General features: G+C 41.1%; 52 protein-coding genes, 1 tRNA gene, 3 pseudogenes and 1 riboswitch (2 of these 57 cut by a window edge). Of the genes and pseudogenes, 52 read left to right on the forward strand and 4 right to left on the reverse strand.

The window, feature by feature from the left end:
• A protein-coding gene (locus tag CIB29_RS02200) for an HAD family hydrolase (protein ID WP_094546359.1) crosses the window boundary here: on the reverse strand, nucleotides 1–317 show its 5' portion. It extends 397 nt beyond the left edge of the window; 317 of the gene's 714 nt are visible here — the first part of the coding sequence; its start codon is at nucleotides 315–317; its stop codon lies off the left edge, out of view.
• A gap of 327 nt (nucleotides 318–644) precedes the next feature.
• Here CIB29_RS02200 and CIB29_RS02205 point away from each other — a divergent pair, with 327 nt between their 5' ends.
• From CIB29_RS02205 to CIB29_RS02310, 22 genes and pseudogenes are all read left to right on the forward strand, one after another.
• Nucleotides 645–1,535 (forward strand): RluA family pseudouridine synthase, encoded by an 891-nt coding sequence (locus CIB29_RS02205; RefSeq protein WP_198543714.1) that lies wholly within the window; start codon nucleotides 645–647, stop codon nucleotides 1,533–1,535.
• Between the two features lie 279 nt (nucleotides 1,536–1,814).
• Entirely contained in the window at nucleotides 1,815–2,735 is a 921-nt protein-coding gene (locus tag CIB29_RS02210) for a sugar-binding protein (protein WP_198543715.1), read from the forward strand.
• Nucleotides 2,736–2,884: 149 nt separating this feature from the next.
• Nucleotides 2,885–4,693 (forward strand): helix-turn-helix domain-containing protein, encoded by a 1,809-nt coding sequence (locus tag CIB29_RS02215; protein WP_198543716.1) that lies wholly within the window; start codon nucleotides 2,885–2,887, stop codon nucleotides 4,691–4,693.
• A 17-nt stretch (nucleotides 4,694–4,710) separates the two neighbouring features.
• The gene (locus CIB29_RS02220) at nucleotides 4,711–5,796 is read left to right on the forward strand and encodes a D-xylose ABC transporter substrate-binding protein (RefSeq protein ID WP_094546365.1); all 1,086 of its coding nucleotides are present in this window, start codon (nucleotides 4,711–4,713) and stop codon (nucleotides 5,794–5,796) included.
• Nucleotides 5,797–5,969: 173 nt separating this feature from the next.
• Nucleotides 5,970–7,064 carry a sugar ABC transporter substrate-binding protein gene (locus tag CIB29_RS02225; RefSeq protein ID WP_094546367.1) on the forward strand — a complete coding sequence of 365 codons (1,095 nt, stop codon included), beginning with the start codon at nucleotides 5,970–5,972 and terminating at the stop codon, nucleotides 7,062–7,064.
• 87 nt (nucleotides 7,065–7,151) lie between these two features.
• On the forward strand, nucleotides 7,152–8,669 hold the full coding sequence (locus CIB29_RS02230; protein WP_094546369.1) for a xylose ABC transporter ATP-binding protein: 1,518 nt from the start codon (nucleotides 7,152–7,154) through the stop codon (nucleotides 8,667–8,669).
• A gap of 1 nt (nucleotide 8,670) precedes the next feature.
• Entirely contained in the window at nucleotides 8,671–9,903 is a 1,233-nt protein-coding gene (locus CIB29_RS02235; protein WP_198543717.1) for a sugar ABC transporter permease, read from the forward strand.
• 337 nt (nucleotides 9,904–10,240) lie between these two features.
• A complete protein-coding gene (locus tag CIB29_RS02240; RefSeq protein WP_094546371.1) occupies nucleotides 10,241–10,801 on the forward strand; it encodes a hemerythrin domain-containing protein in 561 nt (186 codons plus the stop codon).
• A 228-nt stretch (nucleotides 10,802–11,029) separates the two neighbouring features.
• Nucleotides 11,030–11,545 (forward strand): ferritin family protein, encoded by a 516-nt coding sequence (locus CIB29_RS02245; RefSeq protein ID WP_094546373.1) that lies wholly within the window; start codon nucleotides 11,030–11,032, stop codon nucleotides 11,543–11,545.
• 257 nt (nucleotides 11,546–11,802) lie between these two features.
• On the forward strand, nucleotides 11,803–12,123 hold the full coding sequence (locus CIB29_RS19555; RefSeq protein WP_341444363.1) for an ATP-dependent endonuclease: 321 nt from the start codon (nucleotides 11,803–11,805) through the stop codon (nucleotides 12,121–12,123).
• Between the two features lie 6 nt (nucleotides 12,124–12,129).
• Entirely contained in the window at nucleotides 12,130–13,080 is a 951-nt protein-coding gene (locus CIB29_RS02250; RefSeq protein WP_094546375.1) for a DUF3991 and TOPRIM domain-containing protein, read from the forward strand.
• A 341-nt stretch (nucleotides 13,081–13,421) separates the two neighbouring features.
• Nucleotides 13,422–14,723: an AAA family ATPase gene (locus CIB29_RS02255; protein ID WP_094546377.1), complete on the forward strand. Its 1,302-nt coding sequence runs from the start codon at nucleotides 13,422–13,424 to the stop codon at nucleotides 14,721–14,723.
• Complete coding sequence (locus tag CIB29_RS02260; RefSeq protein WP_242965029.1) at nucleotides 14,720–15,334, forward strand: RloB domain-containing protein; 615 nt, start codon at nucleotides 14,720–14,722, stop codon at nucleotides 15,332–15,334. The genes CIB29_RS02255 and CIB29_RS02260 overlap by 4 nt, the downstream gene beginning before the upstream one ends.
• Before the next feature lie 222 nt (nucleotides 15,335–15,556).
• Complete coding sequence (locus CIB29_RS02265; RefSeq protein ID WP_094546683.1) at nucleotides 15,557–15,778, forward strand: hypothetical protein; 222 nt, start codon at nucleotides 15,557–15,559, stop codon at nucleotides 15,776–15,778.
• A 95-nt stretch (nucleotides 15,779–15,873) separates the two neighbouring features.
• Nucleotides 15,874–16,092, forward strand: a complete 219-nt coding sequence (locus tag CIB29_RS02270) for a DpnD/PcfM family protein (RefSeq protein ID WP_094546381.1) — start codon at nucleotides 15,874–15,876, stop codon at nucleotides 16,090–16,092.
• Nucleotides 16,093–16,254: 162 nt separating this feature from the next.
• Complete coding sequence (locus CIB29_RS02280; protein ID WP_094546385.1) at nucleotides 16,255–16,626, forward strand: plasmid mobilization protein; 372 nt, start codon at nucleotides 16,255–16,257, stop codon at nucleotides 16,624–16,626.
• A complete protein-coding gene (locus CIB29_RS02285; protein ID WP_094546387.1) occupies nucleotides 16,586–17,983 on the forward strand; it encodes a relaxase/mobilization nuclease domain-containing protein in 1,398 nt (465 codons plus the stop codon). The genes CIB29_RS02280 and CIB29_RS02285 overlap by 41 nt, the downstream gene beginning before the upstream one ends.
• Nucleotides 17,934–18,764: a PcfB family protein gene (locus CIB29_RS02290; protein ID WP_094546389.1), complete on the forward strand. Its 831-nt coding sequence runs from the start codon at nucleotides 17,934–17,936 to the stop codon at nucleotides 18,762–18,764. The genes CIB29_RS02285 and CIB29_RS02290 overlap by 50 nt, the downstream gene beginning before the upstream one ends.
• Nucleotides 18,765–18,769: 5 nt before the next feature.
• Nucleotides 18,770–19,660: an ArdC-like ssDNA-binding domain-containing protein gene (locus CIB29_RS02295; RefSeq protein WP_094546391.1), complete on the forward strand. Its 891-nt coding sequence runs from the start codon at nucleotides 18,770–18,772 to the stop codon at nucleotides 19,658–19,660.
• Nucleotides 19,661–19,672: 12 nt separating this feature from the next.
• Complete coding sequence (locus tag CIB29_RS02300; RefSeq protein ID WP_094546393.1) at nucleotides 19,673–19,864, forward strand: hypothetical protein; 192 nt, start codon at nucleotides 19,673–19,675, stop codon at nucleotides 19,862–19,864.
• Nucleotides 19,851–20,213 (forward strand): annotated as a pseudogene (locus CIB29_RS02305) (VirD4-like conjugal transfer protein, CD1115 family); the annotation flags it as partial. The gene CIB29_RS02300 and the pseudogene CIB29_RS02305, both read left to right, overlap by 14 nt.
• Nucleotides 20,159–20,662: pseudogene (locus CIB29_RS02310) on the forward strand (hypothetical protein); the annotation flags it as partial. The pseudogenes CIB29_RS02305 and CIB29_RS02310, both read left to right, overlap by 55 nt.
• A gap of 30 nt (nucleotides 20,663–20,692) precedes the next feature.
• On the opposite strand, the gene CIB29_RS02315 reads toward CIB29_RS02310, so the two are convergent.
• Nucleotides 20,693–21,103 carry a hypothetical protein gene (locus tag CIB29_RS02315; protein WP_094546395.1) on the reverse strand — a complete coding sequence of 137 codons (411 nt, stop codon included), beginning with the start codon at nucleotides 21,101–21,103 and terminating at the stop codon, nucleotides 20,693–20,695.
• Between the two features lie 84 nt (nucleotides 21,104–21,187).
• Nucleotides 21,188–21,430 carry a helix-turn-helix domain-containing protein gene (locus CIB29_RS02320; RefSeq protein ID WP_094546397.1) on the reverse strand — a complete coding sequence of 81 codons (243 nt, stop codon included), beginning with the start codon at nucleotides 21,428–21,430 and terminating at the stop codon, nucleotides 21,188–21,190.
• Nucleotides 21,431–21,591: 161 nt separating this feature from the next.
• Between CIB29_RS02320 and CIB29_RS02325 the strand changes: the two genes are divergently transcribed.
• The 17 genes and pseudogenes from CIB29_RS02325 to CIB29_RS02405 all read left to right on the forward strand — a co-directional run bounded on the left by CIB29_RS02325 (nucleotide 21,592) and on the right by CIB29_RS02405 (nucleotide 41,759).
• On the forward strand, nucleotides 21,592–21,789 hold the full coding sequence (locus CIB29_RS02325; RefSeq protein ID WP_094546399.1) for a hypothetical protein: 198 nt from the start codon (nucleotides 21,592–21,594) through the stop codon (nucleotides 21,787–21,789).
• Nucleotides 21,790–21,849: 60 nt separating this feature from the next.
• Nucleotides 21,850–22,215: a PrgI family protein gene (locus tag CIB29_RS02330; protein WP_094546401.1), complete on the forward strand. Its 366-nt coding sequence runs from the start codon at nucleotides 21,850–21,852 to the stop codon at nucleotides 22,213–22,215.
• Nucleotides 22,208–24,544 (forward strand): VirB4-like conjugal transfer ATPase, CD1110 family, encoded by a 2,337-nt coding sequence (locus CIB29_RS02335; RefSeq protein WP_094546402.1) that lies wholly within the window; start codon nucleotides 22,208–22,210, stop codon nucleotides 24,542–24,544. The genes CIB29_RS02330 and CIB29_RS02335 overlap by 8 nt, the downstream gene beginning before the upstream one ends.
• 122 nt (nucleotides 24,545–24,666) lie before the next feature.
• On the forward strand, nucleotides 24,667–25,023 hold the full coding sequence (locus CIB29_RS02340) for a DUF6075 family protein (RefSeq protein WP_423241277.1): 357 nt from the start codon (nucleotides 24,667–24,669) through the stop codon (nucleotides 25,021–25,023).
• Between the two features lie 189 nt (nucleotides 25,024–25,212).
• A complete protein-coding gene (locus CIB29_RS02345; protein ID WP_157910184.1) occupies nucleotides 25,213–25,836 on the forward strand; it encodes a hypothetical protein in 624 nt (207 codons plus the stop codon).
• A 17-nt stretch (nucleotides 25,837–25,853) separates the two neighbouring features.
• Nucleotides 25,854–26,762, forward strand: a complete 909-nt coding sequence (locus CIB29_RS02350; protein ID WP_094546406.1) for a hypothetical protein — start codon at nucleotides 25,854–25,856, stop codon at nucleotides 26,760–26,762.
• Nucleotides 26,763–26,868: 106 nt separating this feature from the next.
• Nucleotides 26,869–27,105, forward strand: coding sequence for a hypothetical protein (locus tag CIB29_RS02355; protein WP_094546408.1), 237 nt, complete (start codon nucleotides 26,869–26,871; stop codon nucleotides 27,103–27,105).
• Nucleotide 27,106: 1 nt separating this feature from the next.
• Entirely contained in the window at nucleotides 27,107–27,811 is a 705-nt protein-coding gene (locus CIB29_RS02360; RefSeq protein ID WP_094546409.1) for a JAB domain-containing protein, read from the forward strand.
• A gap of 277 nt (nucleotides 27,812–28,088) precedes the next feature.
• Nucleotides 28,089–28,298, forward strand: coding sequence for a helix-turn-helix domain-containing protein (locus CIB29_RS02365; RefSeq protein ID WP_094546411.1), 210 nt, complete (start codon nucleotides 28,089–28,091; stop codon nucleotides 28,296–28,298).
• A 56-nt stretch (nucleotides 28,299–28,354) separates the two neighbouring features.
• On the forward strand, nucleotides 28,355–31,588 hold the full coding sequence (locus CIB29_RS02370; protein ID WP_094546413.1) for a helicase-related protein: 3,234 nt from the start codon (nucleotides 28,355–28,357) through the stop codon (nucleotides 31,586–31,588).
• Nucleotides 31,582–32,208 carry a DUF4391 domain-containing protein gene (locus CIB29_RS02375; protein WP_094546415.1) on the forward strand — a complete coding sequence of 209 codons (627 nt, stop codon included), beginning with the start codon at nucleotides 31,582–31,584 and terminating at the stop codon, nucleotides 32,206–32,208. Before CIB29_RS02370 ends, CIB29_RS02375 begins: the two co-directional genes overlap by 7 nt.
• A 2-nt stretch (nucleotides 32,209–32,210) precedes the next feature.
• Nucleotides 32,211–34,199, forward strand: a complete 1,989-nt coding sequence (locus tag CIB29_RS02380) for a site-specific DNA-methyltransferase (RefSeq protein WP_198543718.1) — start codon at nucleotides 32,211–32,213, stop codon at nucleotides 34,197–34,199.
• 1 nt (nucleotide 34,200) lies between these two features.
• A complete protein-coding gene (locus CIB29_RS02385; RefSeq protein ID WP_094546417.1) occupies nucleotides 34,201–35,226 on the forward strand; it encodes a virulence RhuM family protein in 1,026 nt (341 codons plus the stop codon).
• The gene (locus tag CIB29_RS02390) at nucleotides 35,210–38,320 is read left to right on the forward strand and encodes a type III restriction-modification system endonuclease (RefSeq protein WP_094546419.1); all 3,111 of its coding nucleotides are present in this window, start codon (nucleotides 35,210–35,212) and stop codon (nucleotides 38,318–38,320) included. The genes CIB29_RS02385 and CIB29_RS02390 overlap by 17 nt, the downstream gene beginning before the upstream one ends.
• A 246-nt stretch (nucleotides 38,321–38,566) precedes the next feature.
• Nucleotides 38,567–38,656: riboswitch (cyclic di-GMP riboswitch) on the forward strand.
• A 563-nt stretch (nucleotides 38,657–39,219) separates the two neighbouring features.
• On the forward strand, nucleotides 39,220–39,669 hold the full coding sequence (locus CIB29_RS02395; protein WP_094546421.1) for a sigma factor-like helix-turn-helix DNA-binding protein: 450 nt from the start codon (nucleotides 39,220–39,222) through the stop codon (nucleotides 39,667–39,669).
• 292 nt (nucleotides 39,670–39,961) lie between these two features.
• Nucleotides 39,962–40,183 (forward strand): helix-turn-helix domain-containing protein, encoded by a 222-nt coding sequence (locus CIB29_RS02400; protein WP_242867295.1) that lies wholly within the window; start codon nucleotides 39,962–39,964, stop codon nucleotides 40,181–40,183.
• Nucleotides 40,184–40,278: 95 nt separating this feature from the next.
• Nucleotides 40,279–41,759, forward strand: a pseudogene (locus CIB29_RS02405) (tyrosine-type recombinase/integrase).
• Between the two features lie 112 nt (nucleotides 41,760–41,871).
• Here CIB29_RS02405 and CIB29_RS02410 read toward each other — a convergent pair.
• Nucleotides 41,872–41,959: transfer RNA gene (locus CIB29_RS02410), tRNA-Leu, on the reverse strand.
• 245 nt (nucleotides 41,960–42,204) lie between these two features.
• Here CIB29_RS02410 and aroC point away from each other — a divergent pair.
• The 13 genes from aroC to CIB29_RS02475 form a co-directional block, all read left to right on the forward strand.
• The gene (gene aroC / locus CIB29_RS02415) at nucleotides 42,205–43,356 is read left to right on the forward strand and encodes a chorismate synthase (RefSeq protein WP_094546423.1); all 1,152 of its coding nucleotides are present in this window, start codon (nucleotides 42,205–42,207) and stop codon (nucleotides 43,354–43,356) included.
• 133 nt (nucleotides 43,357–43,489) lie between these two features.
• Nucleotides 43,490–44,080 carry an RNA polymerase sigma factor gene (locus CIB29_RS02420; protein ID WP_094546425.1) on the forward strand — a complete coding sequence of 197 codons (591 nt, stop codon included), beginning with the start codon at nucleotides 43,490–43,492 and terminating at the stop codon, nucleotides 44,078–44,080.
• Nucleotides 44,081–44,101: 21 nt separating this feature from the next.
• Entirely contained in the window at nucleotides 44,102–45,286 is a 1,185-nt protein-coding gene (locus CIB29_RS02425; protein WP_094546427.1) for an anti-sigma factor family protein, read from the forward strand.
• Nucleotides 45,287–45,462: 176 nt separating this feature from the next.
• On the forward strand, nucleotides 45,463–45,645 hold the full coding sequence (locus tag CIB29_RS02430; protein WP_094546429.1) for a hypothetical protein: 183 nt from the start codon (nucleotides 45,463–45,465) through the stop codon (nucleotides 45,643–45,645).
• Nucleotides 45,646–45,654: 9 nt separating this feature from the next.
• Nucleotides 45,655–48,342 carry a DNA polymerase I gene (gene polA, locus CIB29_RS02435; protein ID WP_094546431.1) on the forward strand — a complete coding sequence of 896 codons (2,688 nt, stop codon included), beginning with the start codon at nucleotides 45,655–45,657 and terminating at the stop codon, nucleotides 48,340–48,342.
• A gap of 137 nt (nucleotides 48,343–48,479) precedes the next feature.
• The gene (coaE, locus tag CIB29_RS02440; RefSeq protein ID WP_094546433.1) at nucleotides 48,480–49,073 is read left to right on the forward strand and encodes a dephospho-CoA kinase; all 594 of its coding nucleotides are present in this window, start codon (nucleotides 48,480–48,482) and stop codon (nucleotides 49,071–49,073) included.
• Between the two features lie 30 nt (nucleotides 49,074–49,103).
• A complete protein-coding gene (locus CIB29_RS02445; protein ID WP_094546689.1) occupies nucleotides 49,104–49,667 on the forward strand; it encodes a lytic transglycosylase domain-containing protein in 564 nt (187 codons plus the stop codon).
• An 89-nt stretch (nucleotides 49,668–49,756) separates the two neighbouring features.
• Complete coding sequence (locus CIB29_RS02450) at nucleotides 49,757–52,243, forward strand: hypothetical protein (protein ID WP_094546435.1); 2,487 nt, start codon at nucleotides 49,757–49,759, stop codon at nucleotides 52,241–52,243.
• Nucleotides 52,243–53,184, forward strand: a complete 942-nt coding sequence (locus tag CIB29_RS02455) for an ABC transporter ATP-binding protein (RefSeq protein WP_094546437.1) — start codon at nucleotides 52,243–52,245, stop codon at nucleotides 53,182–53,184. The genes CIB29_RS02450 and CIB29_RS02455 overlap by 1 nt, the downstream gene beginning before the upstream one ends.
• On the forward strand, nucleotides 53,168–54,043 hold the full coding sequence (locus CIB29_RS02460; RefSeq protein WP_094546439.1) for an ABC transporter permease: 876 nt from the start codon (nucleotides 53,168–53,170) through the stop codon (nucleotides 54,041–54,043). The genes CIB29_RS02455 and CIB29_RS02460 overlap by 17 nt, the downstream gene beginning before the upstream one ends.
• A 12-nt stretch (nucleotides 54,044–54,055) precedes the next feature.
• The gene (locus tag CIB29_RS02465; protein WP_094546441.1) at nucleotides 54,056–55,447 is read left to right on the forward strand and encodes a hypothetical protein; all 1,392 of its coding nucleotides are present in this window, start codon (nucleotides 54,056–54,058) and stop codon (nucleotides 55,445–55,447) included.
• 22 nt (nucleotides 55,448–55,469) lie between these two features.
• Nucleotides 55,470–56,450, forward strand: a complete 981-nt coding sequence (locus CIB29_RS02470; RefSeq protein WP_094546443.1) for an AAA family ATPase — start codon at nucleotides 55,470–55,472, stop codon at nucleotides 56,448–56,450.
• A 113-nt stretch (nucleotides 56,451–56,563) separates the two neighbouring features.
• Nucleotides 56,564–57,671, forward strand: the 5' portion of a protein-coding gene (locus tag CIB29_RS02475; RefSeq protein WP_094546445.1) for an aminopeptidase. The gene runs 332 nt beyond the window's last position; 1,108 of the gene's 1,440 nt are visible here — the first part of the coding sequence; its start codon is at nucleotides 56,564–56,566; its stop codon lies beyond the right edge, outside the window.

A 57,671-nucleotide genomic window follows, 5' to 3' on the forward strand; every position in this document is an offset into this window, starting at 1 on the left:
ATGATAGGCACGCTGTTTACTGATTTCCTGGTTTTTAAAAATCCACTATCATAGAAGGCGTCAAAGCGTTTTTTATATACATCAATATCACCGTCTATAAGCTTAGAAAACTTATCCATAAAAACTTCTTCATTCGTTTTGTGTTCAACATTTTGCACCATAGCTTCTGTAGCAGTCCAGATATATTTGAATAGTTTTTCAGGTGCTATAATATCGGAAAAAGCAATTCCCATTTCATGAAAATAAATTTTCATAAAATGGTCTATATCCAGCGGCAAAAGAGTACCATCCAAATCAAATAAAAAAGTATCAATCATATCATAAGACCTCCAATTTTAAATGTTATATAAGCTGCAAAAAATATTCCTATTATTATCTCTGCAAAAGTTTTGTACTATTTGCTTATACGTAGTTCATTATAACATGTTCATACTTATCTTTCAAAGAAATTTAATTTTTGCTTTGTTTATATATCAACAAAATTTATTAAAAGATTTTGATATAAATTGACAATACAAGACTAATCATATAATATAAAATTCAATTTTAATAAACTATGTATAATACGCTCATTAATGAAAAAACAAATTACCAGCAGTGGTAGTTAGAATTTTATAAGCGCAATAGGAAAGTGAGAGATACAGTTGAATAGATTTTTTGAATTAACCATCACTGAAGATATGGCTGGAAAAACTATTAAGGAAATATTATATGATTATTATGATATGTCTGCAAGACTCATTAACAGGTTGAAATTAAGCAACGGTATTTTGTTAAATGGTAAAAGCCAGTTTGTAACTGCCATTGTTCATCAGGGAGATATTTTAAAGATATCCTTACCTTTGGAAACTTCTTTAAATATTGTAGCTACTGCAATGCCTTTAGAGATAGTATACGAGGATCATGATATAATGGTAATTGATAAACCGCCGAATTTGCCTGTACATCCCAGTCAGGGGAATTACAGCAATACACTGGCAAATGGTGTAATGTACTACTGGCAGCAAAAAGGATTTAACCATATATACCGGCCGGTGAACCGGTTAGACAAAGATACGTCAGGGTTGATTATTATCGCCAAGAATCAATATGCTCACCAGCAATTTGCTAACCAGATTACTAACAAACAGTTGAAAAGAAAATATATTGCAATTGTACACGGAAACGTTGCACAAGAAAAAGGTACTATTGATTTACCTATTGCAAGAAAAGAGGGAAGCACTATAGAACGTATGGTTAGTGAAGACGGTCAACAGGCTGTTACGCATTATAAAGTACTAAAAAGAGTGGATAATTTTACAGTAATTGAACTGGTGCTTCAAACAGGCCGGACGCACCAGATAAGAGTACATATGAGCTATATAGGGCATCCTCTTGTGGGAGACTGGCTCTATGGAAAAGAAGAGCAAGAACTAATCTCACGTCAAGCTCTTCATTCATACAGCCTGGAATTTATACATCCGGTAAGCAGGCAGGTTATGAATTTTAAAAGCGATATTCCTGGAGACATGAGAAAATTAATAGAAAATGTATAGCACATAATTGATATTAAAAAAATGCTGTTCTACCTATGAGGTATTTTAATTTAACTATATAATGTTATTTTATATTTAGAAAATAGCAATTTTTTATAGAGGAAATTTATGCTAAATGTTGAATATATGCATAGGGGATGGTTATAAATTTCTAGAGGTGTTTTTATGAAGAATATCTATACAGTCCTAATTATAGTTCTATTCATAATTTTTACATCTGCTTTCGCCTTTTCAATTTTTTATTTTCAAAAAAGTGATTTAACTCTTTCTGCTGACAGTATGCCAAAAGATAATACAAAAAGGCCGGAGTACCACTTTGCTATTATTGCCCAAAATACGGATGATCCCTTTTGGCAGTCTGTTAAGAAAGGAACCCTGGAAGCTGCTAGGGCATTTAATGTGGCTGTTGAGTTTAATGGGCCACGTTTTACAAATATTGTTGAAGAACTTCAGTACTTGGATATTGCTATTGCGTCCAGGGTAGACGGGATAGCAACCCATGTCCTTGATGATAAACAATTTACTCCCCTTATAGACAAAGCAGTAAATATGAACATTCCCGTTGTCACCATTGAAACTGACGCAAAAACCAGTAAGCGGTCATCCTTTATTGGCACCAATAGCTTTAAATTGGGCGATGAAGGCGGCAAGCTAATAGCGGAAGCTGCCGGAGGAAAAGCCAAGGTTGCGGTGATACTTAACAGCTATAGTGATGATGGAGAAAATATAGCACAGAATCTAAGGGTTGCCGGGTTTCGGGATGCCATTAAAAATTATCCCGAGATTGAGATCAAGACGGTGCAGTCATCCAGGATGGGGATTTTTAGTGCCGAAGAGGTTACCCAGGAAATTCTGAATAAATTTCCCGATGTTAATGCTATCTTTTGCACAAGTTCCAAGGATACTATCGGTGCTGCGCAGGTTATAGTAGATTTTAACAGGGTTGGAGATGTTACACTCATTGGATACAGCGATTTGAAGGAAGTGCTGCGCTATGTTGAAAAAGGTGTTATCTATGGCACGGTAATAAGCAATCCCGTTAATATGGGGTATGAAAGCATTAAGGCTCTTGTAGAATTAAAAAAGAAAAAACGCACATCGTCTTATGTTGACACAGGGGTTAGTGTGGTGACTGGTAAAAATCTTGCGGAATACAACAAGATGATGGAAACAGAGAAAGGACAGGATCTTTTAAAATGAGAAGGTTTTTACATAGACTATTTAGCACTAATAAAATAAGAAAAAAGATGATATTATATTTTTTTCTAACAACTTTCCTGATGAGTATCACCAGTCTATATACGTATTATAATGCCCGTATGTTTATGTTGAAGATGAATACCATGTTTATGAGTAATGTTTATCTCAATGAATTATATAGCGATGTCAGCAAAGCGGAAGGATATCTTGAAAATTTTCTCTCAACAAAGCACTCCGATAGTTTAAGAGAATACATACGATACAGTAACAATTTAAGGCAGAAGACAGAAAAAATCCGCAAAGAAATTTCTAACATAGAGAGCCAATTATTATTAAAAGATATCGCTAATATGATTGATACATACTTAATTGAAGCAGATGCGGCTGTCAATGCGAAGAGAGGGCGGGATATTAACGAGTATATAACCCGTTATACTGAAGCTAATAAGATAGCCGGTTATATTAATTTATATATAAACCGTTTGAATACAAAACAATTTGAGGAAAATACCGCCAGGTATCTGGTAATACTGGATAGACTCAATCTTATACAGCTTTTAAATATAATCATCATTGCGGATGTTGTTGTATTTAATATTATTCTTATCCTATGGTTTACATTCAAAATAACAAAGCCCATTATAAGCTTATCACAAGCTGCTGATGAAATTTCAAAGGGAAATTTCGATGTCGAACAGGTAGTTGTAAATGCCGAAGATGAAATCAGTGTTATGGCCGATGCGTTCAACCGTATGGCCTCAAGTATTAAGAATTATATTGATGAAATCAAAGGAAAAGATGACCACAGCAAAGAATTGGAAGTTTACAAAGGGATTTTTGAAATCAATGAAATGGGTGGATATATCATGACTGTAGAATTTGGAGAAGAAGATGATTCGGGCAATATCGGCAACAAGATAGGATTAAGCGTAAAGAGTCAATCTTTTTATCCATATTTTAGGGATATTATTAAATGCCGGTGCAGGTGCCTGGTTGGTCCTATCATGTTAAACCGCATTGTTATATTTATACCTTCTGATTTTACGGGTGATGAATATTTTCAAAGACTGGAGGCTTTAAGCATAGGTGATTATATTTTGGATAAAATATCTGAAAAATTAGATGCAGATATATGCATTGGAATAGGTAGAAGCTATAAAGGTTTGGAAAATTTATCGTGCTCTTATAAAGAGTCTTTAAAAGCAATCAGGCATGCTAAAAGCAAAGAAACTGTACATATCATGGATGTACCGGTTGAAGGGAAAATAAATCCCGCATATCCGTTGTTAAAAGAAAAAGTACTGCTGGAAAAAGCTTATATTGGTGATGCTAGTGAATGTATTCAGGCTTTTGAATTTATCTTTGACTGGTTGGTTACAGAATATGGTAATTCGATACAAAATATAAAAAATAAACTTATTGAACTGATGGTTTTACTTTACCGGCTGGCATGGGACTATGGTGCCGAAGAGAATGAATTTATAAACCGCCGCCATTATCTTGATGAAATGCTGGAATTTGAAGAGCTTTCCAAGCTGAAAATATGGTGCAGGGAAAGAATTGAATATATAGTACGCAGTATCAGCAGCATAAGGGAAAAGAAAATAAATAGCTTGATACTGAAGGCCAGGGATTACATTGATAAGAATTTTAAAAGTGAGATTACCCTGGAGGACGTATCAAGGGAAGTAAATGTTAGCCCCCATTATTTTAGCAGGCTTTTTAAAGAGGAAACCGGTGAAAACTTTATAGAATATCTAACATCGGTCAGGATTCAAAAAGCAAAAGAATTACTTGAAAATGAATGCATAAGTGTTAAAGAAATATGCTATCAGGTAGGTTATGGTGACCCAAATTATTTTAGCAGAATATTTAAAAAGGTAGTTGGAATAACGCCAACCGATTATAAAAGAATCATCGATTCTAATCCCTATAAAGAAGCTGTGCAAAATAAATGATAAAGGTGGGCAGGTTGATGGATTACAAAAAAAATAAACGAATCATTATGTTTCTCCTCATGCTTTTAAACCTTATTTTAATTAGTGGATGCCGTATTTCTCAAGATAAAGAAATAAATTATAACAAGGAAGATGCTACAGAGCGGAAAATCAAGATAGGATTTTCAATGGGGACTTTAAAGGAAGAACGCTGGCAAAGGGACAGGGATATTTTTGTAGCCAAGGCGAAAGAACTTGGAGCGGAGGTAATCGTCCAGAATGCGAACAATGATAGTAATGAGCAGATGAGCCAGGTGAAATATTTACTGGAGCAGGGTATTGATATTCTTGTCATTGTACCGCATGATGCGGATAAGGCTGCATCTATCGTGCAAATGGCAAAAAAGGAAGGTATAAAGGTAATTTCATACGACCGTCTTGTAAGAAACGCAAATGTAGATATGTACATATCCTTCGATAATGTTAAAGTTGGAGAATTGATGGCTGAACATCTTGTAAAAAGTGTACCTGCCGGTAATTATGTGATTATTAATGGTGCAAAAAATGATTACAATACGCATATGTTTAATGAGGGATATAAAAATGTGTTAAAACCTTATATTGATATGGGAAATATAGATATAATAGAAGAAATTTGGGCTGAGGACTGGAAAAGGGAAGATGCTTTTAAATGCGTAGAGAGGACATTGCAGAATGGTTATAAAATAGATGGAATAATAGCCGCAAATGACAGCCTCGCGGAAGCAGTAATTGAGGCACTTGCCGAGCGGAGGCTGGCAGGCAGGATTCCTGTGGTTGGCCATGACGCTGACTTGGCCGGGTGTCAAAGAGTGGCTGAAGGCACTCAGCTAATGACTATATATAAACCAATTAACAGGATCGCTCAAATATCCGCAGAAATGGCTATAAAGATGGCAAAGGGTGAAGAAATAAAAGCTAACAGTAGTATTAATGATGGAAAGTACAGCGTTCCTTATTATAAGATACAGTCTGTACCCGTTATCCGGGAAAATTTAATAAATACGGTTATATATGATGGTTTTCACCGGCTGGATGACGTTTTTAGGAATGTTCCAAAATCCCAATGGCCTGTAATAAAATAAAGTCTTACTATTTTGTACATTAATATTATGCTATGACTTTCTATAATCGAAGTAAATCTAATAATTTAAGATAGACAATCATAAATACCTCTAGAGACAGAGTAAACCTCCTTATAGTAATATTAATATAACAGTAAACAACTGTAAAAATTTTTATAAGGAGGAATTTTTTTATGAGAAAAACAGTAAAAATTATTGCTTTAATACTGGCGTTAATGATGGCAGTATCGGTATTTGCAGGATGTAATTCGGCGAAAAAGCAAGAAGCTGCTCCAGCTCCAGCACCTGCTCCAGAAAAGAAAGAAGAAGCAAAACAACCGGAAGCTAAGACTGACCAAAAGATTGTCGTTGGATTATCTCTTCCAACGCAGAGGGAAGAAAGATGGGTAAGAGACAAAGAGACAATGGAAGCCGAAGCTAAAAAGCTTGGTATTGATTTAAAAGTGCAGATTTCTGATAATGATGCCGGAAAGCAGATGGCTCAGGCGGAAAATCTACTTGCCCAAGGAATTAATGTTTTGATTCTTGCCCCTCATGACGCAACCGGTGCAGCACCTATTGTTGATATGGCGCACAAAGCTGGTGTTAAGGTGATCTCCTATGACAGGCTTGTCATGAATTCTGATGTAGACCTTTATATTTCTTTTGATAACGTAAAAGTTGGAGAGATTCAAGGCAAATACATTACTGAAAAAGTGCCAAAGGGCAACTACCTTGTCCTGGCAGGTTCACCTACTGATAACAATGCTAAATTATTTAGAGAAGGGGCTATGAAATACATCCAACCTCTTGTTGATAAAGGAGATATAAAAGTTGTCCACGATGAGTGGGTAAAAGACTGGCAGCCGAGTGAAGCTATGAAGATTGCAGAAAATGCTTTAACTGCAAACAAAAATGACATTCAGGCTGTACTTGCTCCTAATGATGGTACTGCAGGTGGTGTAATTCAGGCTTTGGCAGCCCAGGGATTAGCTGGTAAAGTACCTGTTACCGGTCAAGACGCTGAACTTGCAGCTGCTAAGAGGATAGTAGAAGGTATTCAGTCCATGACAGTATTCAAAGACACAAGGGAACTTGGAAAAGCTGCTATTGCTGCTGCAATTAAGATGGCTAAAGGTGAAAGTATAGAAAGTAACGGCAAAGTTAACAACAATAAGATCGACGTTCCATCTCTGCTTCTTACTCCTATAGCAGTTGATAAAGACAACCTTGACAAAGTATTGATTGACAGCGGATATTTAAAGAAAGAAGACGTATATAAGAAATAAGGGTTAAATAAGGATTAAAAACAACAAGGTTTTAGAGGAATGGCATTAGTGCTGTTCCTCTAGAATTTCGTTAAAGGTGGAATCAATATGAGTGATTGTATTCTTGAAATGGTCAATATAACAAAAGAATTTCCCGGGGTTAAAGCACTGGACAACGTAAGTTTTCGGGTAAAAAGAGGAGAAATACATGCCCTTGTAGGAGAAAACGGGGCAGGCAAATCAACATTAATGAAGGTTCTAAGCGGCGTGTATCCCGCGGGGACTTATGATGGTTCAATCATATTAAATGGAAAAGAACAACACTTTAATCATATAAAAGATAGTGAAAAAGCAGGCATAGCGATTATCTACCAGGAACTTGCCCTTGTTAAACAAATGAATGTGTGCGAGAACATATTTTTAGGTAACGAAATACAAAGCAAAGGCATTATTAATTGGGATAAGGCTTTTGTCGAGACAAAAAAGATTTTACAGGAAGTACGTCTAAATATTAATCCGTCTACTAAAATTATTAACCTGGGTATCGGACAGCAGCAGCTGGTTGAGATCGCAAAAGCCATTTCAAAAAGGGCAGATTTACTGATACTGGATGAACCTACGGCAGCTCTGACAGAGGCTGAAACAGACACTCTTTTGGAGATATTAAAAGAATTGAAGAATAGAGGGGTAACGTGTGTCTATATATCCCATAAACTTAATGAGATATTTAGAATTGCTGATACGGTAACCGTTTTACGGGATGGCAAAACCATTGCTACTAAAGATATAAAAGAGTTGGATGAAGATAAAATTATATCGCTAATGGTTGGTAGAGAACTCACCCAAAGATTCCCAAGAAAAGAGCATATGCCGGGTGATATAGTATTAGAAGTGAATAACTGGACAGTGTATGATCCTGAGATGCCTGACAAAATACTCATAGATAATGTAAGCTTTAAGGCAAGAAAAGGTGAGATACTTGGAATTGCAGGCCTCATGGGTTCAGGCAGGACTGAGCTTGCTATGAGTATTTTTGGCTCATATGGCAGTAAAATATCCGGTGAAGTCAAACTCGACGGGGAAATATTGAAAGTAAAAAATCCAAGAGATGCTATAAAAGCCGGATTGTGTTATCTATCGGAAGACAGAAAAGGAAACGGCCTTGTACTAATGATGAATATTAAAGACAACATTTCTTTAGCAAGTCTAAACAAGGTTTCAAACTCAGGTGTCATTAATGACAATGAAGAAATAAAAGTGAGCAATAAATATGTTTCAGAACTACGTATCAAAACTCCTTCCATTGAGCAAAAAGTTGCCAACTTAAGTGGTGGAAACCAGCAAAAAGTAGCAATAGGAAAATGGTTGATGGCACAACCAAAAGTACTTATATTGGATGAACCTACAAGGGGAATTGACGTAGGTGCAAAATATGAAATTTATAACATTATGAATGAGCTGGTAGATCAGGGTGTATGTATCATCATGATTTCATCCGAATTACCGGAAATATTAGGTATGAGTGACAGGATACTTGTTATGCATGAAGGGCAGCTAAATGGTGAATTATCCTGGGAAGAAGCTACACAGGAAAAAGTAATTTTTTATGCGACTGGAGGTATGTAACATGGGAATTAAAATTGAAAAAACTTCCCTGGAGACTAAAACTATAAATACGATATCAGTAAAGCAAATGATTTCAGGAATACTAAAGCATAATATAAGACAATATACAATGGTGATAGCTCTTTTATCCATATGGATACTATTTACCATTTTAACAAAAGGTACTTTTATAACTTCAAGAAATCTTTCCAATTTGTTTTTACAGACGGTTACCATAGCTATTCTTGCTGTAGGCATGGTATTGGTGATGGTTGCAGGTCATATTGACCTATCGGTTGGTTCTGTAGCTGGTTTTTTGGGAGCTATTGCAGGATTTTTACAAGTAAAAATGAACTTTGGTACCATACCGGCTGTACTGGTAACCTTAGCAGTAGGATTAATAATAGGTATCTGGCAGGGATACTGGATTGCATATAGGGGAGTACCGGCATTTATAGTTACCCTTGCGGGGATGTTGGTCTTCAAAGGAGGAATGATAGGGGTAACACAAGGTGCGGCACTTGGACCCATGAATGATAGCTTTAAAGCAATTGGTCAGGGGTACCTTCCGAGACTACTCTTTAAAGATGCACCTTTTCATGATACAAGCGTGGTCTTAGCAGTTATTGTTATTATACTGTTCATAGTTTTTGACCTCAAGAGAAGGCAGTCCAGGATAAAGTACGGCTTTGAAGTGCTTCCGATGAATTTGCAGTTCTTAAAAATGTTGACAGTATCAATTGCAATAGGCTTAGTATTCTCTATCATGATAACTTATATGGGGGTACCTTATGCGATACTTTTACTTATGGTGCTGGCACTACTATTCTCTTTTATAACAAGCAAGACAACTTTTGGCAGGCATGTATATGCAATAGGAGGAAATAAGGAAGCTGCAAGGCTTTCGGGTATAAATATAAAACAAAGGACAATGACAATTTTTATTCTCATGGGTGTTTTATCTGCTATTGCAAGTATTGTTTTTACCGGAAGGCTTAATTCTGCCACTCCTGGAGCCGGAAATTTATTTGAACTTGATGCAATTGCCGCTTCAGTAATTGGCGGTACCAGTACGATGGGGGGAGAAGGTACCGTATTTGGAGCAATTATAGGTGCATTGGTTATGGCAAGCGTTGACAACGGAATGAGTTTAATGAACCTGGACGTAACTTATCAGTATGTTGTAAAAGGTCTAATCCTTTTAATTGCTGTATGGGTTGATATTGCAACAAGGAAAAAAGGAGCTACAACATAAGAAAAATTTCAAAATTCTGCCACTATCAAAAATTGTCATCAGATAGTGGCACTTGATTTTAGAACGGAACTTAAATTGTTAGGGAAGATTCTTATGAATGGAATTATATACAGGGAATATAAAAAAGTTTTTTAATGGACTGTCAAAAAATTTTAAACAATGAATCTTGTGAAACAGTAGAAATATTATGAATTATAATAAGGTTGTTATAATTAAATTGATATGTGAAGAAAATATATTAGAGAATATACTAAAAAAGTAATGACTGGATATAGTAATAAATATCAGTACAGTACACTACTATATCTTTTAGAATTAATTTATAAGAGGTGATTTTGTGGATGCTGTACAAGTGATGAAAGATGAGCATAAATACATAAAGAGAGTATTAAAGGTTTTTCGAAAAGCTTGTCTTGACATTTTAGATGGCAAAGAAATAAATTATGAGTTATTCTACAATGCAATTGATTTCGTCAGGAATTATGCAGATAAATACCATCATGGCAAGGAAGAGGATGTACTTTTTAAAAAGATGAGAGAGGAGCTTACAACTCCTGCACAAATAAGTGCAGTAGAGGGAATGTTTACCGAACATGATTTAGGCAGATTATTTATGTTTAACCTGGATAATGCACTGGAACAGTGTAGGGCGGGGAATAGAGAAGCAAGATTGGATGTCATTGCAAATGCCATTGCTTATACTGATTTACTCACACGGCATATACATAAAGAAGATAATGCACTGTACAACTATGGTGCGCAAAATTTAAAACCAGAAACTATTCATGAAATTAATAAAATCAGTGAAGAAATAGAAAACAAGCCTGAAAATATCGAAAAAAGAAAAAAATATATTACTATGGTAGAACAAATGGAAAAAATGGTTGGTTTACATTAATGAAATTATGTATCTACTTTTTAGATTCTTTTCATGTTATACGCTTTTCCTGCTTGCCATTGACTTTTGTAGTAGCCACAAAGGCTTCAGAGGCAATCAATGTCTTCGTGAAGAATCTAATCAGGATTGTAAAAATTTATTTTTAGTTGAACACTTTGTGAGTATAAAGCATATAGTATATTGTAACAGATAAAACCGTTTATATATTTATTATTTGGGGGGACAGCAATGCAGTATTATAATGACTATATGCCTGGATATATGTATCCAATCATGCCACAGAGTCCGTATATGATGCCACAAGATATATATACTTACCCTTATAATTTACCTATGGCGCTACAACTCATAAGGGAAGCTGTATCTGGAGAAAGAGAAGATGAAATGTTCTACAATTATCTGGTGACGATAGCTCCAGAAGAAGATAAAAGTATCATTAGAGGTATCCGAGATGATGAGTTAAAACATTTCAGATTATTCAAAAATATTTACTATGAGCTGACAGGTCAAATGCTTCCGCCACCGCCGGAAGGCGAATTTACTAAGCCGGCGTCTTATTGTGCAGGTTTAAAAAAGGCGATGTTAGGAGAACTGGCAGCTGTCGAAAAATATAGAAAAATACTCTTTGCTCTGCAAGACAGACGACAGATAAATATGCTTACTGAAATTATTACAGATGAGTTAAGGCATGGAAACCTATATAATCTCTTATACTCAAAAAATGAGTGTTATAAAGAGAAATAGGAAAATTAAAATTTTCTAACTATATATTTACTGATAATGATTTTACATGACAGATAAAGTAAATAAGTTCACAGTTCACGGTTCACAGTAAAAGTTATTAAATCGTTTACTACTGTGAACTGAGAACTGTGAACTATATAGGTCAAAATGCTCAAGGCAATAAATATTTGGGATATAATTTGAAAACTAATACACAAAACAAAAAAACTACCAAAATTTTGGTAGTTTTTTTGTTCTCCGTTTGTTCACTTTTTTAAATCTCCGTTGGTGCCGAAGAAAGAGTTGTACTTGTTGAAGGTATTAGTGAGCAATTATTATTACCTATATTTGCTAATTATTTAAAAAGTGATTTAGTTGATAGTCATACAGCTGTCATAAATATTGGGGGTAGGTACTTTACGCATTTTTTAAAACTTTTTGATAGAGACAAAAGTCAATATGCAATAAACAAAAGAGTGGCTGTAATAACGGATTTAGATCCTGTAAGAAAAGAAAAGGGAGTTAAAGGTTCAAAATTTAATTCTTGTTATCCATTTGAACTAAACAAAGATAGTAATTATGAGTACAAGATGAGGTGAAAAAACATGCCCTATGTAACACCGGAGCAGATTGAGCGCGCAAAGCAGATGGACCTGCTGACCTATCTGCAATACTATGAACCCCAGGAGCTGGTGCGCTTTTCAGGCAACGTCTATACCACCCGCACCCATGACAGCCTGAAAATCAGCAACGGGAAATGGTGCTGGTGGTCGCGCAACATCGGCGGGCGCTCTGCCCTGGACTATCTCATCAAGGTGCGGGGCATGACGCTCCCCGAAGCGGTGCTTCAGATAGACAGACAGGCGGCTGTCACGCCGCCTGTTTCGCCAAAATCACAGGAACCCTCCGAGCAAAAAAAACTGCTATTGCCGGAGAAAAACGAAAACAATGACCGCGTGATTGCCTATCTCATGGGGCGCGGCATCCACCGGGAGATTATAGACTACTGCATCCGGACCAATCGTCTCTATGAAAGCCATGATTATCACAATGCGGTCTTTATCAGCTTTGACAGGCAGGATTTTCCCAAATATGCGACACTCCGGGGTACAACCAACAAGCGGTATATGGGAGAAGTCAACGGAAGCAATAAGCACTTCTCCTTCTCTATTCCTGCACGGCAGGAAAGCCGCAGGCTCCATCTGTTTGAAAGCGCCATTGACCTGCTTTCCTATGGCACGCTGGAGCTGCTTGCCGACAGGGACTGGCGGCAGGATTGCTGTCTGTCCCTAGTGGGCATTTACAAGCCGAAAAAGATTATTGAGGAAAGTACTCCACCCACCGCGCTCATGCAATACTTAAAAGACTTCCCGCAAATCAAGGAAATTGCTTTGCATCTGGACAACGACACGGCCGGACGGCTGGCGGCAAAAACCATCAAAACCATTCTCCCGCCCATCTACACTGTTTCCGACGAACCGCCGAAGTGCGGAAAGGATGTTAACGACTATCTGAAAATCACCTTAAAGATACGGCAGCCGCGAGAACGTGAATAAGTTGAAAGTTTTATTTACGGCATGTTATCGCTGAAATAAAGGTGATAGCGGGAGAAAAATAAAAATAGCAACAATATCCTCTACGACGAGCTTTTAGAAATTATACAAGCCGGGTTATATCGATAACAAACATTAAAGATAAACTAAATTAATGTTGTTATCGATGAAATTGGCGCACTTTTAATAGAGGAATTTTTAAATTTTAAAGTGCGCCAATTATAAGCATCCTTAAAATAAACAATTTGAGATTTTTCCTCAATCGCATTGTATTATACGCGGAAATTGGGTATAATATAGGAGAGGAATTACGGGATTATAGCAAATTTTAAGGAGGATGCTTTATGCTAATAAAATATGTATTCCAAAATTTCCGCTCCTTCAAGGGCAAGACCCAACTGAATATGGGAGCAGGAGCACAGCGAACTTTGGATGAAAATCTCATCCGCGAAAATGGACTGCGTATCCTTCCCTCTGCTGTCATATATGGTGCAAACGCCAGCGGAAAATCCAATATTATTATGTCCCTGGCGCTAATGCGGGAGATCGTATTACAAGGTTCTCTTGAGGCTCCGTCTACGGATTTGAATAATCTTGAATTATACCCTTTTGCCCATTGTCCGGAACAAAACCCCATGTTATTTGAAGTGGAGTTTACAAACGAAGGTGCTCATTTTATATATTCCTTTGAAGTCATGACCAAGCTGTTTGACAAGGAAAAACGGCAGATTATATCAGAAAATCTATGGATAAAGAGCAACAAGGGAATGATTCAGATTTTTGAGCGGGATCTGCAACGGGTTGCTATCAAACGGGATAAGAAAGTGCTTTCCCTTATACAGTATAACGAAAAGCTTTTGGGAGAATTTGAAAATAAAATCAATAAAAACCTTGACCCGGCCGAATTATTTTTAACACATGCGTTTAAAACGGTTGTTAGCAGCGAAATTGCCGATAAAGTTATTGATTTTTTTAAAAACAAGCTGATTGTGGTAAGTGATTTTACTCTTAAGAAAGCGAACCTTACATTTTCTATGACCGATATGCCGGATAAAGATTTTCTCGCGTGGAACAAAACTCTTGACGGCTTTGTAAAAAATGCGGATTTCGGTCCTCAGCGAATCCTGTTCAAATCCCAAAAATCCGAGGATGAGCATTCTGCCGACATGCGGCTTGTTTCTATCTACAAATCCGGCAATGGGGATGTAATGGTCCCTGCAGAATTGATGGAATCAAGAGGAACCTTGAAGCTTTTGGATTTTGCCATTCCATTTGAAAACTTGTTCACGAAGGGAGGCATATTCGTACTGGATGAATTTGATGCGGCAATCCATCCCGAATTGATTAAAGGCATCATCGCTCTTTTCAATGATCAATCGGTAAATGAAAAAGGAGCACAGCTTATCTTTACTACGCATAACCCGATTTATCTGAGCAACAAGATATTCCGGCGTGACCAAATCAAATTTGTCGAAAAAGATAAGGACACTTTTGAGAGCACTATTTATTCGCTGGCTGATTTTGGTTCCACAGATGTCAGGAATGACCAGAACTATCTGTTAAATTATTTTAAAGGGAAATACGGTACACTTCCGTATATTGACTTTTCCAAGCTTTTCACCAAAGAAGCAAAGGAGGAAGTATGATGTATCGTAAAACCTACTTTTGCGTTTGTGAAGGGCAACAGGAAGAAATGTATTTAAAGCGAGTGGCTTTTCTGTTGAAAAAATTCCCGGAACGTGTTGTTACTTTCAACACGACATACGGTTTGCCTGAAAGACTAAAGAAAAACTACACTGAGTACGATAATGCCGCTCTGTTTGATTATGATTTCAAAGATACGGAGTTTCGTCAAAACATAGAAATCTGTGAACAACTTCAACGAAAAAGCCGGAGAGAAAATGGAAAAAATGTTTATCATGCATACAGCAATGTAAACATAGACTTGTGGTTTATTCTTCATAAGGAAGATTTCAACAGGCCGGTTGCTACAAATGACGCTTACATTGCCGATGTACGCAGAATCTATGGATTGAACCGGGAGGCGGACATTAAAGAAAAAGCTAATCTTGAAAGGATACTAAAGCAGATTACCCTTGAAGATGTAAGACATGCAATCAGGCGGGCAGATCAAATCCGGGCCGGGAAATTGCAATCCGACTGCTTTATGGTAGGTACTGTCGCCTGCTATAGCAATCCGGACTTCTCCATTCATAATTTTCTAAAAATTGTCTTGCATGATTGCGGAGAACTATAAAGATGAAACAATAATGGCATATGTAAATAGAGAATAACGTGATATATTAAAAGAAATGATAAAACTATTTATATTTAAAATTTGGCTGAAAATCTTTAGAATTAAAGAAAATATTGCCTGATTTAAAGAGATGATTACATGGTCGGACATACAGAGCTTTCAAAAATAGATACTTTTACTAACTTTTACTTTGAATTAGGAGGAAGCAAAGGAGGGGTAAAAGTGAGCAAAGCAGGCGTAAAACATTCCGAAGTGAAAGAGTTTTTAATGAAAGATAAAGAATTCAAAAAAGAATACGAAAAGCTGAAGCTACGGGAGGAACTGCTGGCTGTGGAGCAGGACCGCCTGGCCGGTTACATAGGTTGCACGCCGGAGGAGTTGAATAAATATCTGGATGGTATTATCAAAGAGGCAGAACATGAAAAAGATAGCGGAGCAACATAAGTAAAAAATAAGCTTCAAACTTAAAGTGTTAAAGGTGCTGAAAAATCAGTGCCTTTTTCTTTTGCCCAAAAATCAAGAAAGGAGGCTTTGCTTTTATGAAAACCTATCAGGCGGAAATCAAAGAAACCCTTTGCATGACCGTCGAAATCGAAGCAGAAAATGCCCAACAAGCGGAAGCGATGGTGCGGGAAGCCTACAGCAACGAAGAATACATCCTCAATGCGGAACACTTTGCTGGTGTGGAGTTTGCCGTGCGGGAAAAGGAAATCGAAGCGCGGAGCAGGAACCAAAAGCGCCATGAGTATGAGCGATGACCTCCTGCTCTTTCTTTTCGGCCGGTGGTATCTGAAATCAACCATTACCTTTATGACAACACAAGACAGTTGTCTTGTGTTGCAGCAAGCACTGAATAATGCCAGCATTATTCGCTTGTCAGGGATAATCCCTGAAACCCTTAACAGAACAGGAGGTTCCGTATGCTTAAAAGAAGCATCAAAATAACGTTCCGATTGAATGCACAAGAATGCCAGCGGTTAAAAAAGCAGGTAAAGAAATCCGGCCTTTCGCAGGAAGCATTTATCCGTACCTTCATCAACGGTTACGTGCCCAAAGAACTTCCCCCTCCCGACTATTACGCCATGATGCGGGAACTTCACGCCATCGGCAGCAACTTAAACCAGATTGCGGCAAAGGCAAACGCCACAGGACATATCGACAGGACGGTGTTCCAGTATGAGGCTAACCGGCTCCGCAAGGCCGTGCTGGATATACAGGCGGCGGTCACGTCGCCGGAAAGGAGGGAAAATAATGGCAACCACGGCGATATGGGATGTGACAGACCGCCTTAACCGGGTGATCGACTATGCTACCAATCCCGAAAAAACCGAGAACCTGGATTTTTCAAGTCCCGATTTTCAGGGCCTGCAGAACGTGCTGGAATATACCGAGCAGGATGCCAAGACCGAAAATCAGTTTTACGTCACCGGCATCAACTGCGACCCGGCCACCGCCTGCGAGCAGATGAGCCGGACAAAGCTGCAATTCCAGAAAACGGACGGCATCCTTGCCTTCCACGGCTACCAGTCCTTCGCTCCGGGGGAAGCCACTCCCGAAACCGCCCACGCCATCGGCGTAAAGCTGGCGCAGGAGCTTTGGGGCGACCGCTTTGAGGTGGTGGTTTCCACCCACCTAGACAAACACCATCTTCACAATCATTTTGTCCTGAACTCCGTATCCTTTATGGACGGCAAGCGGTATTACGACAACAACGCCACCTACGCCCTCATGCGGCAGACCTCCGACCGGCTGTGCCGGGAATATTCCCTGTCTGTTATAGAAAACCCACAAAAGGGCAAATCAAAACACTACGCAGAATGGAAGGCCGAGCAGGAAGGCAAACCCACCTGGCGGGGCCTCATCCGCGAGGATGCAGACAAAGCCATTGCAGCCTCCATGACCTTCACGCAGTTTATCGCTGCTTTACGCAAGCAGGGCTACGAAGTAAAAACCGGCGTAAAATACATGGCGGTGCGTCCTCCGGGAAAGGAACGCTTTGTCCGGCTGAAAACCCTGGGTGACGATTACACCGAGGACGCCATCAAGCAGCGGATACTTCAAAACCGCGCCCCGAAGCGTCCGGAAGTCCTGCCGGAGCCGAAGCGAAAACGCTATGCCGTCAAAGGCGGACTTAATCCCAAAAAGACAAGAAAGCTCACGGGCCTGCAGGCGCTCTACTTCCACTACCTCTACAAAATGGGTATTTTGCCAAAACATCGTGCGTCCAGCAAACGGACGCATTTTTTATTGCGCGAGGACATCCGCTATTTGGATGAACTCATTGCTCAAACCAAGCTGCTGTGTACTCATCACATTGAGAACAAGGAGCAGCTTCTCACGTACCAGAACGGCCTGGAGCAGGAAATGGCAGCCCTGTCCGACGCCTGCAAATCTCTTTACCATCGGCTGCGCCGATGCAAAGACGATGAGCAAACAGCACAGTATAAGCAGCAGATTTCAGAACTTTCCAGTAAGCTGTCCCTGCTCCGGAAGGAGGTGAAGCTCTGTACGGGCATCCTGTCCCGTTCCGAAGAAATGAAGAAGAAACTGCTTCAGGTTCAACAGGAGGAAATCCATCAAGGAAAGGAGGAAAAAACCTATGAACAGCGGAGCCGACGCAGCGGACCAAATCGTCAATATGAGCCTTAAAGGGATCGAAGTGATGGCCAAAATCTCCGGCGTGGGGGCGAAAAACCTCGCCGCCTATTTGTATGCCGTCCTCAAAGGCCAAAAGAAAACCAAGGGCAAAATCCGTCTGGAGGGGCTTTTGCGCAGCGGCAAGGAACTAAAAGTCTTTGCAGTGCGCAACGAGGACTTAAAGAAGTTTTGCCAGGAGGCCAAGCGCTACGGCGTTCTGTACTGCGCCCTGCGGGACAAAAAGAGCCTGGACGGGATGTGCGACATCATGGTGCGGGCGGAGGACGCTTCCAAAATCAACCGCATTGTGGAACGCTTCAAGCTGGCCACCGTGGATACGGCAAGCATCAAGAACGAAATCGAGAAATCCAGGGCCGCCAAACAGAAGGATAATATACCGCATAAAGAAAGCCCAGACGAAAAAGCACCTCTCGAGAAAGGAACGCCCGCCGAAAAAAGCGCGGACGATTTTCTGGATGAACTCATGGCAAAGCCCAATCAGCCGGAGCCAAGCGCCCCACAGACCGACAACCCAAACCCCACAACGGCGACGACGGAGAAACCCCTTCCGTCCGAGCCTACCTCCGAGCGCAGCGGGAAAGCCGCCGAGGGTGCTATTGAGCCGCCGAGAAAGTCCGTCCGAGAAGAACTGCGGGAAATCAAGGCCGCTCAAAAGGAACAGGCGGAACCCAGGCGTGAGCCTGCCAAAGAGCAGCCGCAGGCTGTGAAACAAAATGCCAAAGCTAACAGGCAGCAACCTAAATCAAAAAAACCAAAATCGAAAGCGAGGTAAGATTTATGAGCAGTTTTGACGATCTTTTCCGGCAGGAAAGCGAACAGCCTGCTCGCCAAAACGACCGGCCTTTTGACAAAGAGGCATGGAAGCAGCAGAAGCAGGAACAGCGGGAAATGGTTTACGCCATGATTGACGACACGGCGCAAACCGTGGCGCGGGACGGTGCTGCCTTCCGGAAGTACCTGGATGTGCAGAGCCGCTTTGACCGCTACAGCGTGGCCAACGCCCTTTTAATCCTTGCGCAGAAGCCGGACGCCACACGCATTGCGGACTTTGACACTTGGAAGGAGCAAGGCGCATTTATCCGCAAAAAGGAAACCGGCTTCTACATCCTGGAGCCGGGTGAGGAATACCAGCGCGAGGACGGCACTGTCGGCATCAGCTGCAACCTAAAAAAGATGTTCGACATTTCCCAGACCGGAAACAGCCGCAAACGGGAAACACCCACCTATCCCGACGACCGCACCCGCATCAAAGCCCTGATGGACCATGCGCCTGTACCCATCCGCATCAGCGATGCCCTGCCGGAAGGCACAAATGCCCTGTACCGTCCGGAAGCAAGGGAAATCCAAATCCGAAGGGGCATGGACGCCGGGAGTATTTTCCGCGCTCTTGCCCAGGAGCTGGCCCATGCGGAAATGGATACGGGAGACGGTAGCTACCGCCGTTCCGATCATGCCTTCCACGCTTACTGCGTATCCTATATGCTCTGCAAGCAATACGGCGTGGATACAAACGGCTACCGTTTCGACCGCGCTCCCCAAATGCTGGAGGGCATGGACCCGCAGGAGGTCCGTGCCGAGCTTTCGGTCATACGGAAAGTTGCCGGTGAAATTTCCGGCAGGATGAACCGGATGCTTTCGCAGCAAATACAGCAGGAGCCGGAACGTTAGGAGGGATTGCCTATGAAGGAAGAAGAAAGGGTGCTTACCCTGGACAATTACGAATACGGCGTTGTGGTGAACGCCTTGAATGAGCTCAGAAACGACCTGATTAAAGAAGAACGGCCCACCGACGCCGTTGACGAACTGCTTTTAAAAACCATTGACGCCCCGACAAAAAAACAAAAGCGCAGGAGCCACCATGAGGCGCGATGAAACCGCAAGGAGCAACCTGATACTCTTTGCGGTTTTTTTAATTCCTGTGGTGTGGGCGGCATTATTGACCGCCCCTTCCCTTTCCGGCGGACTTCCCGAAACCCTTGCCAACCTCACGGAGGCGATGGACAATCCCTTTCATATCCAATGGGTAAACGACACACCCAAGTGCATCCTGCTGTTTACCGCCGCATACGGCATGGGTATAGGGATTTATCTTTCCACCAGGCGCAATTACCGGCGGAGGGAAGAACACGGCAGCGCCCGCTGGGGCGGCGCGGCGGCTGTCAATAAAAAGTACCGGGACAAGGACCCGCAGAAAAACAAAATCCTGACGCAGAATGTCCGCCCGTGCTGCCGGAAGCAATCGTGCAGGCCATTCAAAACTGCGGATTTTTCGAAAGCATCCCGCTGTGGGCGGTAACGCTCATCGGCGGACTGTTCATCACGGTGTTTTCCTTCATTATGATCCTGACGGTGTATGGCCGGTTTTTTAAATTGTATTTATATACCGCCATCGCCCCGGTGCCTCTGGCCTCCTTTGCCGGGGAACCGAGCCAGAGCATCGGCAAAGCCTTTTTGAAAGGCTATGCCGCCGTGTGTATGGAAGGAGCGATCATCGTCCTGGCCTGCGTCATCTTTTCCGTCTTTGCGTCCTCCCCCCCGGTGGTAGACACCGGCGCCAGCGCCGTGACGATGGTGTGGTCCTATGTAGGGGAGCTGATTTTCAACATGCTGGTGCTGGTGGGCGCGGTGAAAATGGCCGACCGGGTGGTACGGGAGATGATGGGATTATAAAGAGAAGTCGGGTATTATTGCCCGGTATCGTCATATACCCTTGAACTGAACACCCTCCCCATAAACAACAGGTTCCCCTGTTCTTGGATCAAGCAAATCCCCATGCTCGTTAAACTGAATTTTGCCAAGAGGTACGCCCACCTCTCTTGCCCGCCGGATCTGCCACGCGACATCATCTTCAATGTATTTCTCGTCACGTTTGTGCCGTATCGCCTTTATAAGCGACACAATCCAGCTTAACGCGGTCAAGCCAAGCAGCGAGAAAAGAATGATGAATGATAAAGTCTCATGTTCTCCTGCCCACTTGTTCAGCACGGTACTGAACAGCAGGAAGCAAAGAATGGGTATCGTCAGCCGAATTTTTCCGGCTGCTTTAAATATAAAAGAGAGAATAAGCAATCCCGCCGTAAGGCAAAGGGAAATAACTGCCGCGATTGGCATATTGGACACTCCTTTCCACGCAGTCTGTATATTCCCATTATCGCACATGGGAAAAAGGAATGGAAGGCTGTCCCATATTACAGACTATTTTATCTCTTGCTCCAGATTGGAAAACAAATCGCAGTCAAAAAATTCACGCACACTGATTCCGAGTCCGTCACACAGCTTTTTAATGGTGACAATCCCCGCATTATATGTCTTACCGCTTACAATATCGTTTACGGTTGATTGCGTGACGCCTGAAATGTTGCTGAGAGCATTGACTGTCAGGTTCCGTTCCCTGCACAACCCTTCAATGCGTTTTACAACCGCTTGAGAAATATTCATTCTACCACCTCTTAAACGTTATTCCGTTAATCAAAGCTTATCAATTTATCCGGAAAAAAGTTAACGGAATACCGTTGATGCAGATTAAAAGGTAATTTATACTAACGGTATAACGTTAAGATAAGGATTTATTAACGTAAATAAGCAAAGGAGGTTTCAGCATGAAACAGGAGACTCTCAAAGAAAAACTGGAAAAAGAGAAGGAAAAACTTAACAAGCTTGTAAGTGAAGCTTTGAATAAAGGCGCCCCTCTCACAGAAGATGAGGCAGTTATTGAACAGAACCGCAAGGTTGACTCATTGGTAGTCAAGATACAAAAGGAGAAAGAAAAGTATAGTAAAAATCAACAAGAGCGATAAAACAAACAACCTGATGGTGCTTCGTTAAGAGGCGCTATTCATATTTGGAGGTGATTGTTTTTGGAAGTAAAGACCAACCGGGAAATCCGGGATTATACCGAAAGCATGTTTTTTGGACTGTCCCTGCGGCAGTTCATTTTTTCTGCCCTGGCCGTCGGCGTGGCCGTATGTATCTATTTCGGCCTGCGGGGCTTCTTCGGTACCGAGACCGTAAGCTGGATGTGTGTTTTGGGAGTTTTCCCTTTTGCAGCCCTTGGCTTTATCAAGTACCACGGCATGACGGCGGAGCAATTTTTGTGGGCATACATCAAATCGGAGTTTCTCATACCTAAAAAGCTGACCTTTTATCCGTCCAACATCTACTATGAGGCACTTAAAAACGTTATCGCGAATCATGAAAAGGAGGAATGGAAACGACATGATTAAGACCCTGCAAAAAATCATGAAGCAGGATAAGGAAAGGTTTATCGTCCCCGGAGGCGTCCAGCAGGCCATCCCTATCCGCACCATCTGGCCGGATGGGATTTTCCGGGTGGGCAACAAGTTTTCCAAATCCTTTCGCTTCGAGGACATCAATTACGCGGTGGCCTCCAAAGAGGACAAGGAAGCCATGTTTTTGTCCTATTCGGAGCTTCTCAATTCCTTTGACAGCGGAGCCACCACCAAAATCACCATCAACAACCGCAGGCTGAACAAAGCGGACTTTGAAAGCTCCATCCTCATTCCGTTGAAAAACGACGGTCTGGACGAGTACCGCAGGGAATACAACCAAATGCTTATGGATAAGGCCACAGGCGCAAACAGCATTGTACAGGACAAGTATGTCACCGTGTCGGTGGCAAAGAAGAATATTGAAGAAGCCCGCAATTACTTCTCACGCATCGGCGCCGACCTGATAACCCATTTCTCCCGCCTGGGCTCAAAATGCGCGGAGCTGGACGCCACCGACCGCCTTAGAATCCTGCACGATTTTTTCCGCGCCGGCGAGGAAACGGACTTCCGTTTCGACCTGTCCGCCACCATGAAGAAGGGCCATGATTTCAAGGACTATATCTGTCCCGACACCTTTGAATTTGAAAGAGACCACTTCCACATGGGAAGCAAATATGGGCGCGTCATTTTTCTGCGGGAGTTTGCCAGCTACATCAAGGACAGCATGGTGTCCGAGCTTTGTGATTTAAACCGCAATATAATGCTGTCCCTGGACATCATCCCCATTCCTACGGACGAAGCCGTGCGGGAGGTGGAAAACCGCCTTTTGGGCGTGGAAACCAACATCACCAACTGGCAGAGGCGGCAGAACCAGAACAACAATTTTTCCGCTGTCGTCCCCTATGATATGGAGCAGCAGCGCAAGGAAAGCAAGGAATTCCTCGATGACCTGACCACCCGCGACCAGCGGATGATGTTTGCCGTCCTGACGATGGTGCATATTGCGGACAGCAAGGAGCAGCTTGACAGCGACACCGAAACCCTGTTTACCACCGCACGGAAGCACCTCTGCCAATTCTCCACCCTGACCTTCCAGCAGATGGACGGACTGAACACGGCACTGCCTTACGGCCTGCGGAAAATCGACGCCATCCGGACGCTGACCACCGAAAGCACGGCGGTGTTCATCCCCTTCCGTGCGCAGGAAATCTCCCACAGCGGCGGCATCTACTACGGACAAAATGCTATCAGCAAAAATATGATTATCGCCAACCGCAAGTGCCTGCTAAACGGCAACAGCTTCATCCTGGGCGTATCCGGCTCCGGCAAGAGCTTTACCGCCAAGCGGGAAATCGTCAACCAGATACTTGCCAGCGATGACGACATTATCCTGATTGATCCCGAGCGTGAATATTCTTCCCTTGTCAAGGCCATGGGCGGTGAGATCATCCATATTTCCGCCACCTCCTCGAACCACATCAACGCCATGGACATGAACCGGGATTACGGCGACGGCGCAAACCCCGTCATTCTGAAATCCGAATTTGTGCTGTCCCTGTGCGAGCAGTTGATTGGCGGCCAGAACCTGGGCGCAAAGCAGAAATCTCTCATCGACCGCTGCACCGCCGGCGTATACCGGAAGTACCTGCAAAGCAATTACCGGGATAACCCGCCCACCTTGCAGGACTTCCATGCGGAGTTGCTGAAGCAGTCGGAGCCGGAAGCGCAGGAAATCGCCCTTGCCATTGAGCTGTTTACCAGCGGCAGCCTGAACACCTTTGCCAAGCCGACCAATGTGGACGTGAACAACCGCCTCATCTGCTATGACATCCTCGACCTGGGCAAGCAGCTCCTTCCCATCGGGATGCTGGTAGTATTGGACAGTATTTTAAACCGCATCACGCAGAACCGGGTAAAAGGTAAAAATACCTTCATCATTATTGACGAGATTTATCTGCTGTTCCAGCATGAGTACAGCGCCAACTTCCTGTTTACGCTCTGGAAGCGCGTCCGAAAGTATGGCGCTTTTTGCACGGGCATCACCCAAAACGTGGACGACCTTTTGCAGAGCCACACGGCAAGGACGATGCTGGCAAACAGTGAATTCATCGTCATGCTCAACCAAGCCAGCACCGACCGCATGGAGCTTGCCAGGCTCCTAAACATTTCCGACCTGCAGCTTTCCTACATCACAAACGTGGAAGCAGGCAACGGGCTAATTAAAGTTGGAAGCTCTCTTGTCCCCTTCACCGACCAATTCCCGCGCAACACCAAGCTTTACCGCTTGATGACCACAAAGCCCGGCGAACAGGCGGAAATATAGGACAATCCATCAAATGCGAAGGGCCGGCCGGTTTTCCGGTCAGCCCTTCACCATATTAAGGAGGAAAACACAATGGAAAATATCCGGTTTGCAAACAAGGAACACGAGGTTTTTATTTCGATATGCTTGCGGCGGCACGCAACAACGACACCTTCCATAAAGCATTTTTCTACACAATGGGAATCAGCGCGGAAACGAGAAGCCATATCCGCTCCCTCTTTGACTTTAAGGAGGACATCATAAAGCCGGAGGGCCTTTCGGCTGCATGGCAGACCGGCAGCACACAACGACTGTGCCGCCTCGCCTTTAACCTCTGGAACGGCTGGACGGAGGAAAGAAATGAGAATCGCTCCACGCCCTATGAACTGTTTGACTGCGGTTTTGCTCCCTACTTTTTTGAAGCCATCCGACTGCGTTATCCCGAATATTGCAAAAGCATGGAGCATCCCGCTCTGCATTTTTCCCGATCAGAACGGTAAATCCGTTGAAAAGACTTAACCAAATTGCGGAAGGAGGTGCGTGTGTTGAAGGAAATCAAGACCAAATCGACCATCAAGGATATTAAGGTGCTGGATAAGGCAACGGACGTATCCCGCAGGGCAAAAAACGCCTATATACGCACTAAGGAGCAGGCGGAACGGCTCGGGCATAACGAGGACGGCAACTATGTGGACGATGCCGCAAACAGCGTCCGGCATGGTGCAGAAACCGTTGTTCGGAAAGCCGGACATACCGCTGGAAACTACGGCAAGAAGGCGGTTGAAAAAGTACAGGAACGCCGTGCGCCGGATGCAGATGCTCCGCGTTACAACGATTCCAACAGGGAGAATGCCCATCACACCTCCACAAGTGAAGTGAAGGAAGCAGTACACAGGGATGTTGCCCGGACTGAAACAAAACTGGCAATGGAACATGGCACAACCTCGATAAAAGCAAAGGAAGCAGTGAGACATAACGTTTCCCAATCCGGAGCAAAGCAGGCGGCAAAGCAGAATGCCGCGCGATCCGGGACAAAGGAAACCGTCAAGCGGAAATTTACCCTGTCGAAACCAAATGAATTGGCAAAACACAGGTTCGTTCAAAGCAGAGCGAAAAAGCGATTTTCTCAAATCAGTGAAATCCGGACGGCAAATCAAAATATTGCTCAAATACAATCCAGATATCCGAACAAATACCTGCTAAACGTCCCCTTTTTCAACCGGCCGAAAAAACAGCGGCGCAGGCCCTCCATTCCTCAAGCACACCGGGACGCACCATCAGGCAGGCCGCCGATACCGGTGTTAAAAGTATAAAGGAAGCCTCCAAAGGTATGGTAAAAACGGCGCAAAGATCGGTCAAAACCGGTGACAAGGCTGTAAAGGAAGCCACAAAAGGTACGCTAAAAACAGCCGCTAAATCCATCAAAACCGCAGACCATACCGCAAAAGCTGCCGTTAAGACCTCGCAGACGGCAAAAACCGCCGCCAAAACCGCTCAGACCACTCAAAGGGCAGAACAGGCAGCGCGGCTGGCGGCAAGAGCGGCGGCTGTTTCGGCAAAGACAGCAGCGAAGGCAATGGCGGCTGCCATAAAGGCGATCATCGCGGCAGCCAAGGGCCTGACCGCCCTGATTGCTGTCGGCGGCTGGACAGCTGTGGTGGTCATTCTTGTGATATGCCTTGCGGGGTTTTTATTAGGTTCAGCATTCGGCATATTCTATTCCAATGAAAGCCCCGGCGGAAACACGCCGGTCATGACGGAGGCTGTCAGCAAGCTTAACGAAGAGTTCACGGCGGAAATCCAGCGGATACAGGATGAAAATCCCCATGACACCTTGGAGTTGTCCGGCAGCGACAGCATCTCCGCAAACCAATGGCGGGAAATCCTGACGGTCTATGCGGTAAAAGTAACTGCCGATCCGGAAAAAGGCATGGAGGTTGCCACCCTTGACGATACAAAGGTGGGAATCCTGCGGGACGTCTTTTGGGACATGAACAAAATCGACTATTGGATAGAAACCATTGAGCATGAGGAAACGGTAACCACCACTGACGAGGACGGCAATGAAACCACGGAAACCATCACCACCACCGAAACCATCCTGCATATCAATATAACCTTCAAATCCCATACGGACATGATTGCCGAGTACGGCTTCAATCCGGATCAGGTGAAAATGCTTAACGAGCTGATGAAAGACGAATATCAACAGTTATTTATGCGCCTTGTCGGCAGTTAGGCGGATATTACCCTGTCTCCATAGGAAATCGCAGCTCATAGTGGAAGACATCAGAAAATAAACAAAATAGTTTAATGATCAAATCATATGAAAGGTGGAAAAACAGATGAATTTAGAAAAATTAAGGGATACGGAATATATAAAGTGTGTGGAATTATTGGCTGAATTGATTGATCTGGATGCGGACGCAAAAGAGAGAATCCATAAGTACTTTCAAAGTATAGGGATTAAAAACTTTTTTCTGCATCTTGAATCGGTGGACTTACCTCCTGAGACTTCCGAAAAGCTAAAAAGCATAAAAGCCATTATTGAAATAGTTGATGTAAAAAGGGGGCGGGCATAGCATGAAGCAGGATACATTGCATACCGAGAAATTTTTGAAAGGGCTTACAATTTTAACAGGACTACCCTATAAAAAGGTTCAGCAGTATGTAAAAGAAAACAACCCCTTTAACATCCTGGAGCATCCCCACATCATGGAACCAAATGAGAAGCAGCTTGAAAAGATAGGGCTGCTCAATGAGTTTATTGCTTCTTACAACATTTTGAAAATCTATGAAAGCAATGAGAAGGTCACGCTCAATTCATCAACCTTAGCAGGCCAATATTTTTTAGCCCTTTTGGGAGGAATGAAGGATAAAGAAAGGTTTATGGTGGCTTTTTTAGACAGCGGCAACAACATCATCGAAACAAAGACCATGTCGGAAGGGAGTATCGGACAAACGGCGGTTTATCCAAGAGAAATATTGAAATATGCCCTTGCTTGTGATTGCAATGCAATGATTTTAGCCCATAACCATCCCGGAGGCTCCAAAAATTTTTCTCCGGAGGATAGGGCATTGACACAGAGAATGGTTGACATTTTTCATCCCCTTGAGATCAAAGTTTTAGACCACATTATTGTGAGTGGCACAAGCTATTCTTCCATGGCAGAAAAAGGGATTGTTCCCTACCAGAGCAAAGGTACGGCAAATTATGATGCTATTGTATTAGGCGCTGTACCTGCAAAGGAAAGGCAGATTAGGTTTCAAGATACGCATTCGCGTTAAATCAAACATGAAGAACCCTCTCCTATGTTAAACCAGCACCAATATCAAAATTATAGACACAGCAGTAAGCATAACTTTGCACAAACCAGTAGGTACACTGTCAACTCATAAGTATGCTCTAAATTGAGAGGTGACAGTGTATCAGGAAAAACCTTATATTCAGATAAAATGGATTCAGATAAAATCTTTGCGTTCTTGGATATTTCTATTGAGATTCAGTCATATGAATGATATAATACTAGATAAATTTGACAGAAATCATGCGAGGTGGCAATTTATGGCCGTCAGTTACAAAAAACTTTGGAAGCTGTTGATTGATAAAGATATGAAGAAAAAGGATTTGCGTGCAGCAGCCGGAATCAGCCAAACGTCCATAGCTAAATTAGGTAAAAATGAAAATGTAACAACGGATGTGCTTGTGAAGATTTGCAAAGCTTTAAAATGTGATATTTCAGATATTATGGAAATTACAAATGACGAAGATTAGTAACTGTACGGTTATATAGACAATACTTTTGAATGATCTCAGGCGGGGGTGTTTTTGTGGAAGTATTCAATAATATAACGAAAATTGTCAAGGACGACTTAACACAGGTTATCATGCCGGGAAGCCGGATTTCTGTTGCGGCTGCCTGTTTTTCAATTTATGCCTATAAGGAATTGAAAGCGCAGCTGCAGAAAATTGATTCCATGCGGTTTATCTTTACATCCCCCACATTCGTCGCCGAAAAATCGCCAAAAGAAAAGCGGGAATTCTACATTCCACGATTACATAGGGAACGCAGCCTTTACGGGACAGAATTTGAAATAAAGTTAAGGAACGAGCTTACCCAAAAAGCTATTGCCCGGGAATGTGCGGATTGGATTCGCAAAAAGGTAACCTTCAAGTCAAATTCCACCAATTCCGGGATGAGCGGATTTCTTAACATACAAACAAACGACCAGCAGCTGACTTACCTGCCGATAAACGGGTTTACAACCGTTGATATTGGCTGCGAGCGCGGCAACAACATCTATAATATGGTGAATAAATTTGAGGCTCCCTTCAGCAGTGAATATATCCGCCTGTTCGACAGCATATGGAACGATGAAAGCCGCCTTCAGGATGTAACGGAAGAAGTAATCGAATCCATATCGGCTGTTTACCAGGAAAACCCCGCGGAGCTTATATATTTTATGACCTTATATAACATTTTCAGCGAATTCCTTGAGGATATTTCCGAAGATGTGCTGCCCAATGAAGCAACCGGTTTCAAAAACAGCGTTATCTGGAACAAACTGTACAGCTTTCAGAAAGACGCCGCCCTGGCAATCATTAACAAGCTTGAGCAATACAACGGCTGCATCCTGGCGGACAGTGTGGGCTTAGGCAAAACCTTCACAGCCCTTGCCGTCATCAAGTACTATGAAAACAGGAACAAGAATGTCCTCGTTCTTTGCCCAAAAAAGCTGAAGGATAACTGGCTAACTTATCGTGGCAATCTGATCAACAACCCGCTGGCCAAAGACCGCCTGCGTTACGACGTTCTTTTCCATACCGATTTGTCTCGCGAACGAGGTGATTCTGTTATTGGCTTGCCCCTCGACCGCATCAACTGGGGCAACTACGACCTCGTCGTTATCGATGAATCCCATAATTTTCGCAACGGCGGCGCTGTAACGGGTGAGTATGGAGAAAAAGAAAACCGCTATCTTAGACTGCTCAATAAAGTCATCCGCCCCGGCGTAAAGACTAAGGTTTTAATGCTCTCCGCCACCCCGGTGAATAACCGTTTTTATGACCTGCGCAACCAACTGGCCTTAGCCTACGAGGGAAAGTCAGAGTTAATCAATGAAAAGCTGAACACCAAAACAGACATTGATACTATTTTCCGGCAAGCTCAAAAGGTATATAACGCCTGGAGCAAGCTACCGCCTGAATCCCGTACAACGGCTTCCCTGCTTAAGCAGCTGGATTTTGACTTTTTTGAAGTTTTGGACAGCGTGACCATTGCCCGCTCCCGTAAACATATTCAGCGCTACTATGACATATCCGAAATAGGCAGTTTCCCGGAACGTAACAAGCCGCTTTCCTTGCGTCCCAAACTGACTACGCTGAACAATGCCATCAATTATGAGCAGATTTATGAACAGCTCATGCAGCTTAATCTGTCCATCTATACGCCAACAAACTATATCCTTCCCAGCAGGCTTGGCAAATATATCGATTTGGATTCAGAACACAGCAGGCAGCTTTCGCAAAAAGGGCGCGAGGAAGGCATCCGCCGTTTGATGAGCATAAATCTGCTTAAGAGGATGGAAAGCTCGGTGCATTCATTTAAGTTAACTGTAAAACGCATCTATGAACAAATACATTACACCCTAGATCTGATTGACAGCTTCCGGTCCGGCGAGGAAGTTACCGTGCAGGATGTTCATGACTTTGGCGAACTTGATCTGGATGATCAGAATATTGATATTATCAACGTCGGCAGAAAATTTAAAATTGATTTGAGCGACATGGATTATCTCTCCTGGCAGCGGGATTTGTCTGCCGATCTGGAAGTTTTGGAACTTCTGATTTTGATGATTGAAGATATTACTCCGGAGTATGACTATAAACTGAATGAGCTTTTGCGGGTTATCGAGAAGAAAGTCACAAACCCCATTAATCCGGATAATAAAAAAATCATTATCTTTACGGCCTTTGCCGATACGGCGGAGTATCTGTATGAAAATGTCAGTCCTTTTGTGAAGAAAAAATTCGGACTGGACTGCGCCCTGATTACAGGCTCAATTGAGGGAAGAACCACCATACCCAAATTCCCTGCTGACATGAACACGATTTTGACCTGTTTTTCTCCAATTTCTAAGGAGAAGGACCTGGTAATGCCGAACAATAACAACAATATTGACATCCTGATTGCCACCGACTGCATTTCCGAAGGACAGAACCTGCAGGACTGCGACTGGTGCATCAATTACGACATCCACTGGAACCCGGTGCGCATTATCCAGCGTTTCGGCCGTATTGACCGCATTGGCAGCAAAAACAAAGTGATCCAGCTTGTCAACTTCTGGCCGGATTTGGCGCTGGACGACTACATAAACCTGAAGGAACGCGTGGAAGCGAGAATGCGGATTTCCGTCATGACCGCCACTGGCGACGATGACTACATCAACCAGGACGAAAACGGCGATTTGGCCTATCGCCGGGCCCAGCTGGAAAAACTGCAGAATGAAGTGGTTGACCTTGAGGATATGACCACAGGCATTTCCATTATGGATCTGGGGCTGAATGATTTCAGGATGGACTTGCTGGCTTATGTCAAGGAACATCCAGATTTAGACCGGACTCCCTACGGCATTCACGCCGTGATACGGGGAGAAAAGCCCGGAGTAATATTTATCCTGAAGAACGTGAATAAAGCCATAAACATTGAAAACCAAAACCGCCTTCACCCTTTTTACATGGTATACATCGGGGATGACGGGGAGGTCATCTGCAATCATTTGGAGCCAAAAGCCACCCTGGATACCATGCGCCATCTCTCCAGGGGCAAAACAAAACCCGATATGGAGGCCTGCCATATTTTCAACCGGGAAACCAACGACGGCAGGAAAATGGACCGCGTATCCCAGCTGCTACGACAGGCAGTCGCTTCAATAATAACCGTTAAAGAAGAAAGGGATATAGACAGCTTTTTCGGGAATGGCGAAACCACCTTCCTGACCGGCAACATTTCCGGTCTTGACGACTTTGAACTGATCTGCTTCATGGTGGTGATAGGATGCTAAAATTTCCGGAGAAAGCATTCGTCGGGCGGAACATGCCCAAGGAGGCATTTTATAAAAACTTAAATTTAAGCAGCGAACTCAAAGAGAAATTCGTATCCGATATAAAACGCATAAGTATAGAGTACAAGCTGTCGCCGGATACTTTAAATCTCGAAAAGAGCGGAGAGACTTCTGAAATTCTTGTGCTTTCCATTGAATTAAAAAAACAGGAATTAGACTATAGAATTGTAGAAAGTATAGCCCGGCAGAACGCTCACAAGCTGCTTTTTTTGCTCAAATTTCAGGAGCAGGGACAACTTGCGCTTTATTACGGCAAGCTTTATAAAACAGACTGGACACCGCTTATAGACCTAAGGCTTGAAGCCAGAGGGCTGAATCTCGACAGCATATGGGAAGGGTTCATTGAGCAGATTGCCCTGCAGGAAAATATTATTCCCTCCTGCGATAGCCTTACTGTTGATGAAAAATTAAAGAAGCAGGATACCATCCTGAAACTTCAAAAAGAGATTGACAAACTGGAACGGTTATCCCGCAGCGAAAAGCAGCCGAAAAAACGCTTTGAACTGTTTACCCGACTTCAGGGTTTAAAGAAAAAATTAGCCGAGGAAAAAGGAGAATGAGCATGGACAAGCTGAAAATGCACTCTGCAAACAAAGTAGATGAAAATATCAAAAAGATTGCCGAGCTGTTTCCCAATACCTTGACCGAGGTCATCAAAGGCTATCGTGAAGACGGCACGCCCATCATTGAGCACGCCATTGATTTTGACGTACTGCGGCAGGAGCTGTCGGATTTTATAGTGGAAGGCCCGGAGGAACGCTACCAGTTCACCTGGCCGGACAAGAAAAAGTCCATCCTGCTGGCCAACGCCCCCATCGCCAAAACCCTGCGCCCCTGCCGCGAGGAGAGCGTGGATTTCGACAAGACTGAGAATCTGTATATTGAAGGCGACAACCTGGACGCACTCAAGCTGCTGCAGGAAACCTATCTAGGGAAAGTAAAGATGATCTACATAGACCCGCCGTACAATACCGGCAACGACTTTGTCTATGAGGACGACTTTGCGCAAAGTGCGGACGAGTACCTTGCCAACAGCGGGCAGTTTGACGAGGACGGCAACCGCCTTGTCCCAAACTTAGAAAGCAACGGGCGTTTTCATACAGACTGGCTGAATATGATGTACCCGAGACTGAAACTGGCTAAGGATCTGTTGAGTGATGACGGGGTTATTTTTATAAGTATTGATGATAATGAAGTAGAGAATCTGAAAAAAATCTGCGATGAAATTTTTGGTCTCCAAAATTTTATTGCACAACTAGTTTGGGAAAAGAAAAAGAAAGGTTCGTTTCTCTCAAAATCTATTACAAATATAAAAGAATATGTACTTGTTTTTTGCAAAAGCATAAATTCCTTTGAGGGACTCATAGGTGAAATCAATACTAATTCCGAAACCTATCCTTGTATTAATGCAGTAAACAAACGAGAATTACGAATTATTCCTGCTGGCATTGAAAGCAAGTACAAGGATAAAGACTTTTTTATGCCAAAAGGTTCTGAAATCTCAGATACAACAATGAGCATTGTACTTCATTCTGATATGGTTATAAAAAATGGTTTGCTTGCCGAAGATCTAATATTAGAAGGCAATTGGCGTTATTCCCAAACAGCAATGACCACATATGCCCAAAAGAAAGAGCTTTATATTACACGTGATCTTTATTTGCGTCGAATTGTTAATGATACAAGATATAAAACACTTAAAGATATATTGCCAAGAGTGGGGGAAAATCAAGATACACAGTATAACACACCTATAAACCTAAATAATCTATTTGATAGTGGATGGGGATCTAACGAAGACGCTGATGAAGAACTAAGACTGATTTTTGGTATTCAAAAATTAATGGACTATCCGAAACCTGTGCGTTTGATTCAAAAACTGATAGCATCTGTCCGAGATAAAAATGCCATTATAATGGATTTCTTCTCCGGCTCCGCTACCACTGCCCATGCGGTTATGCAGCTTAACGCCGAAGACGGCGGCAACCGCAAATTCATCATGGTGCAGCTGCCTGAGCCTTGCGATGAAAAATCCGAAGCCTATAAAGCAGGGTATAAAACCATTGCCGAAATCGGGAAGGAGCGCATCCGCCGGGCAGGCAAAAAAATACTGGAGGAGCATCCGGAAGCGGCAGGCAAACTGGATACCGGTTTCCGCGTCCTGAAAGTGGATTCCACCAACATGCAGGATGTATACTACAGGCCTGACGAATATACCCAGGATTTGCTCTCCTCCCTGACAGACAACATAAAGCCCGACCGCACTCCGGAGGATCTGCTCTTCCAGGTCATGCTGGATTTGGGCGTGCTATTGTCCAGCAAAATCGAAGAAATGGTCATCGGCGGCAAAAAAGTGTTTAATGTGGCGGACGGGTACCTGATGGCCTGCTTTGACAATGACGTCACCGATGAGGTGGTCAGGGAGATTGCCAAAAAGCAGCCCTATTACGCCGTTTTCCGCGATAGCGGCATGGCCAGCGACAGCGTCGCCGCCAACTTTGAGCAGATTTTTGAAACCTACAGCCCGTCAACGGTGAGGAAGGTGTTATAAGATGAGAGAACAAGAGCTGGGTAAAATTTTAATTTATCAAAATGAGAAAGGCGATACGAAAATTGACGTCTATTTTGAAAATGGCGATATCTGGCTTTCACAAAAAAATCTTGCAAGGCTCTATCAAACGTCACCGCAAAACATTACCATGCACATTAAAAATATTTATTCAGATGGTGAATTGATGGAAGAATCAACTTGTAAGGAATTCTTACAAGTTCAAAATGAAGGCGGCAGACAAATAGAAAGGCATGTAAAGCATTATAATTTCCAGATGATCCTTGCTATTGGTTATCGTGTCCGTTCGCATGTTGGCATCCATTTCCGCAACTGGGCGTCTGGTGTTTTGACGGAATACAGCAAAAAGGGCTTTGCGATGAACGACGAGCGGCTGAAGAACCCACAGCCTTTTGGAGCCGACTATTTTGATGAGCTGCTTGAGCGTATCAGAGACATCCGTGCTTCGGAAAAGCGTTTCTATGAAAAGGTAAAAGAAATTTATGCAACTTCTGTGGACTATGATCCCAAAAGCGAGGCAGCTATACGCTTTTTTGCGAATGTACAAAACAAGATGCACTACAGCGTTCACGGCCATACGGCTGCGGAATTAATTGCCTCACGTGCAGACGCAAGCAAACCGAACATGGGTCTGACCTCATTTAAGGGGGCTGTAGTTCGCAAAAGCGACGTCTCTATTGCCAAAAACTATCTTACCAAGGATGAAATTTCGGAACTCAATCGAATTGTAACCATGTATCTTGACTATGCGGAAGATCAAGCTAAGCGTCATATCCCTATGCACATGGCAGACTGGGAAGAGAAACTTGACTCATTTTTGCGGTTTACCGGCCGGGAAGTATTGAATAACTATGGAACTATAACTGCAGAAATTGCAAAACAACTGGCGGAGAATGAATATGAAAAATTCGATGCTCACCGCAAAATGCTTGCTAAGACCGATGTCAAGCAGCTTGAAAACCATGTAAAATCAATTGGACGGGAGAAAAATCATGAAGTTCCAATTTAAAATACAGCAATATCAAACCGACGCCGTCAACAGCGTCGTAAACATATTTGCAGGGCAGCCCTTTTCAGACCGTGTCAGTTATGTGCGAGATTTGGGCATTAACAAGAAACATCAGTATACCCAAATATCCTTGTTTAACGAGCCTGGCTCTCCGGATGATGATGTAGCCATCGGCTTTGAAAACGCCCGGCTTACGCTTTCCCCCGGGCAGCTTCTGCAAAACATCCGCAACATGCAGGCCCGCAACAACATAAAGCAGTCCGAGACTTTGGTCAGCCACCTGGGGGCCTGCAGCCTAGACGTGGAAATGGAAACCGGCACAGGCAAAACCTATGTCTACATAAAGACCATTTTTGAACTGAATAAGCGTTACGGCTGGAGCAAGTTTATTGTGGTGGTTCCTTCTATTGCTATCCGTGAGGGAGTATATAAGACTTTTCAAATTACCCAGGATCACTTCATGGAGCATTACGGCAAGAAAGCCCGCTTTTTTGTCTACAACAGCCAAAATTTGACCGAACTTGACAACTTCAGTGCCAGCAGCGGGATAAACGTCATGATTATCAATATCCAGGCCTTTAATACATCATTGAAAGAGGATGCCAGGAGCAAGGAAGCCCGCCGCATTTATGAAAAACTGGATGAATTCGGCAGCCGCAGGCCTATTGACGTCATAAAGGCCAATCGCCCCATCCTCATTCTGGATGAGCCGCAGAAAATGGGCGGAGACAAGACCCAGAAAGCACTGGCTAATTTTAATCCCCTGTTCTGCCTGAACTACTCGGCCACCCATGTCCAGCACCATAACCTGGTCTATGTCCTGGATGCGGTGGATGCTTACAATAAACGGCTGGTCAAGAAAATCGAGGTCAAAGGATTTGAAGTCAAGAATCTCAGAGGGACCGACAGGTATTTGTTCCTTGAGAATATCATTATCTCGCCCAAAAAGCCGCCGATGGCCAAAATCAAGCTGGAGATTGAACACAAAAAATCTGTCAATATCAAGCGCGAAGCGCGCATCCTCGGTGTGGGCGACGACCTTTATGTTGAATCCAACGAAATGGAACAGTATAAGGGGTACGTTATCAGCGATATTGACCCCATACGCGGTACTGTAACCTTTACCAACGGTGTGGTATTGTCCCGGGGAGAGGTTATCGGTGATGTTTCCGAAAAGGACATGCGCCGGATCCAAATCCGGGAGACCATTATTTCGCATTTTGAAAAGGAAAAACACCTGTTTGAACTGGGCATCAAGACCCTTTCCCTGTTCTTTATAGACGAAGTGGCCAAGTACCGTAAGTATAACGAGGCTGGGGAAGAAGTCAACTCCGAATACGGAGAAATGTTCGAGCAGGAGTATATCAGCGTGCTGAACGATTACATCACTCTTGAAGACACGCCTTACGTCCGTTACCTGAAAAGCATTGATCCCGCCAAAACCCACGCGGGGTATTTCAGCATTGACAAGCACGGCCGCAAGGTGGACAGTCCTACCAAACGGGGAAGTGATGAAAGCGACGACATTTCCGCCTATGACCTGATTCTTAAAGATAAAGAACGCCTCTTAAGCTTTGATGAACCGGTGCGCTTTATCTTTTCCCACTCGGCCCTGCGGGAAGGCTGGGACAACCCCAATGTTTTTCAGATCTGCACATTGAAGCACGGCGGCGCAAGCCCCACCCAAAAGCGCCAGGAAGTGGGCCGCGGCCTGCGCCTGTGTGTAAACCAAAGAGGAGAACGGATGGACGTGGAAAAGTGCGCCGATTCCGTCCACTCCATCAACGTGCTGACGGTTATCGCCAGCGAAGGCTATAAAAATTTTGTCGCCGATTTGCAGACCGGCATCAAAGAGGCCTTGTATGAACGGCCCACAAAAGCAACGGTGGAATATTTTACAGGCAAGACCGTTATGGTCGGAGAGAAAACGCATGTACTTAATATGCAAGAGGCCAGGGACATCTACCGCTATCTCATTAAGAACGATTATATTGACAACAACGACGGCATTACGGAAGCATACCGGACAGACCTGGAAAACAACTGTTTGGCTCCGCTGCCTGAACCCCTCGCGCCCTTTGGTGAAGGTGTGCATGCGTTGATCCAGAGTGTGTTTGACGAGAGCGTCTTAAGCAGGATGATAGAAAACGGCAACAAGACCAAAATTCCGGAAAACGCCCTTAACGAGAATTTCTATAAAAAGGAATTTCAGACCCTCTGGAATTATATTAACCGTCAGTATGCCTACACAGTCGAGTTTGACAGCCGGGAACTCATAGAAAAAGCCATTAAACATATCAATGAAAACATGTATGTTTCCCAGCTTCAATACACGGTTACCGTCGGCAGGCAGGCAGACGAGCTGGACGGGAACGCCATTGCCCTCGGAAACAGCTTTGTCCGGGAAAATGCCAGGACGGAAACCCTGAAGCACGCTGCAACAAGCCAGATAAAATACGACTTGATAGGTAAAATTGCCGAAGGCACCACTCTCACCCGACGCACGGTCGCGGCAATACTGGCAGGCCTTGAAAAGCCGGTATTTGCATGCTTTAAGCAGAATCCTGAAGAGTTCATTGCCAAAGCAATACGCTTAATAAAAGAACAAAAAGCCACCATGATTGTAGAGCATATTTCTTATGACCAGATTGAAAAGCAGTATGACAGCAGCATTTTCACCGCTGAAAAAGGAACGGGCGATTTTGCAAAAGCATTCCGGGCAAAGAAAAACATCCAGGATTATGTATTTACAGACGGAACCGCTGAAAAGAGCGTCGAACGCCGCTTTGCGGAAGATATGGACAAAGCCGATGAAGTCTGTGTCTATGCCAAGCTGCCGAAAGGCTTTGCTATTCCTACTCCGGTGGGCAACTACTCGCCGGACTGGGCGATTGCCTTTTATGAAGGTACGGTAAAACACATTTACTTCATAGCTGAGACCAAAGGGACAATGGAAAGCTTAAATTTGCGTCCTATCGAGCAGGCCAAAATAAAATGCGCCAGGAAACTTTTCAATCAGCTGTCCACAAGCAAGGTCAAGTATCATGATGTAGACAGTTATCAGAGCCTGCTAAATATTATGGGAAAATTATAAGGACAATATGTTCATTATTTCATTATGCAGTGGTAAAAAAAGGGATTTTAGTGCTTTTAACAAAATATTAATATATGAAATGTATACAAAAATGGACCGAACGAGATATTTATGTCGGTAAAGTTGATGAGAAAGACTATTTATATAAGTGGTATGACAAGCACTAAAGGTGAAGCTGAAATAGAAAATAACTAAACAAATATGACGGTATTATTTTGATGTTGTTGTAAATAACAATTAAATTATCCGTGATAAGGACAAACCTGTCAAAAGACAGGGACGCAAAGCCATAGGGTCTAAGGTGCTATTAAGCACTATGATAACCTTGCTGCCGCATATTATATTACGTGCAATACCTGCCCTTTCTTAAGGAGCAGGTTTTTTTGTGAGCAGTAAAGGAATTAATTACTAATTTGAGATTATAAGGTATATATTTCGACAAAATATCACTGTCATATTGATGATGCCGTTATCAAGATTTTTGTTTTTCGTTTTAAGTGAGTGAGGTGCTTATAGATGAAAAACGAATTTGTGTTAAAGAAGCTAAAATAGCAGAAATAAAGGATTATAGAAACTATATCTATGCTGATATTGGTTTCTCCAAAATGGATATTTACCCTCCATCCCTATGGTATAAATTACGTCCTCCATTTATCCCTCAATCCAATACGTGCCGAATAATCCGGAAAACCGCAATTTGTAAAAAGCAAATTGCGGTTTTCTTATTGACAAAAAAACTATATTTTCGACTAATATGCCGAAAAATCCATTTCTTTTATAAGCAACTTTTTGAATTGGACAAGCCCGACTTTATTACATATTTGAGATACTCATCATGGTGCCGCTCTCCCCCTCTGTTTTGGTTTTTCTACTAAAAAAATCAAAACGGAGGTTCATATATGATAAGAATCAATTTGCGGGATTACTACCCGTTCTATAAATCTGACTTTTTTGTTGAAGTGACAAATGAAATTTTAGAACTATTTAAACAGCTTAGCCGAAAGGAACATGCAGACTTTGAGCGCAGACGTGTCTACAAAGCATACTATTCCCTTGATGCTGACGACGGTATTGAAAAGGATGTCATCTTGTTGGTTTTATCCCCGGAAGAAATCTATGAGCGCAAAATGAGCAAGCAGGAGTTGTATGCCGCTATCAACAGCATGCCGGAAAAACAGGCAAAGCGTATCTACGCCCATTTCTTCCTTGACATGAGCAAAGCGGAAATAGCCAGAATTGAAGGCGTGAGCAAATCTGCTGTTACACATTCCATTGAGCAAGGCTTAAAAAGCATAGAAAAATTTTTAAAAAATAATTCAAGGTGCGAGCGATCGATACCCGTGCAATAAATAAATGCTGGTTACACTTAAGGCGATGACACATACGGAGGGATAATGATACTTGCGCATAGTCGAGGTTAGGTCCCAGAGTGCGCCCCGGTCGTTGACGGGGAGGTGGAATTCCTATGAGGACGGTCAACCGCTGTCCGCCGTATAAACCCATAATTATATATAAATATAAAAACCAAGACAGAGACGCAGACTAAGGGTGCGCCACATTGTACGAGCATATATGCACACCCAAATAATGGCGTACCCTTAATTCTGCATGTTTAACATTGCATAGAAAGGGGATGATACTTTGTTAAAGAGTAATGAGGCATATAAACTGGTCTTTCGGGAATATCCGGATGTAGTGAACGTAGAACAAATGTGCGAAATGCTTGGAGGTATCAGCACAAAAACCGGATACCGTCTTTTGAAACAAAATAAAATCAAGCATTTTAAGATAGGCAGATCCTATAAAATTCCGAAGCTCCATATTTTTGAATACTTAGACGTCGTACAGGAATCTAATGCGTAAAATTTTGTTTGCACATTTGCACTATATTATAAAGCCTGCTACACTCTAATCGTCAGTGGTAGGTGAATTTGAACTGTTACTTTTCAAGGAGGTTAATTATTATGGTAGCAGGACATCTACGGGAAAAAAACGGGTATTTCCATATTATCCTCAACTATAAAGATATTTATGGAAAACGCCAAACAAAGTCCATCAGCACAGGACTTCCCATAAAGGGTAACAAAAAACGTGCCGAAGCGATGCTTTTGAAAATCAGGAAAGAGTTTAACCCCGATACTGCAATGAGTAACAAAAACGCTTTGTTTGCAGACTTCCTATCAAAGTGGCTGAAAGATGTTATAAACAAAGTGGATGCTGAAACATATGCACTCTACTCATACGATGTTAAAAACTGCATCATCCCTTACTTTAAGAATACCGCCATTAAGCTATCAGAAATGAAGCAGAGGGATATAGAAAGCTACTATCAGTATGAGAAAACAGAAAACAGTGTATCAAACAGTACCCTTCTCCAATATCACGAAGCCATCAAAGAAGCCTTGCAATACGCTGTGGAGCTTGAATTGATTCGGGATAATCCGGCGGACAGAGTGAACCCGACCTCTGGTGAAGTACAGATATTGTTTACCGACTTCCTGCTGGAATGGCTGGAGATGATGAAAAACAGTGTTGAGATGACTACATTTGCGTCTTATTCCTACTGTATTAAGAGCAGCATTATTCCCTATTTTGAAGGAAAAAAGATAAAACTGAAAGACCTAACCCCAAAGCATATACAGGATTATTACCGGTATGAGCTTAATGAAAAAGGATTGAGCGCCAACACAGTTATTCATCGTCATGCAAACATCCGCAAGGCTTTGCAGTACGCTTTCAAGATTGGACTAATTAATTTCAATCCTGCCGACAGGATTGAGCGGCCCAGAAAGGAAAAATTCGTAGGCAGTGTTTACGATGCAAGCGAACTGGAAACCTTATTCGCTATCGTAAAAAATAAACGGATAGAACTGGCCGTGATTTTAGGCGCGTTTTATGGACTGCGCCGGAGTGAGATCGTAGGGCTAAAGTGGGACGCTGTTGATTTTGAAAAAAAGACATTGACGATTAAACATACGGTAACCGAGGTAACATTGGATGGGAAAATTACTACCATAGCAAAAGACCGTACAAAGACAAAATCGAGCTACCGCACCCTGCCGCTGGTTGCGCCCTTTGAAGAATTGCTCCACAGGCTGAAAGCGGAGCAGGAACTTAATCGAAAGGTTTGCGGCAAGGCGTATTGCAAAGATTATCTTGATTACATTTATGTGAATGAGATTGGGGAAAGAATCAAGCCCAATTATATTACACAGCACTTTGCAATCGTCTTAAAAAACAATAACTTGAAGAAAATTCGTTTCCACGATCTTCGCCACAGTTGCGCCAGTTTACTATACGCTAACGGAGTTAGCCTAAAAGAAATACAGGAATGGTTGGGCATAGTGATATTTCTACTACATCGAATATATATACCCACCTGGATTTTAGTTCAAAGGTTGCTTCAGCTAATGCAATTATCGGCGTATATCCTACTTAAGCAGGAGGAATACCAATACAACAAGGAGGCGAAAGACAAGCATGAATGTATCTCAAGAAAATAAAAAAGCCCTCAAATTCGCATATACAGCGACTTTAAGAGCAATCGATCCTGGTGCCGAAGGTGGGACTCGAACCCACACGAGTGATTAGCTCACCGGATTTTGAGTCCGGCGCGTCTGCCAATTCCACCACTTCGGCATATATTTAATTTTGGGAACATTGAACATTATACAGGAATTAAAAAAAAAAAGCAATACCTTTTTAAAAAATTTTTACTAAAAGCATAAAAAGTATACCATAAATATAATATAAAAGTTTAAGATTAAATAGTTTTGTAACAAATTTGTGTTAAAATAGCAACAATTGTGTTTAACCTTATTGAATATTTATGAAATAATTGGTAATATAGTGGAGAAATATTTAGAATGCTAAGGAGTGGGAGTATGTTAAGATATCTTACAGCAGGTGAAACTCATGGAAAGTGTTTAATTGCTATAATTGAAGGAATGCCTTCTAATGTTTATATAGATATAAAAAAAATTAATGAACAGCTGGAATTGCGACAGAGCGGCTATGGTCGCGGGGGAAGAATGAAAATTGAAAAAGATAGTGTTGAAATACTGTCGGGTGTCAGAGACAGGAAGACATTAGGCAGTCCTATTGCACTTAAAATCGAAAACAAAGACTGGGAAAACTGGAAACATATAATGGGTGATGGTGAAATAATACGAGAAAGAATTGTAACTAAACCAAGACCCGGGCATGCAGACCTGAGTGGCTCTATAAAATATGACCATCAAGATATCCGCAATGTGCTTGAACGGGCCAGTGCAAGGGAAACAGCAATAAGAGTTGCAGTAGGAAGCCTGGTTCGACAATTCATAGAAACTTTTGGTATAAGTATCATGAGCCATATAGTGGAAATCGGGACGGTTAAATCCTCTGCTTCATATACAGATAGCAATTTTAAGGAAAATATAACTAATTCCAAGCTCCGTTGTGCTGATCCTGATGCTGAAGTAAAAATGATTGAGTACATCGACGAAATAAAGAGGCAGGGGGATTCTGTTGGTGGAATATTTGAGGTAGTTGCTACAGGTCTACCTATAGGTCTAGGAAGTTATGTCCATTGGGATAGAAAGCTGGATGCCAAAATTGCAGCAGGATTGATGAGTATACAAGCAATAAAGGGTGTTGAGATTGGTTTGGGATTTGAAAGTGCAAGACTTCCCGGATCAAAGGTGCATGATGAAATTTTTTATTCAAAAGAAGCTGGGTATTTCAGAAAGACCAATCATGCCGGTGGAATAGAAGGTGGTATGAGCAATGGAGAACCGTTGGTGGTAAGGGCTGCAATGAAGCCAATTCCTACATTATATTCACCATTGAAAAGTGTTGACATTATTACAAAAGAACCATATGAAGCCAGTATAGAACGGTCGGATGTATGTGCCGTTCCGGCTGCCAGTATCGTTGCAGAAGCAATCGTAGCCTGGGAGATAGCTTGCTCACTGGTGGAGAAGTTTGGGGGAGATAGTTTGCAGGAGATACATAATAATTACCGGAGTTATTTGGAACAGATAAAGGATAAGTAAATACTTTGAATAGTTTTTAATCTATCTCCATATCAGTTGTTCGGCAAAAACAATGATGAAAATGTTCATAATTTACATTAAAAATGCTCATCTATGGATTATGAACTATTTTCATGAGGGGAGTGACTAAGGCGTGGATCAAGAAAAATTGCTAATTCAAAAATGCAAAAATGGTGATATACCTTCTTTTGAAATACTTATTGAAAGTTATCAGAAGAAAGTTTTTAACATTGCTTATAGAATGCTGAGCAACGCTGACGACGCTTCGGATGTTGCCCAAGAAGTATTTTTAAAAGTATTCAAGTCAATAGCAAACTTTAAGGAAGAATCTTCTCTATCAACATGGATTTACAGGATTACAACCAATGTATGCTTGGATGAGATGAGGAGACGGAAGAAAACTGCCGTGATTTCTATGAATTCAACCATCCAATTGGGGGATGGAGAAATTGACATCCAAATCGAAGATGAAAGCCTGCACCCTGATGAGATTGTAGAAGAAAAAGAATTGAAAGATGAAGTAAAAAAGGCGATAGAGAGCTTGAATGATGAACATAAAATTGTTATTATCTTAAGAGATATAAATGGATTATCCTATGATGAGATTGCCAATACATTACAATGTTCCTTGGGAACGGTAAAATCGCGAATCAACAGGGCACGAAATTCCTTAAAAAGCATATTATTAAAAAGAGAGGAACTTTTTAAAAACTATCGCGTCTAATTAGTGAAAGGAGGGATTTGAATGTTGAAATGTGAACAGGCAAAAGATATGATGTCATTACATATTGATGGGCAATTGAATGATGTTGAACTATTAAATTTTAAAAAGCATATCCATACTTGTGAACAGTGTAGAGAAGAACTAGAATTTTTGCAATCTATTGTGGAAGCATGCAATAATTTGGAAGAAGTTGAATTGCCGGTTGACTTCAAACAGCAGTTACATCAAAAACTCGTACAAACCCAACAAGATGTAAAGCACAGCACTCCTCCTTGGTATCTAAATTGGCGGATGTATTCTGGATTGGTAGCCGGTATATTGTTGGTGCTGGCAATGAAATTCCAGATTTTTGGTTCTATATTTGATTCTATATATAAGCCTGAAAAAGCCTATGTAAGTGAAGCCAAGCTTGAATATAGTGCAAGCAAGGCTGCAGAGATAGCAAAGGAAGAACCGAAAAAGGAAGAAAAAAAATTAGAAGCAGAATCTGCGGTACGTGAGGAAGAAGAGGTTTTAACAGATGCTGCAAAACCGGATCAACCCCTGAGTATTAAGGCTTTTTCTGCTTCACAAGAGAAAGTACAAGCTAAAGAAGAAGCACAAAAATCTAGTGCGGCAGGGGCTGCAGAACCCGCCGTGCCTCCTGCACAGGAGCCTAAAGCGGACGGAACCAGGCAAAGTCCGGAAAACAAAAGCCTGGATATAAACATATCTGTTAAAAAGGATCAGGTTTGCAGGGGGTTATATAGGGATAGAAAGCCTTTGATAGCGTATAAAGCCATAGTAAAACTAACGCAGGAGAATGCAGCATTATTATGGGAGAAAATTCAAGATAAACTGGCTGAATATGAAGGACAGTATACAGTCTTATACAAAGATGGTAAGCCGGTTATTAGAGCTTCAAAAGAAAAATATGATGAAATGCTTGAATATATTCAAAAAACAAGTATTGAATTTAAACTCGATTATATTGAAGTAGATGAAACGGATAAATATCAAACCCTGATTGCACAGTGTGACAGCATAAGTAAAAAAATTGAAGAATTACAAGCAAAACTAAAGAGTGCTGCCAAACAAGAAGAAATGGATAGCATCAATGAACAGTTACAGGTAATGTTAGATCAACAGCAGCAATTGATAAATAACATCACTGATTTGGAAGATTCTATTGGCAAATGTTCCATTGAGCTTGAAATAACTTCCTGATATGGGAAACAGGCTAAATTATATTGTAATATAATTTAGCCTGTTTCTTTTTATAGAAAATTATACAAAAGTATTAGTATTTAGGTTATAATATAATGTTGTGTACTAAAATCCAAGGTTTTAATAGACTTTTACGATGTTGAATAAAACTTTGGCTTAAAATACAGGAGGGTTTTATGAGTTTTGTCGGTTTAATTGATAGAATAGAAAACGGAAATGCATATATTGTAATGGAGAATGGGATGTTTGAAATTGCAATTCCTGTTCGCTTGTTAAAGAATACAAACTATAAAGAAGGAGATTTGGTTACGGTTAATATTAGAAATGATGGGACAAGCAGTGAAGTAAATATTTCTTAAAGGAGAATTATGATGAGCAATAAGAAACTAATGATAATGGACGGCAATAGTATTATTAATAGAGCATTTTACGGGCTTCAGCTCCTTTCAAATTCAGAGGGATTATACACGAACGCAGTATATGGGTTTTTAAATATACTCTTTAAACACTTGGAAGAAGAAAAGCCTCAATATCTATGTGTTGCCTTTGATATGAGAACACCCACTTTTAGACATAAAGATTTTGAACAATATAAAGCCCATAGAAAAGGAATGCCTGATGAGCTGGCAGTTCAGCTTCCTGTACTAAAAGACGTATTGGAAGCAATGAATATAGCTATTTTTCAAAAGGAGGGCTATGAAGCAGATGATATTATAGGCACCATATCCCGGGTATGCGAAGAAAATGATTTACAATGTGTAGTATTAACAGGGGATAAAGATTCTTTACAGCTTGCATCACAAAAAACAAAAATCAAACTTCTAATTACCCGAAAAGGTGTAACCGAGGCAGAGGAATATGACGATAAAAAAGTTTTTGAAAAATATGGAGTTACACCAGAACAATTTATTGATGTAAAAGGTTTAATGGGGGACCCGTCTGATAATATTCCTGGAGTTTCAGGCGTAGGGGAAAAGACAGCCCTTTCGCTGATACAGGCATATAAAAGCATAGATGAATTATACAAAAATATCGAATTTGTAAACGTTAGAAAAAATATTAAAGAAAGCTTGATCAATAACAAGGAAATGGCCTTTCTTAGTAAAAAGCTTGCAACTATAGATCGGAATATCCCTATCGATGTAGATCTCTCCAGTTGTCTAAGAGAAGAGTATAACCGGGAAAAACTGTTGGAATTATTTCGCAAACTGGAATTCAAGAGTTTCATTCAAAAGTTGCAGTTAGAATCTATAGAAAAAGAAACTTTAGCTTCACAGGGTAGTTATGAACATATTACTACTATTGATGAATTTAAAAAAGTTGTAGATATTGTTAAGTCAAAAAAAGAAATAATTTATTTGCTATACGCTGATGAAGATCAACAGGCTAGTCAATTGGTTTCTCTCTCAGTGGCTTTAGATTCTGAAACAGCAGTATACATTGATATAAATGAGCAATTAGGGGAAAAGGATGTTATCAATTTCTTAAAGACTATTTTTGAAGATGCTAACATAAAGAAGATAGGACATAATGTAAAAGATGATATTGTATTATTACACCAGTATGGGATTAAAGTAAATACAATTTCTTTTGATACGATGATTGCCGCATATATCATTAATCCATCGAGAAGTTCATATAAAATTGATGAGATTTCGCAAGAGTTTCTTGGCATTAACTTGCCATCAGAGGAAAGTGTTTTAGGAAAAGGGAAAGGCAGAGTGTCCATTAAGGATATTGATAAAAATGCCGCAGTGAATTTTGCATGTCAGCAGGTTTTAGCTTTACCGCAATTAACAGGGATGTTAAGCAGCAAAATTAAAGAGTATGGACAGGAAAAACTCTATTACGAGGTAGAGCTTCCTCTGGTAGAAGTATTGGCAGCCATGCAGATAGACGGTTTTAAGGTTGACAGGGAAAAGTTAATTCAATTTTCAGCATTGTTGGATGATAAAATTAATAAATTAATGGATGAGATATATAAGCTTGCAGGTGAGGAATTTAATATCAACTCTACAAAACAGTTGGGCGTTGTCTTATTTGAAAGACTAGGCCTTCCGATTGTAAAAAAAACTAAAACCGGTTACTCCACTGATGTTGAAGTACTTGAAAAGCTTAAAGGAAAGCATGAGATTGTTCATAAACTGATGGAATACAGGCAGCTGGTAAAGTTAAAATCAACTTATGCCGATGGACTTTTAAATGTGATAAATCCAAAAACAGGCAAAATACATTCCAATTTTAACCAAACAGTTACAGTAACAGGTAGAATTAGCAGTACTGAACCTAATTTACAGAACATACCCATTAAATTGGAATTGGGTAGAGAGGTACGAAAAATGTTCGTAGCATCTAATGATGACTATGTATTACTGGATGCTGACTATTCACAGATAGAATTAAGAGTCTTAGCCCATATTTCCGGGGATCCTAACATGGTAGATGCTTTTAAAAATAATGAGGATATTCATAGGAGGACAGCTTCTCAAGTGTTTGGAGTACCAATGGAAGAGGTTACTTCGATAATGAGAAGCAGGGCCAAAGCAGTTAACTTTGGTATTGTTTATGGTATAGGCGATTTTAGCTTATCCCAGGATCTTGGTATTACAAGAAAAGAGGCTAAAAAATACATCGATAGTTACCTCTCCAAATACAGTATGGTGCAAAAGTATATGACAGACATTGTGGAGTTGGGTAAAAGCCAGGGATATGTTACCACACTGCTAAATAGAAGAAGATATCTTCCTGAGCTTCAATCTAATAATTTTGTTACACGTTCTTTTGGGGAAAGAATTGCAATGAATACCCCAATCCAGGGAAGTGCCGCAGATATTATTAAAATAGCTATGGTGAATGTATATAGGGAGTTAAAAGAAAGAAACTTGAAATCAAGACTTATACTTCAGGTACATGACGAGCTGATCGTGGAAACACATAAGAGTGAAATTGATGAGGTGAAAGAAATTGTTAAAAGCCAGATGGAGAAAGCTGTCCAGCTTCGGGTACCATTGGTAGTTGATTTGAATATAGGTGAAAACTGGCATGATGCAAAATAATATGTAGAGGCGGGCGCATTTAATATTTTTGAAGGATATTATGGAAAGAACGTTGCGGAAAGGCTTAGAGCCTGTTAAAATAATACTCTTCAAAAATAAAATATACGCCCTGTAGAGGCAGGATGTGGAGGGTTTTTATGAAGATAATAGGACTAACGGGAGGAACCGGAAGTGGAAAAAGTACCGTTGCCGGTATTGCCAGACAGCTGGGAGCAAAAGTGATTGATGCAGATATTGTTGCAAGAGAAGTGGTAAAAAAAGGACAAACTGCTTTGGAGGAAATCGTCCGGTATTTTGGCACAGAAGTTCTATTGGAAAGTGGAGAATTAGACAGAAAGAAATTGGGACGTATAGTTTTTGCTGATAAGGAAAAATTAAGATTATTAAACCAAATAACCCACAAATATATCATTCATAACATTAAAGAAGAAATTAAGATTGAAATGCGTAAGAATACATATAATATTATTATCATTGATGCTGCTATCCTGATTGAAAGCGGACTATATGAGATATGTGATGCGGTTTGGGTTGTGGTAGCAAATAAAGAAGAAAGGATAAGACGAATAATGGAAAGAGATCAGCTTTCTTTAACAGAAGCTCAAAACCGGATAAACTCCCAAATGGCAGAAAGCGAAATGAAGAAATATGCTTCTGCTGTTATCAATAACGACAATGATATTGAATCAGTCCGTTTTCAGGTTACACAGCTTATAAATCAAATAGAATAGATAGGTGATGATGTGTTTATCGTTGTAAATATGCGCAAATATAGATATTTATTGTTGCTTGGTATTACGGCACTGGTGATTATCTGGATGGTTATGTTTCCCCAGAATATTTTACGTTTTTTTTATCCTCTAAGATATAACGATTTTGTATTTAAATACTCAGAATATAATAAAATTGATCCTTATTTGGTAATGGCTATTATTAAAGTTGAAAGCAATTTTAACGCCAATGCTCAATCTCATAAGGGTGCGAAGGGACTAATGCAGATAACCGATCAAACGGCTTTATGGGGAGCCGAACAATTGGGCTTGCACGACTTTCGTATTGACAAATTATTCGATCCCGAAACAAATATACAAATAGGCTGCTGGTATCTAAATAACTTGAAAAAAGAATTTAACAATGACTTACTCCTGGTACTTACTGCTTATAACGGCGGAAGTGGGAATGTAGCTAAATGGCTTAAGGATAAAAATCTCAGTAGATCAGGGAAAAGTCTGGACAGGATTCCTTTTAAGGAAACAGACCTGTACGTAAAAAAAGTATTAAAAGAATATAATATCTATAAAAGGTTATATGCTGATATGAAATAGCGGAGTTTTTCTCCGTTTTTTTATTTTTTTTATTTTTAAGGAACTTTCATAGGGCTTATATCGTCTAAAGGAAAACGGGAGGGGTTGACATGTTATTAACAACGAACATAATTGAAAAAAAAAGCGTAATATTAAGTGTTTTGTTAATTATTCTACTACTTATAACATCTTCTTATCCTGCATATGCTGATGACGGATTAGAGATAGTAAGCATAGAAGGCGGATTTGATGGTATGCATAAAATAAATGGATGGACTCCTTTTATCATCACTTTAAAGAACAATGGAAATGATTTTAACGGAGAGATCCAGGTCATAGCAGACAGTATGATGTATGAGTTTAAATCTGCCTATTCACTGCCGGTAAACCTGGCTAAAGGTGGGGAAAAGCAAGTTATTATTAATGCACCGGTTAACAGAACCCGTGCATCTGTTGATGTGCAGATTATTCAAAACAATAAGGTTATAAAAGAACAGAAATACTATTTTAAAAAATCTTTAAACCCTAACACACTGCTAATCGGGGCATTAGCAGATGATATGTCAGGCCTTAGATATTTATCCGGAGGAAATTTCGGCAATCAAAATATTTCTATACAAAGTGAAATCGTTCAATTAAATGAGAAGAATTTTCCACAAAATGACAAAGTGTTAAATAATTTTAATGTTTTAATAATAAACAATTATGATACAACCGTATTAAGCGATGAGCAAAAACAGCGGCTTATCCAATGGGTTGAAGATGGCGGACTTTTAATATTGGGAACAGGGCCAAATTATAAAAAAGTATTAAACGGGCTGCCCCAAGAATTAAAACTTGCAAATGTGAAATCTGAGGAGACTTTAAAAAGTTTTACTGCTTTCGAGCAATATACCGGCAAAAAAAACTTCCCTGATTCCGCAGGTATGCCCATTGTGGCTTTAGATACAAAAGCCGGTAATGTGCTGTTAAAACAAAATGAATTTCCTCTAATTATATCAAAAGAATTCGGCAAAGGCTTTATCGGTTATTTTGCATTTGACTCCGGACTGGAGCCTTTTTCAACATGGGACGGCGGCAATCAGGTCGTCTGGCAAAACATTATTAATTCTACTATTGGAAATGACGTAAGAGGAGAAATCTGGAATCCCAAAATGCAATATGAGTTCTATCATGCCATGAATAATGCATTAAGATTTATTCCTTCTGTAGAAATGCCCTCGCTTGTTTTGTTACTGGTAATTATAGGTACGTTTATTATCGTTGCAGGTCCTGTCAATTACCTTGTATTAAAGAAAAAAGACAAAAGAGAGTGGTCGTGGATAACTATTCCCGCCATCGTTGCTATTTTCAGCCTAGGCATATATATCATTGGCTTTGGGACAAGATTTTCAACTGCTGTATGCAGCATCGTTTCCATCATTGAATTTAAGAATGACAGTAAGAGCGTAGATGTTACTGCCCATACAGGGCTGTTTAACCCAAAGAGAGGTACTTTGAAGATACATACATCTAAAGATGTAGATGTGGATTTTACCGCCAATCCATACATAGACACAAGATATATGGGTCCGCCCGAGGAAAGGGAGAAAAAGATTATCTCCAAATATATACTGGGCGATCAGCCTGCTGTTGAATTTTACGATAAAAGCATATGGGATTTTAGCAGTTTTATCATGAACAAGAAAGTAAGTTTTTCCGACAATGTTAATAATAGTGTCCTTATATCTAATAATACAGTAAAAGGAAGAATTAAAAACAATACAGGATTTAAAATCCAAGATGCATTTATCATGATTGGCAACAGTTATGTTAAAATTGGAGATATAGATATTGCCCAAACTAAAGAAATAAATGAGCAATTAATACAAATAAACAGCGCAAAAAATGATTATTATCAATTACTAAACAGTATTTTTGGGCAGAACTGGTCCCAGCCGGGTATAAAGAGGGATGACAAATGGAAGTTGAACAACCAGAGGAGGTCTGCTTTTGAATATTACAGCATGGTAAACAGGACCAGAACAGATATGAGCAGCAAACCTGTCCTTTATGGGTGGAGCGATGCAGATTTACAGTTTGATGTATTTGCTAATGATAAACCTGCAAAAAAATATTATCAAAATATGATCGTTATGCCTATGGAACTAAATTTTATTAAAGGTGAATTTATTCAATTGCCTTACGGTTTTGTTAATAGTGTGGTAGATTCCACCGAGGGCAATGCCGGGATAAATCCTGACCCATATAACGGGGGAGGAGTGAATATTGAAGGGGAAGGTAAAGCTATATTTAAATTCAGCGTCCCGGCCCAAGTTTCAGTCAGATCCTTTACTATCAATTGGTTTGCCCCACCCTATATGAGATTACAGGGGAATAACAGGCTTTTAATCTATAATTTTAACAAGACCCAGTGGGAAGATATCACCTCGTATTATTATATAGATAGTGAAATAGCATCAAACTATGTTTCAACGGATAATGAGATTAAAGTAATGTTTGACAGCGGTGATGAAGCTAATCAAAATGTTAAGGGGAAAGGATTTTTTGGCATGATACCTTCACCGGATATTGAGTTGGAAGGAGTGATTCGGTAATGTTAGTTGTTGAAAATCTTACAAAAAAATATGGCAAGTTTTTAGCAGTAAACGGATTATCTTTAGAAATACCGAAAGGGCACATTTTTGGATTTGTAGGACCAAATGGAGCAGGAAAAACAACAACAATGAAAATCATAGCCGGATTGATGCAGCCAACTTCAGGAAAGGTATTCATAGATGGTGTAGATGTTACCAGGAATGTTAAAAAAGTCCGTGAAAAAATCGGGTATATGCCTGACTTTTTTGGCGTATATGACGATCTAAAGGTGGATGAATATTTGGATTTTTACTGTGCTGCGTATAAGATTCACGCTTCACAAAGGAAAAAGATTATTGACGATCTGTTAGAATTGGTTGAACTGTCGCATAAAAGAGAAGCGTATGTAGATTCTCTCTCTCGTGGAATGAAACAAAGGCTCTGTTTAGCACGGAGTCTGGTGCACAATCCTTCACTATTAATTCTGGATGAACCTGCTTCCGGATTGGACCCCAGGGCCAGGATTGAAATGAAGGAGATATTAAAAGAACTGAAGAATATGGGAAAAACTATTCTCATTAGTTCTCATATTCTCCCCGAATTGGCAGAGCTATGTACTTCCATTGGTGTTATTGAAAACGGAAAAATGATTGTGTCCGGCAGTGTAGAAGAAATTATGCTGCAATCATCCACCAGCAGAACATTAAAGATAAAGGTTTTAGGGAATATCGATATGGCAATAAAGGTTATTAAAGAACAGCCTATGGTAGATAACATCGTACGAAACACTGATAATATTGAGGTTGGATTTAATGGGAATGAGGAAGAGGCTTCCAAGATGTTAAGTGAACTGGTTAAAAATAATGTAAAAATAACGTTTTTTGGCGAAGTACAGAAAAATCTTGAAGACGTATTTATGAAAATCACCAAGGGGGTGGCAACTCATGAAGGTGCAAATTAACCCGGTATTAGAAAAAGAAGCGAAAATCAAAATGAGAGGATGGAGAGCGCCTGCACTGCTAAGCATGTATCTGCTTTTACTGGGAGGCGGAGCAGTCTTATATTTTCTGGTTCAGAATTTAAACAGCTATACTGCAGGGTTTGAACCTAGAACAGCACTTAATCTTTATACCTTGCTGACCATGTTTCAACTTGGCTTGCTGCTTTTTATCACTCCTGCCATTACTGCATCAGCAATAAGCGGAGAACGTGAGAGACAGACACTGGATTTGCTTCTTTGTACACGTCTGTCTTCCTGGTCTATTGTTTTTGGAAAGCTAGTTGCTTCCCTAAGCCATATTATCTTACTGGTGATTGCATCTATACCCGTTTTTAGTATTGTATTCTTATATGGAGGTCTATCTCCTTTAGATGTCGCTATTATTTTTCTGTTTCAGATTGTAACAGCATTTTTTCTTGGGAGTGTAGGCATATTCTTTTCAGCAATGTTTAAGAAAACCACGGTTGCCACTATTGTTACCTACACGATAATATTAGCTTTAACACTGGGAACTCTTATAGGGTTTGGATTTTATAGCAGCATAAGCCATGCGCTGTTTGGAAGGCCTCCAACCCAGTGGGAAGCAATGACAATACTTTCTGCCAACCCGTTTATTGGTCTTGGGGCTATATTGGATAAACAGACTGGATATTTTAATTTTATTAGAAGTGTACTTCAAATGCATGGAAAAAATATCGGAAATCTTCCATGGATTTTAAATATTAGCTTTGACATTGTTTTATCTATTATTTTATTATTATTGAGTGCATGGATGGTTAAACCTGTTAAAGGAAGACACAAAAAAGGAGAAAAGAGATGATTATGTGTGAATATGATGGAACTGTACAATGCATTAAGGCCTCTTAAATTGAGGATGTTGATAAACCGGGCAATTGACTGCCTGCTCCTTGGTCTGTGCATAGGGGCAGGCATTGCTTCTGCAATTGCTGTAAGTGCATTATTAATGCCTGTAACTTTTATCATTAATAAAATTATTTTAAGCATGATGATTGTTTTTTTACTAAGTATTATTGCATCTTTATTTATGGTGCCCAGCTACAAAGCAGTAGCGCAGCAAGGCGATAAATTAGGATTGAAGGAAAGGCTGACAACTGCTTTAGAACTTAAAGATCAGGATAGCCCTATTGCCAGGATACAACGCTTTGATGCCATAAAGACAGCAAGATCAACAGATTTTTCAAAGTTGTATCCTTTAAAAATTGACCGTAAAAAAATTCTTATTATTTCGGGCTTGATGATAGTCACAATCATTGCATCTATTATGCCTACTCAAAATAGAGAAATTGCTAAACAGCAAGAAAAAATAAAGAGAGAAATAAGTAAGCAGGCAGAACAAATCAAAAAAGAGCAAAAAAAAGTTGCTTCTAACCGTGAATTAACATTAGAGGAGGTCAAGGAATTAAATTCTCAATTAAAGGAACTGGAAAAAAATCTAAGAAAATCAAAGGATGAGTCAGAAGCTATTAAAGCATTGGCGCGGACACAGCATAAACTGGATGAAATAAAAGAAAAAACTTTAAATAAGGATTTAACACAATTAGGGGAAAAACTTGCTCAATTGGCGCAAAATCCTGCCATGCAGCAGGCATTGCAGCAATTAGCCAGTGCACTTCAACAGTCAAGGGCTAATATTTCCGGCACAACCGGGGGACAGCTGCAAAATCCGACGCTGGTCAGCAGGTTAAGTCAATCTTCACAAAATGGCAGTTCGGGAAATCAAACTGGAAGCGGAAACCGGCAGCAGGGTTCTAATAGCAATGGACAGGGTAATGGAAGCCAGCCGGGTTCTGGAAGCGGCAATGGCAGTGGCCAGGGCAATAACGGGAATGGAAATGGTACGGGAGGCGGTGGAGCAGGAAGCGGTACCGGCAATGGCAGTGATAGCAGCGGAAGAAATAATTCAGGCAGCAATAGTCAAGGCAAAGCTCCAGGAGAGAAGAAAGTTAGAGATTATGAACAAATATTTGCTTCTAAAAGACTGGGCGGAGATGGTGAAGTTTCAAACGTAAATGGAACTCATAGTGATTCCGGTAATGTCGAACAAGTCCAGGTGGATAACGTGCCTACCCTGAGGGGTGAATCACTTCCCTACAACGAGGTATACGAGCAGTATAAATATGAGGCAATGAACAGTATGCAGCGCAGTTCTATCCCCGCTGGAATGAAAACATTGATAGAAGAGTATTTTTCTTCATTGGAATAGAGTTTGATATGGAGGTTTATATATGGAGATAAGCGGAAGCGATTTACAGCAATTTACTACTATAGTAGAAAAAATCGAAAATGAAATTTCAAAAAATATCATCGGGCAAAAAGAAATTATCCGCCAGGTTTTGATTTGCATTTTTTCAGGGGGAAATGTTTTACTGGAAGGGATGCCGGGGTTAGGTAAAACCCAGCTTGTCAAAACAATTGGGAAAGTAATGAGTTTAGAATTCTCCAGGATACAATTTACCCCTGATTTAATGCCGGCAGATGTTGTTGGAACCAATGTAATTACCCGGGGAACTGAAGGTGCAAGTCAATTCCGGTTTGAAAAAGGGCCGGTATTTAGTAATATCGTCCTTGCAGATGAAATAAACAGGGCAACGCCTAAAACGCAGAGTGCTCTTTTGGAGGCCATGCAGGAACAAACTGTAACAGTAGGCACTAATACTTATAAATTACCCCAGCCTTTTTTTGTGTTAGCTACTCAAAACCCTATAGAGATGGAAGGGACCTATCCGCTGCCAGAAGCTCAAATGGACAGGTTTTTATTTAAATTAAATGTAAAATTTCCATCGTTGCAGGAACTATACGATATTGTGACATTAACTACTACCCACATGAATACTGAAATAAAATCAATTACAAACGGACAAGATATTTTAAAAATGAGGGATATCGTAAAACAGGTACCTATTGCTGGGCCTGTCATGGAGTATGCTTTAAAATTAGTCATGGCAACCCATCCTCATGATAGTAATTCACCCAAAATAACACATGATTATGTTCGCTACGGTTCCAGTCCCAGGGGCGCCCAAAGCATCATAAGCACCGCCAGGGTGCGTGCCCTGATGGATGGCAGATATAATGTTTCTTTCGATGATATTAAATATGTAGCATACCCGGCGTTAAGGCACAGGATTTTCCTGAACTTTGAAGGCATGGCGGAGAGAATTGATACCGACACTGTTATCAGCGAAATCATTAAAAGTTTAGGATAGTATGAAAATAGTGGACAGTGGGGAGTTTTTTAAATTGACAATTGAGAATGGAGAGTTATAAAATAGGTAAAGATAAAGGTAAAGATAAAATAACATTCATTAGGAGGCTGCTTATGAGCGAACAAGAAAAATCTCAAGGACAGAAGATATTTGATGAGCTAAAATACGAAGTCAAAAACGGCTGGGAAGCCGTATCAGCAAATGAAAATAAAACAATTCTCGATTTTAGCGAAGAGTATAAGAAGTTTCTTGATAAAGGAAAAACAGAACGGGAATGTATACAAGAAGCGGTTAGGCTTGCCCGGGAAAAAGGATTTACAGCCCTTGATGAGATCATAAAGACAAAAAAAGAGTTAAAGAAGGGCGATAAAGTATATGCAGTAAATAGAGATAAAGCTATCATACTGGCTGTAATAGGAGAGAAAAGTTTAGAAGAAGGAGTAAATATTGTAGGAGCTCATATGGACGCTCCCAGAATAGATTTGAAACAAAATCCCATTTATGAAGATTCGGAAATGGTCCTGCTTAAAACTCATTATTATGGCGGTATAAAGAAATACCAGTGGACGACTTTACCCCTGGCTATACATGGCGTAGTTGTTAAAAAGGATGGACAGAAGGTAAATATTGTTATCGGAGAAGAGGAGGATGACCCTGTTTTTTGTATTACAGATTTACTTCCGCACCTGGCTCAGGAGCAAATGCAGAAAAAAATGAGCGAAGGAATTACCGGTGAAGGTTTAAACGTTCTATTTGGAAGTATTCCTTATAATGATGATAAAGTGAAAGAAAAAATCAAACTTAACATACTAAGTATCATACATGATAAATATGGAATTAAGGAAGAAGATTTTATAAGCGCAGAAATAGAGATCGTACCGGCTTTTAAAGCAAAGGACGTTGGTTTGGATAGAGGTCTGGTTGGCGCATATGGACAGGATGACAGAGTATGCGGTTATACTGCGTTAAAAGCAATACTTGATTTAGATAATCCCCAGAAGACTGCTGTGTGTTTGCTGGTGGATAAGGAAGAAATAGGAAGTATGGGAAATACAGGAATGCAGTCCAGGTTTTTTGAAAACATATTGGCAGAGCTGTGTGAATTAACGGAAGGACACTACAACGACTTAATGCTAAGAAGGGCTTTATCAAACTCAAAATGCCTGTCGGCTGATGTGAGTGCAGCGGTTGATCCTAATTATGAAGGTGTGCATGACAAGA

It is taken from the genome of Petroclostridium xylanilyticum (assembly GCF_002252565.1).
Classification (GTDB): domain Bacteria; phylum Bacillota; class Clostridia; order SK-Y3; family SK-Y3; genus Petroclostridium; species Petroclostridium xylanilyticum.

What these genes read in the sequence shown, in the direction of transcription:
- CIB29_RS02210 (WP_198543715.1), top strand. Translation starts at nt 1,815, where the DNA reads ATGCCAAAAGATAATACAAAAAGGCCGGAGTACCACTTTGCTATTATT.
- CIB29_RS02215 (WP_198543716.1), top strand. Translation starts at nt 2,885, where the DNA reads ATGAGTAATGTTTATCTCAATGAATTATATAGCGATGTCAGCAAAGCG.
- CIB29_RS02220 (WP_094546365.1), top strand. Translation starts at nt 4,711, where the DNA reads ATGGATTACAAAAAAAATAAACGAATCATTATGTTTCTCCTCATGCTT.
- CIB29_RS02225 (WP_094546367.1), top strand. Translation starts at nt 5,970, where the DNA reads ATGAGAAAAACAGTAAAAATTATTGCTTTAATACTGGCGTTAATGATG.
- CIB29_RS02230 (WP_094546369.1), top strand. Translation starts at nt 7,152, where the DNA reads ATGAGTGATTGTATTCTTGAAATGGTCAATATAACAAAAGAATTTCCC.
- CIB29_RS02235 (WP_198543717.1), top strand. Translation starts at nt 8,671, where the DNA reads ATGGGAATTAAAATTGAAAAAACTTCCCTGGAGACTAAAACTATAAAT.
- CIB29_RS02245 (WP_094546373.1), top strand. Translation starts at nt 11,030, where the DNA reads ATGCAGTATTATAATGACTATATGCCTGGATATATGTATCCAATCATG.
- CIB29_RS02250 (WP_094546375.1), top strand. Translation starts at nt 12,130, where the DNA reads ATGCCCTATGTAACACCGGAGCAGATTGAGCGCGCAAAGCAGATGGAC.
- CIB29_RS02255 (WP_094546377.1), top strand. Translation starts at nt 13,422, where the DNA reads ATGCTAATAAAATATGTATTCCAAAATTTCCGCTCCTTCAAGGGCAAG.
- CIB29_RS02260 (WP_242965029.1), top strand. Translation starts at nt 14,720, where the DNA reads ATGATGTATCGTAAAACCTACTTTTGCGTTTGTGAAGGGCAACAGGAA.
- CIB29_RS02270 (WP_094546381.1), top strand. Translation starts at nt 15,874, where the DNA reads ATGAAAACCTATCAGGCGGAAATCAAAGAAACCCTTTGCATGACCGTC.
- CIB29_RS02280 (WP_094546385.1), top strand. Translation starts at nt 16,255, where the DNA reads ATGCTTAAAAGAAGCATCAAAATAACGTTCCGATTGAATGCACAAGAA.
- CIB29_RS02285 (WP_094546387.1), top strand. Translation starts at nt 16,586, where the DNA reads ATGGCAACCACGGCGATATGGGATGTGACAGACCGCCTTAACCGGGTG.
- CIB29_RS02290 (WP_094546389.1), top strand. Translation starts at nt 17,934, where the DNA reads ATGAACAGCGGAGCCGACGCAGCGGACCAAATCGTCAATATGAGCCTT.
- CIB29_RS02295 (WP_094546391.1), top strand. Translation starts at nt 18,770, where the DNA reads ATGAGCAGTTTTGACGATCTTTTCCGGCAGGAAAGCGAACAGCCTGCT.
- CIB29_RS02300 (WP_094546393.1), top strand. Translation starts at nt 19,673, where the DNA reads ATGAAGGAAGAAGAAAGGGTGCTTACCCTGGACAATTACGAATACGGC.
- CIB29_RS02315 (WP_094546395.1), bottom strand. Translation starts at nt 21,103, where the DNA reads ATGCCAATCGCGGCAGTTATTTCCCTTTGCCTTACGGCGGGATTGCTT.
- CIB29_RS02320 (WP_094546397.1), bottom strand. Translation starts at nt 21,430, where the DNA reads ATGAATATTTCTCAAGCGGTTGTAAAACGCATTGAAGGGTTGTGCAGG.
- CIB29_RS02325 (WP_094546399.1), top strand. Translation starts at nt 21,592, where the DNA reads ATGAAACAGGAGACTCTCAAAGAAAAACTGGAAAAAGAGAAGGAAAAA.
- CIB29_RS02335 (WP_094546402.1), top strand. Translation starts at nt 22,208, where the DNA reads ATGATTAAGACCCTGCAAAAAATCATGAAGCAGGATAAGGAAAGGTTT.
- CIB29_RS02340 (WP_423241277.1), top strand. Translation starts at nt 24,667, where the DNA reads ATGCTTGCGGCGGCACGCAACAACGACACCTTCCATAAAGCATTTTTC.
- CIB29_RS02350 (WP_094546406.1), top strand. Translation starts at nt 25,854, where the DNA reads ATGGTAAAAACGGCGCAAAGATCGGTCAAAACCGGTGACAAGGCTGTA.
- CIB29_RS02355 (WP_094546408.1), top strand. Translation starts at nt 26,869, where the DNA reads ATGAATTTAGAAAAATTAAGGGATACGGAATATATAAAGTGTGTGGAA.
- CIB29_RS02360 (WP_094546409.1), top strand. Translation starts at nt 27,107, where the DNA reads ATGAAGCAGGATACATTGCATACCGAGAAATTTTTGAAAGGGCTTACA.
- CIB29_RS02365 (WP_094546411.1), top strand. Translation starts at nt 28,089, where the DNA reads ATGGCCGTCAGTTACAAAAAACTTTGGAAGCTGTTGATTGATAAAGAT.
- CIB29_RS02375 (WP_094546415.1), top strand. Translation starts at nt 31,582, where the DNA reads ATGCTAAAATTTCCGGAGAAAGCATTCGTCGGGCGGAACATGCCCAAG.
- CIB29_RS02380 (WP_198543718.1), top strand. Translation starts at nt 32,211, where the DNA reads ATGGACAAGCTGAAAATGCACTCTGCAAACAAAGTAGATGAAAATATC.
- CIB29_RS02385 (WP_094546417.1), top strand. Translation starts at nt 34,201, where the DNA reads ATGAGAGAACAAGAGCTGGGTAAAATTTTAATTTATCAAAATGAGAAA.
- CIB29_RS02390 (WP_094546419.1), top strand. Translation starts at nt 35,210, where the DNA reads ATGAAGTTCCAATTTAAAATACAGCAATATCAAACCGACGCCGTCAAC.
- CIB29_RS02395 (WP_094546421.1), top strand. Translation starts at nt 39,220, where the DNA reads ATGATAAGAATCAATTTGCGGGATTACTACCCGTTCTATAAATCTGAC.
- aroC (WP_094546423.1), top strand. Translation starts at nt 42,205, where the DNA reads ATGTTAAGATATCTTACAGCAGGTGAAACTCATGGAAAGTGTTTAATT.
- CIB29_RS02425 (WP_094546427.1), top strand. Translation starts at nt 44,102, where the DNA reads ATGTTGAAATGTGAACAGGCAAAAGATATGATGTCATTACATATTGAT.
- CIB29_RS02430 (WP_094546429.1), top strand. Translation starts at nt 45,463, where the DNA reads ATGAGTTTTGTCGGTTTAATTGATAGAATAGAAAACGGAAATGCATAT.
- polA (WP_094546431.1), top strand. Translation starts at nt 45,655, where the DNA reads ATGATGAGCAATAAGAAACTAATGATAATGGACGGCAATAGTATTATT.
- coaE (WP_094546433.1), top strand. Translation starts at nt 48,480, where the DNA reads ATGAAGATAATAGGACTAACGGGAGGAACCGGAAGTGGAAAAAGTACC.
- CIB29_RS02445 (WP_094546689.1), top strand. Translation starts at nt 49,104, where the DNA reads ATGCGCAAATATAGATATTTATTGTTGCTTGGTATTACGGCACTGGTG.
- CIB29_RS02450 (WP_094546435.1), top strand. Translation starts at nt 49,757, where the DNA reads ATGTTATTAACAACGAACATAATTGAAAAAAAAAGCGTAATATTAAGT.
- CIB29_RS02455 (WP_094546437.1), top strand. Translation starts at nt 52,243, where the DNA reads ATGTTAGTTGTTGAAAATCTTACAAAAAAATATGGCAAGTTTTTAGCA.
- CIB29_RS02460 (WP_094546439.1), top strand. Translation starts at nt 53,168, where the DNA reads ATGAAGGTGCAAATTAACCCGGTATTAGAAAAAGAAGCGAAAATCAAA.
- CIB29_RS02465 (WP_094546441.1), top strand. Translation starts at nt 54,056, where the DNA reads ATGATGGAACTGTACAATGCATTAAGGCCTCTTAAATTGAGGATGTTG.
- CIB29_RS02470 (WP_094546443.1), top strand. Translation starts at nt 55,470, where the DNA reads ATGGAGATAAGCGGAAGCGATTTACAGCAATTTACTACTATAGTAGAA.